Origin of the sequence: Muribaculum intestinale, assembly GCF_002201515.1 — a bacterium.
In the GTDB taxonomy this organism is placed as follows: Bacteria; Bacteroidota; Bacteroidia; order Bacteroidales; family Muribaculaceae; genus Muribaculum; species Muribaculum intestinale.
This window is the reverse complement of record NZ_CP021421.1, coordinates 2,534,928-2,592,598: the sequence shown is the minus strand read 5'-3', so window position 1 is coordinate 2,592,598 and position 57,671 is coordinate 2,534,928. Positions and strand designations below refer to the sequence as shown.

At 49.1% G+C, this 57,671-nt stretch carries 43 protein-coding genes, 1 tRNA gene and 1 riboswitch (2 of these 45 cut by a window edge); of the genes, 16 read left to right on the top strand and 28 right to left on the bottom strand.

The features are described from left to right. Positions 1-84 carry the 3' end of a YdeI/OmpD-associated family protein gene (locus ADH68_RS10490; protein WP_068960852.1) on the top strand. It extends 486 nt beyond the left edge of the window, so the window shows 84 of its 570 coding nt (coding positions 487-570); its start codon lies off the left edge, out of view; its stop codon occupies positions 82-84. Between the two features lie 753 nt (positions 85-837). On the opposite strand, the gene ADH68_RS10485 is transcribed toward ADH68_RS10490, so the two are convergent. The 6 genes from ADH68_RS10485 to ADH68_RS10460 all read right to left on the bottom strand — a co-directional run bounded on the left by ADH68_RS10485 (position 838) and on the right by ADH68_RS10460 (position 6,039). Continuing rightward, positions 838-908, bottom strand: a tRNA-Gln gene (locus ADH68_RS10485). 322 nt (positions 909-1,230) lie between these two features. Continuing rightward, positions 1,231-1,833 (bottom strand): 7-carboxy-7-deazaguanine synthase QueE, encoded by a 603-nt coding sequence (locus ADH68_RS10480; RefSeq protein ID WP_232321333.1) that lies wholly within the window; start codon positions 1,831-1,833, stop codon positions 1,231-1,233. Continuing rightward, positions 1,820-2,161: a 6-carboxytetrahydropterin synthase gene (locus tag ADH68_RS10475; protein ID WP_068960853.1), complete on the bottom strand. Its 342-nt coding sequence runs from the start codon at positions 2,159-2,161 to the stop codon at positions 1,820-1,822. The genes ADH68_RS10480 and ADH68_RS10475 overlap by 14 nt, the downstream gene beginning before the upstream one ends. 221 nt (positions 2,162-2,382) lie before the next feature. Next, on the bottom strand, positions 2,383-4,491 hold the full coding sequence (locus ADH68_RS10470) for a TonB-dependent receptor (RefSeq protein WP_068960854.1): 2,109 nt from the start codon (positions 4,489-4,491) through the stop codon (positions 2,383-2,385). 199 nt (positions 4,492-4,690) lie between these two features. Continuing rightward, positions 4,691-5,029 carry a MerR family transcriptional regulator gene (locus tag ADH68_RS10465; protein WP_068960855.1) on the bottom strand — a complete coding sequence of 113 codons (339 nt, stop codon included), beginning with the start codon at positions 5,027-5,029 and terminating at the stop codon, positions 4,691-4,693. Between the two features lie 38 nt (positions 5,030-5,067). Continuing rightward, positions 5,068-6,039 (bottom strand): M23 family metallopeptidase, encoded by a 972-nt coding sequence (locus tag ADH68_RS10460; protein ID WP_068960856.1) that lies wholly within the window; start codon positions 6,037-6,039, stop codon positions 5,068-5,070. 138 nt (positions 6,040-6,177) lie between these two features. On the opposite strand from ADH68_RS10460, the gene alaS reads away from it, so the two are divergent. From alaS to ADH68_RS10445, 3 genes are all read left to right on the top strand, one after another. After that, a complete protein-coding gene (gene alaS, locus ADH68_RS10455; RefSeq protein ID WP_068962057.1) occupies positions 6,178-8,808 on the top strand; it encodes an alanine--tRNA ligase in 2,631 nt (876 codons plus the stop codon). Between the two features lie 238 nt (positions 8,809-9,046). Beyond that, positions 9,047-10,081: an alpha/beta hydrolase gene (locus ADH68_RS10450; protein WP_068960857.1), complete on the top strand. Its 1,035-nt coding sequence runs from the start codon at positions 9,047-9,049 to the stop codon at positions 10,079-10,081. A 62-nt stretch (positions 10,082-10,143) separates the two neighbouring features. Further along, complete coding sequence (locus ADH68_RS10445) at positions 10,144-11,388, top strand: hypothetical protein (RefSeq protein WP_232321334.1); 1,245 nt, start codon at positions 10,144-10,146, stop codon at positions 11,386-11,388. A gap of 251 nt (positions 11,389-11,639) precedes the next feature. On the opposite strand, the gene ADH68_RS10440 is transcribed toward ADH68_RS10445, so the two are convergent. Then, entirely contained in the window at positions 11,640-11,897 is a 258-nt protein-coding gene (locus tag ADH68_RS10440) for a hypothetical protein (protein WP_068960858.1), read from the bottom strand. A gap of 235 nt (positions 11,898-12,132) precedes the next feature. On the opposite strand from ADH68_RS10440, the gene ADH68_RS10435 reads away from it, so the two are divergent. From ADH68_RS10435 to ADH68_RS10420, 4 genes are all read left to right on the top strand, one after another. Next, complete coding sequence (locus ADH68_RS10435; RefSeq protein ID WP_068960859.1) at positions 12,133-13,749, top strand: ABC-F family ATP-binding cassette domain-containing protein; 1,617 nt, start codon at positions 12,133-12,135, stop codon at positions 13,747-13,749. Between the two features lie 30 nt (positions 13,750-13,779). Next, positions 13,780-14,073 (top strand): Dabb family protein, encoded by a 294-nt coding sequence (locus ADH68_RS10430; protein WP_068960860.1) that lies wholly within the window; start codon positions 13,780-13,782, stop codon positions 14,071-14,073. A gap of 341 nt (positions 14,074-14,414) precedes the next feature. Further along, on the top strand, positions 14,415-15,794 hold the full coding sequence (locus ADH68_RS10425; protein ID WP_068960861.1) for a sodium-dependent transporter: 1,380 nt from the start codon (positions 14,415-14,417) through the stop codon (positions 15,792-15,794). A 1-nt stretch (position 15,795) separates the two neighbouring features. Next, the gene (locus ADH68_RS10420) at positions 15,796-17,142 is read left to right on the top strand and encodes a sodium-dependent transporter (protein ID WP_068960862.1); all 1,347 of its coding nucleotides are present in this window, start codon (positions 15,796-15,798) and stop codon (positions 17,140-17,142) included. Positions 17,143-17,235: 93 nt separating this feature from the next. Here ADH68_RS10420 and ADH68_RS10415 read toward each other — a convergent pair whose 3' ends face one another. From ADH68_RS10415 to ADH68_RS10385, 7 genes are all read right to left on the bottom strand, one after another. After that, positions 17,236-18,093 (bottom strand): enoyl-ACP reductase FabI, encoded by an 858-nt coding sequence (locus ADH68_RS10415; protein WP_068960863.1) that lies wholly within the window; start codon positions 18,091-18,093, stop codon positions 17,236-17,238. A gap of 155 nt (positions 18,094-18,248) precedes the next feature. Next, positions 18,249-19,448, bottom strand: a complete 1,200-nt coding sequence (locus ADH68_RS10410; protein WP_068960864.1) for a THUMP-like domain-containing protein — start codon at positions 19,446-19,448, stop codon at positions 18,249-18,251. Between the two features lie 124 nt (positions 19,449-19,572). Then, positions 19,573-20,823 (bottom strand): phosphoglycerate kinase, encoded by a 1,251-nt coding sequence (locus tag ADH68_RS10405; RefSeq protein WP_068960865.1) that lies wholly within the window; start codon positions 20,821-20,823, stop codon positions 19,573-19,575. 120 nt (positions 20,824-20,943) lie between these two features. Beyond that, positions 20,944-21,777 (bottom strand): orotidine-5'-phosphate decarboxylase, encoded by an 834-nt coding sequence (gene pyrF, locus ADH68_RS10400; protein WP_068960866.1) that lies wholly within the window; start codon positions 21,775-21,777, stop codon positions 20,944-20,946. Between the two features lie 84 nt (positions 21,778-21,861). Next, on the bottom strand, positions 21,862-22,971 hold the full coding sequence (gene prfA, locus ADH68_RS10395) for a peptide chain release factor 1 (RefSeq protein ID WP_068960867.1): 1,110 nt from the start codon (positions 22,969-22,971) through the stop codon (positions 21,862-21,864). A 179-nt stretch (positions 22,972-23,150) separates the two neighbouring features. Then, positions 23,151-23,849, bottom strand: a complete 699-nt coding sequence (locus ADH68_RS10390; protein WP_068960868.1) for an LrgB family protein — start codon at positions 23,847-23,849, stop codon at positions 23,151-23,153. A 13-nt stretch (positions 23,850-23,862) separates the two neighbouring features. Beyond that, on the bottom strand, positions 23,863-24,237 hold the full coding sequence (locus ADH68_RS10385; RefSeq protein WP_068960869.1) for a CidA/LrgA family protein: 375 nt from the start codon (positions 24,235-24,237) through the stop codon (positions 23,863-23,865). Positions 24,238-24,344: 107 nt separating this feature from the next. Then, a riboswitch (cobalamin riboswitch) is annotated at positions 24,345-24,544 on the top strand. Between the two features lie 141 nt (positions 24,545-24,685). On the opposite strand from ADH68_RS10385, the gene ADH68_RS10380 reads away from it, so the two are divergent. The 4 genes from ADH68_RS10380 to ADH68_RS10365 all read left to right on the top strand — a co-directional run bounded on the left by ADH68_RS10380 (position 24,686) and on the right by ADH68_RS10365 (position 29,862). Next, on the top strand, positions 24,686-25,693 hold the full coding sequence (locus ADH68_RS10380; protein WP_161953088.1) for a DUF4465 domain-containing protein: 1,008 nt from the start codon (positions 24,686-24,688) through the stop codon (positions 25,691-25,693). Then, the gene (locus ADH68_RS10375) at positions 25,690-26,676 is read left to right on the top strand and encodes a hypothetical protein (RefSeq protein ID WP_133165717.1); all 987 of its coding nucleotides are present in this window, start codon (positions 25,690-25,692) and stop codon (positions 26,674-26,676) included. Before ADH68_RS10380 ends, ADH68_RS10375 begins: the two co-directional genes overlap by 4 nt. Positions 26,677-26,742: 66 nt before the next feature. Next, positions 26,743-27,765: a YncE family protein gene (locus tag ADH68_RS10370; RefSeq protein WP_088294810.1), complete on the top strand. Its 1,023-nt coding sequence runs from the start codon at positions 26,743-26,745 to the stop codon at positions 27,763-27,765. Positions 27,766-27,858: 93 nt separating this feature from the next. Then, the gene (locus ADH68_RS10365) at positions 27,859-29,862 is read left to right on the top strand and encodes a TonB-dependent receptor plug domain-containing protein (protein ID WP_394364983.1); all 2,004 of its coding nucleotides are present in this window, start codon (positions 27,859-27,861) and stop codon (positions 29,860-29,862) included. A gap of 74 nt (positions 29,863-29,936) precedes the next feature. On the opposite strand, the gene ADH68_RS10360 is transcribed toward ADH68_RS10365, so the two are convergent. Further along, positions 29,937-30,452, bottom strand: coding sequence for a helix-turn-helix domain-containing protein (locus tag ADH68_RS10360; protein ID WP_157755890.1), 516 nt, complete (start codon positions 30,450-30,452; stop codon positions 29,937-29,939). A 519-nt stretch (positions 30,453-30,971) separates the two neighbouring features. Next, positions 30,972-33,143: a DUF4838 domain-containing protein gene (locus ADH68_RS10350; RefSeq protein WP_232321555.1), complete on the bottom strand. Its 2,172-nt coding sequence runs from the start codon at positions 33,141-33,143 to the stop codon at positions 30,972-30,974. Positions 33,144-33,576: 433 nt separating this feature from the next. Between ADH68_RS10350 and ADH68_RS10345 the strand changes: the two genes are divergently transcribed. After that, positions 33,577-34,350: an IS5 family transposase gene (locus ADH68_RS10345; RefSeq protein WP_068959933.1), complete on the top strand. Its 774-nt coding sequence runs from the start codon at positions 33,577-33,579 to the stop codon at positions 34,348-34,350. A 178-nt stretch (positions 34,351-34,528) separates the two neighbouring features. After that, the gene (locus ADH68_RS10340; protein WP_068960876.1) at positions 34,529-35,092 is read left to right on the top strand and encodes a GNAT family N-acetyltransferase; all 564 of its coding nucleotides are present in this window, start codon (positions 34,529-34,531) and stop codon (positions 35,090-35,092) included. 90 nt (positions 35,093-35,182) lie between these two features. Here ADH68_RS10340 and ADH68_RS10335 read toward each other — a convergent pair whose 3' ends face one another. From ADH68_RS10335 to ADH68_RS10325, 3 genes are read right to left on the bottom strand one after another with little or no spacing between them, the layout of a single operon-like run. Then, a complete protein-coding gene (locus ADH68_RS10335; protein ID WP_068960877.1) occupies positions 35,183-36,355 on the bottom strand; it encodes an iron-containing alcohol dehydrogenase in 1,173 nt (390 codons plus the stop codon). 54 nt (positions 36,356-36,409) lie between these two features. After that, positions 36,410-37,843 carry an aldo/keto reductase gene (locus tag ADH68_RS10330; protein ID WP_235606674.1) on the bottom strand — a complete coding sequence of 478 codons (1,434 nt, stop codon included), beginning with the start codon at positions 37,841-37,843 and terminating at the stop codon, positions 36,410-36,412. Between the two features lie 37 nt (positions 37,844-37,880). After that, entirely contained in the window at positions 37,881-38,441 is a 561-nt protein-coding gene (locus tag ADH68_RS10325) for a sugar O-acetyltransferase (RefSeq protein WP_068960879.1), read from the bottom strand. Between the two features lie 235 nt (positions 38,442-38,676). Here ADH68_RS10325 and ADH68_RS10320 point away from each other — a divergent pair, with 235 nt between their 5' ends. Continuing rightward, entirely contained in the window at positions 38,677-39,573 is an 897-nt protein-coding gene (locus ADH68_RS10320; protein WP_068960880.1) for a helix-turn-helix domain-containing protein, read from the top strand. A 233-nt stretch (positions 39,574-39,806) separates the two neighbouring features. On the opposite strand, the gene ADH68_RS10315 is transcribed toward ADH68_RS10320, so the two are convergent. From ADH68_RS10315 to ADH68_RS10285, 7 genes are all read right to left on the bottom strand, one after another. After that, entirely contained in the window at positions 39,807-40,865 is a 1,059-nt protein-coding gene (locus ADH68_RS10315) for a leucine-rich repeat domain-containing protein (protein WP_068962060.1), read from the bottom strand. A 181-nt stretch (positions 40,866-41,046) separates the two neighbouring features. Beyond that, positions 41,047-43,842, bottom strand: coding sequence for a M16 family metallopeptidase (locus tag ADH68_RS10310; RefSeq protein ID WP_394364984.1), 2,796 nt, complete (start codon positions 43,840-43,842; stop codon positions 41,047-41,049). A 138-nt stretch (positions 43,843-43,980) separates the two neighbouring features. Further along, on the bottom strand, positions 43,981-44,907 hold the full coding sequence (miaA, locus tag ADH68_RS10305; protein ID WP_068960882.1) for a tRNA (adenosine(37)-N6)-dimethylallyltransferase MiaA: 927 nt from the start codon (positions 44,905-44,907) through the stop codon (positions 43,981-43,983). After that, positions 44,885-46,207 (bottom strand): hypothetical protein, encoded by a 1,323-nt coding sequence (locus ADH68_RS10300; protein WP_133165735.1) that lies wholly within the window; start codon positions 46,205-46,207, stop codon positions 44,885-44,887. The genes miaA and ADH68_RS10300 overlap by 23 nt, the downstream gene beginning before the upstream one ends. A 149-nt stretch (positions 46,208-46,356) precedes the next feature. Next, positions 46,357-48,543, bottom strand: coding sequence for a S9 family peptidase (locus tag ADH68_RS10295; protein ID WP_068960884.1), 2,187 nt, complete (start codon positions 48,541-48,543; stop codon positions 46,357-46,359). Between the two features lie 27 nt (positions 48,544-48,570). Continuing rightward, entirely contained in the window at positions 48,571-49,941 is a 1,371-nt protein-coding gene (locus tag ADH68_RS10290) for a coiled-coil domain-containing protein (protein WP_068960885.1), read from the bottom strand. A gap of 14 nt (positions 49,942-49,955) precedes the next feature. Beyond that, positions 49,956-52,943, bottom strand: a complete 2,988-nt coding sequence (locus ADH68_RS10285) for a PEP/pyruvate-binding domain-containing protein (protein ID WP_068960886.1) — start codon at positions 52,941-52,943, stop codon at positions 49,956-49,958. Between the two features lie 148 nt (positions 52,944-53,091). Between ADH68_RS10285 and dinB the strand changes: the two genes are divergently transcribed. Beyond that, positions 53,092-54,162: a DNA polymerase IV gene (gene dinB / locus ADH68_RS10280; protein ID WP_068960887.1), complete on the top strand. Its 1,071-nt coding sequence runs from the start codon at positions 53,092-53,094 to the stop codon at positions 54,160-54,162. Between the two features lie 30 nt (positions 54,163-54,192). On the opposite strand, the gene ADH68_RS10275 is transcribed toward dinB, so the two are convergent. Continuing rightward, positions 54,193-56,304 carry a glycoside hydrolase family 97 protein gene (locus tag ADH68_RS10275; RefSeq protein WP_068960888.1) on the bottom strand — a complete coding sequence of 704 codons (2,112 nt, stop codon included), beginning with the start codon at positions 56,302-56,304 and terminating at the stop codon, positions 54,193-54,195. Between the two features lie 365 nt (positions 56,305-56,669). Next, positions 56,670-57,671: the 3' portion of a transposase gene (locus ADH68_RS10270; protein ID WP_068960596.1), read on the bottom strand. It continues 381 nt past the right edge of the window; 1,002 of the gene's 1,383 nt are visible here — the last part of the coding sequence; the start codon falls outside the window, past its right edge; its stop codon occupies positions 56,670-56,672.

Sequence of the window (57,671 nt, the reverse complement as noted above, 5' to 3'; positions counted from 1 at the left end):
CGGCTGACAAAACTAATTAATGCAAGCGAGTCTGGCGTGATGATAGGCGACTGGCACGATTGCGGCAGACTGCTCGATTATTGAAAATTTTGATAATCTATCAACCGAGAGAGGTGTTGCGCCATAGCTACTATTGGGTGCTGGAAAGCAATGAGCCTTTCATCGTCATAACCTTTCCTATGGGTTGTACCCGGATTATCCTTCACAAGAAATCGCCGCTTTACATTCCGGAACTCGACAAAAGTTAGTCGCAATTTATGCTTAGCGAACAGGTGAATTTTTACGGGTCAATGTAAAAAAGCGGTTGTTAATTTCTGAGATTTAGGGATAGATGGGCGTATCGCTAACTGAATTAGGGAAGTCTAATCATCATAAGCACTTGTTATATAGTAGATTCCCGAAGGACAACAGCGCTAAACTCCAATCTAAGCGCCTAAAAATATTTTTACTCTCGGGTATTTTTTTTAACAATTCAACCGGGTTTTGCTACTGACCCAATTTTGGGTCAATGTAAAAAAGCGGTTGTTAATTTCTGAGATTTAGGGATAGATGGGCGTATCGTTAACTGAATTAGGGAAGTCTAATCATCATAAGCACTTGTTATATAGTAGATTCCCGAAGGACAACAGCGCTAAACTCCAATCTAAGCGCCTAAAAATATTTTTATTCTCGGGTAATTTTTTAACAATTCAACCTGGTTTTGCTACTGACCCCCAATTTTTACATTGACCACGAATATTGGAGTTGGGCGCATCAGTCTGGTTGTGCAAATGTTGTGCGAAATATATAAAATAAAAATCGCAACCAGTTACAATTAACTGACTGCGATTTTGTTAGTTGCCTTGGAAGGATTCGAACCCTCACAGGCGGAACCAGAATCCGACGTGCTACCATTACACCACAAGGCAATTTCTATTTGCCGGAAAGCCAACCTTAATCTCTTTTTTGAGTATCTCAGCAACCTTTGTTGCTTGGGGTTGTTCCCGTTTTGCGATTGCAAAGTTAGGGAGGTTTTATCAATTCTCCAAATATTTTCGGATATTTTTTCACTTTTTTTTTAACCGGACCATGCACCACCTTCGCCAACGGCTTGTATATCAGCAAAATGAAGCAATACACCCACACTAAAAAATGTGCATCCGCCTCGCAGCATCATATCTCCAATCTAAGAAACGATAAAAAACCATATAAGTATGGTCACATCAATCCCTGTTTCCAAAATCAAAAGAATCAAGGTATATCAATCAGCTTGTGCGTCTGCAACGACAGGCGCCACACAGGATTATCCTTTATATACTCCACACATCTGCCAAGGATTTCCACATTAACCGCTTTATCCCCCGTGTCGCAAGGCTGGAGATAATATTCTTCAGCCTCAACCGAAATGGATAAGTGCTCTAAAAGGGAATTCCCTCCTACCGCATCACTGCCAAATACCACTTTCAGTTCATTTACTCTGTCATAGACGATATTCTTTGATTTTGGAGAACATGTAATCCAGTCTACATTTTGTGGCAGCGGATGAGTGCCGTTGGTCTCTACCTGCACAAAATATCCGTATTCATGAAGCATATCGATGAAGCCCGGCTCAAGCTGCAACGAAGGCTCGCCTCCGGTGATAACCAGATGGCGGGACGGATACTTCACCAGTTCGTCCATTATGTCCTCGTGCGACATAAAAGTCCCGTCGAAGTGATCCGTATCACAGAACGGACATTTAAGATTGCATCCCGACAGCCGCAAAAAGACCGCAGCCGTACCGGTAAACCGACCTTCACCCTGCAAAGAATAGAATATCTCTTTTACTTTCATTCCGCGGCTAAATATCTTCATCTACAACATACATGGCTACATTACCCTCACTTTCCTGCACTTCCGCCTTGTAGCACTCAGGTATCTGTTCCACAACCCAACGTGCGATATTCTCCGCAGTCGGATTAAATGGCAGAATGTCATTGATATGCTTATGGTCAAGCACGCCATGGATTTTTTCCTTGACATGCTTGAAGTCGCAGACCATGCCATCGGCATTGAGTGTACGCGCCTTGCAATAGACGGTCACAATCCAGTTATGTCCGTGGATATTCTCACATTTACTCGGATAAGAAAGTTCAAGGCGGTGCGACCCTGAAATTTCCATGCGTTTTGAGATATAATACATTCTTATAAAATTTAGAGCATGTGGCATAAGCGCCATATCTAAACACAAATTTACGCAAATTTTCATAGTCAGACGGGAATCAGAGCATGTTTTCACGGCATAAGCCTACATTTGTACATAACAACACACTGCCCACCAATTAAATCAGTGGGCAGTGCTATCCATATTTATCAATCAAATACAGCCACGGAAATGTCTGCAGTGCAGCCTACTTCAAAGGGCTATCGGCTGCCGGCCGACGACTGATCCACATTGGCATCGGCGTTGATTAGCTTATGAGCGCCACGCTTCTGCCGTCCCCATTGCAGATTATAGCTAATCTGAATATAAGGTATGCGCATATCCAGACGCATGTGGCTCTCATTTGTATTATACTGATTAAGCGATTTGCTACCCTGATCGTATCGCCCAAACGGCATCAGCATGCCGGCTCCAAACTCCCAGTTCTTCCAGTTATATGCAAGCTCTATCATGGAAATATTCTCTCCCCACGAAATAGTCTGTCCCCAAAGGTCCTGCTGCGCACGACGATACATTCCAGTCAAGGTAAAGCCCCAATGCATCAGCATTACCGATACGTCGCCACTCCAGTTGTGATTATAGAGTTTATAATCCTTACCACGCATTCGTTCCGCACGATATTGTAGAGTTCCGCTCAACATCAGCCACTCCGGCACAATCTCCACCTGAGGAGCAAGCCATAGAGTTATATTATCCAATCCACGACTATTTTCATATGTAGTCACAAGTCTGTCTTCACTCCAGAACAGACGCGGTGTTATTGCGTCGGGACTGGTAAACGCACGGACACCAAATGTGCCGTTCACCCTTGGCAAAGTGAAATTGTAGCGCAATGTCAGCATATACGATGACGATGTTTTCAGTTCTGGATTACCTATACGCCACTGAAAACCGTCAATCTGCTGAGGCGCCACATTTGTCTCGGCAAGCGATGGCGCAGACTGCCATGTAGTAAAATTAAGCCGGAACTGCGAATGGTCGGCAGGACGATACGTGGCCGTAAACTGAGGGCGCAGATTCCACGAACTGTTTCCCTGGTCCGACTCACGGAAATTAAATGAAGTATATTGCGCCCCCATGCCGCCCGTAAGTGTAACCTTGCCGAGATTATAGAAATATTCAGCAAAAAAATAGGCCTTGTCCTGGCACTGATGAAACACCTGTCCGCCAAGATTTTCATACACCGAACGATTCCGGTTGGCAGTATATGAAGCGCCGGCTGTAAGTCGCGATTTGTTCCAGTTCTTAATATAGTTAGCCTCGACTGCATATGCCTGGTTGCGATCCTTGATAAGGGTATGCACATCCGATATTAAATCGCCACCGTCCAGCTGCTCGATATAATCGTGGTAAGAGCGCCCGTTATAAAACGATGCGTTGAAATCCACCACAAGTATCTGCTTCCCGGGAAGATGCTGCTCAAGATAAGCCGACAGTCCGGGTGTGCCACCCTTGTCGCCATGCATGTCATGGAGCAAGATATCATCTGTCCCGTCACTCAGCGAAAGCAGTCCTTTGTATAGAAACCTGTCGGAAAACTTCTTAAAATATGACAAATCAACCATCAATATAGTGGTATCAGGCTTTATATAGCTGTAAGAAGCAGAGAAGTTACCCATTGAATTATCCATTATGCCTCCGCGTGAAGTTTCATTTCGAGAGATTGATGTGCCATCTGGGTACGTGAAAGTCTCCTTGTATTCGCGGTGTGACTTTATCTTATTGGTTAGTTTGAATCTACCCCACACTTCGAACTGAGAATATCCGCTGTTTAATTTAAAATCAGCAAAATAATTTCCCCACGCCTGGTTAAGAGCGGGCATGGCATTTGTCATTACAGCACCTCCAATGGCAGGATTTGCCACGATGAAGTTAAGCACCGAAGTCGCACCATTATATCTGAGCCCGGGATTGTCAATCCACTCCACCCTCTTTATTGTCTCCGGCAAAAGAGATTTTACCTGGTCAATCGAAGAGACCCTGCCATTGATACGCAACTGCACGTCCTCACCCGAACTTGTAACCATACCAAGCGCCTCGTTTACATTTATCGAAGGAATCATAAGGTTGCGCAGCATCTGCATGCCGTTTTTTGAATTAGCCACAGCACTCTCCGACGGATAGTATAAATCCATGTCGGCCTTACGCACAAGACGCGGAGCCTCGATTACAACCTCCGACAGTTCAGATGCCGCCGAGATTGTGTCGGAATCAGCCACAACCGGCTGCGGATTGACTACTGTGTCCTGAGCATACACAACAGAGCCCCCGGCTACCATTGCAAGAATCGCTATAAAAGACTTTTTCATTTCAATCGGTAATAATGTGTGAGTTTTTATCTTTAGATGCGTCCACAACATAAAAAGTTGCATCATGGAATCCATAATTTATTATATTTAGGAAATTCCATGGTGCAAAGTTAGATTACCGGTTTCATTCCTCCATCAACAAATGTTTATAATTTACCCCCCCCCCGAATTTAACCAATTTTAACTATAACCTTACACCTCAGCGAAGCCTGTTGAGAGCGTCAAGCATCGACTGCAGCTCACACCGAATCTCCTTCAGACGAGCCACAGCCTCCGACTTCCGGCTGACTCCGGTATGATTGTTGCGCAGATGATCCTGCGCTGCATCCAGATGGAGCCCCTTGTCGCGCACCAGATAGTACACCATACGTATCTTCTCGATATCCGACGACGTGTACATCCTGCGTCCTGTCGACGTACGGCGCGGTTTTATGATTGTAAACCGTGACTCCCAGTAACGCAACGTAGGGAGAGGCAATCCAAGCAACTCGGAAACCTCACGTATCGTATAGTATTTTTTTTCAACAGCGTCAGTCATATATAACCATTAAAGAGAGCCTGCATAATAGCCAGTGTTCAGTCCATGACATGCCCGGCATTCTCGGCCATACGTATAAGTTCATTGTACTCCTCAGGTGTAATATCCATAAAATAATAATTTATAGGATTCTGAGGAGTATCCTTGTAGCGAACCTCGTAGTGGAGATGGGGTCCGGTAGACTTTCCTGTATTACCGACAGCACCGACCACATCGCCACGCCCGACCACATCACCGGCTCTTACATTAAACTTACTTAAATGAGCATAGCGCGTCACATAGTCATAGCCATGGTCAATCTCTACCATATTGCCATAACCACTCTCCCACTCCGCCTTCACTACACGCCCGCGCGCAGTAGCATAGACGGGAGTTCCTATATCGGAAGCAAAGTCGAGCCCTTCGTGAAACCGGCTGGTACCATAGACGGGGTCACTTCTATAGCCATAACCGGAAGCCATACGTTTCATGGACTCCGACCGAAGAGGCTGTATCGAGGGAATATGCTGTATACGGTCGCTATTGGTCGAGGCAAGCCGCCGGAGCTCATCAAACGAACGCGACTGTACGGCCAGTTGCTCCTCGACAAGATCCATCTTTCTCGACAGCATACTTATCAGCTCTGCATCCGACAGTGTCCCGATGCGGGCATATTCATCATGAGTGCCGGTAAGAGCATCAAGCTCGGAAGCCGATAGGCGGGGAGCGCCCATCATCACCCTATAGAAATTGTCATCACGCGTTATGATATCGTCCATCACCTCCGCCGATGCGTCCAGCCGGCGCCCAAGTATATCAAGGCGCTCGCGGAGAGCAGCATTCTGCTTACGAAGAATTTTTTCTCGCGGAGTCTCCCACATATAATATATGGCTGCAACAATTACCGTACATGTCATACTCGCAAAAAGAACATGCCTCGCCTTCCCCCACAGCTCTTGTGCGCGAGTAGGATATACACGTTCGTAGCCATCAGTGGCCGGATTATAGCGGTAATATACTTTTTTACTCATCGGGTACTGCCTGCGATAACTCAAAGTTATTTTGCAAAAATAACAATAATCCACTAATTTTGCACTCTATTATGGCGAAATCTCTCCCGTGCCATTGACCCACACATGTGCAAACAAATTAAAACATACCACATAAAGATGCTTACTGCCAAAGAGATACGCGAGTCTTACAAAGACTTTTTCAGAAGCAAGGGACACACAATTGTTCCTTCCGCTCCTATGGTCATCAAGGATGATCCCACCCTTATGTTCACCAATGCCGGAATGAACCAGTTCAAGGACATCATACTCGGCAACAAAGCCGCCAAGCACACACGTGTGGCCGACTCGCAGAAGTGTCTGAGAGTTAGCGGCAAGCACAACGACCTTGAGGAGGTAGGAATGGACACATACCACCATACCATGTTTGAAATGCTCGGCAACTGGTCGTTCGGCGACTACTTCAAGAAAGAAGCCATCGACTGGGCATGGGAATATCTTGTGGATGTACTTGGTCTTGACCCCGCCAACCTCTACGCAACCGTATTCGAGGGTTCTGCCGAAGAAGGACTTAGCCGCGACGATGAAGCCGCCTCATATTGGGAAAAGCATCTGCCTGCCGACCATATCATCAATGGCAACAAGCATGACAACTTCTGGGAGATGGGCGACACAGGCCCGTGCGGCCCATGTTCGGAAATTCATATCGATCTCCGTTCCGACGAAGAGAAAGCCGCAATACCCGGCCGCGACCTTGTAAACCATGACCATCCTCAGGTAATCGAAATCTGGAATCTCGTATTCATGCAGTACAACCGCAAGGCCGACGGCACACTCGAGCCTCTGCCGGCGAAAGTAATTGATACCGGCATGGGATTCGAACGTCTATGCATGGCCCTCCAAGGGAAAAAAAGCAACTACGACACCGACGTATTCACCCCTCTGATTGACAAAATCGGCCAACTCGCAGGAATGGAATATGGCAAAGACGCAAAAGTCAACATAGCCATGCGTGTAATCGCCGACCACGTGCGCACAATCGCATTCTCCATCGCCGACTCCCAGTTGCCCGGCAACGCCAAAGCCGGTTATGTGATACGCCGCATCCTGCGCCGTGCCGTACGCTACGCCTACACATTCCTCGGACAGAAACAGGCGTTCATGTACCGTCTTGTCGACACCCTAATCGAAAGTATGGGCGAGGCATATCCCGAACTGCCCAAACAGCGCGAACTCATAATGCGTGTCATCAAGGAAGAAGAGGATGCATTCCTCCGCACTCTCGAAAATGGCATCCGCCTGCTCGACAACGCCATCGAACAGGCCCGCGCAAAAGGTTCGACCGAGATTTCCGGCAAGGAAGCATTCCAGCTCTATGACACCTACGGATTCCCGCTCGACCTTACCGAGCTCATCCTCAAGGAAAATGGCATGACACTTGACCACGCCGGATTCGACACCGAGATGGCCGCGCAGAAAGCGCGTGCCCGCAACGCAGCCGCTGTCGAGACCGGCGACTGGGTAATTGTAAACGAAGGCGAACAGCAATTCGTGGGATATGACTGCACCGACATTGATGCATACATCCTGCGATATCGCAAAATCACACAGAAAAACAAGGAGTATTACCAGATTATATTCGACCGCACCCCATTTTATGGAGAAATGGGCGGACAGGTAGGCGACCGCGGTGTAATGAAATACCTTGACGGTGAGACTATCGACATATTTGACACAAAACGCGAGAACGGCGTTACAGTGCATCTCACCAAGGAACTGACCACAGAGAACTATATACAATCAGCTGTCCGACTTATTGTCGACGAAGAAGCCCGTCAGGCCACGTCATGCAACCATACCGCAACCCACCTGCTACACGAAGCCCTGCGCGAAGTGCTCGGCTCACACGTAGAGCAGCGCGGCTCGTACGTATCGCCCGAAGTATTGCGCTTTGACTTCTCCCACTTCCAGAAACTCACCCCCGAGGAAATCGAGAAAGTCGAGAAACTTGCCAACAAAGCAGTGCGACGCGCAATTCCACGCGACGAACACCGTTGTGTGCCCATCGACAAGGCACGCGAAATGGGAGCGATGGCCCTTTTCGGCGAAAAATATGGCGACGAAGTGCGTGTAATCCGCTATGGGTCATCTATCGAGCTTTGCGGTGGCACACACGTAGAGAATACCGGCAATATCGGAATGATTAAAATCATCTCCGAAAGCAGCATCGCCGCAGGCATACGCCGTATCGAGGCAATCACAGGCGAACGCGTTGAGGAAGCAATCAACAACGTCAACAACACGATGAAGGAGATTTCGGCCATGTTCAACAATGCGCCCAACCTTATCCAGACTCTCCGCAAGTCTATCGATGAGAATGCCGAACTCCGCCGCCAAGCTGAGGAATACTTCACCGAACGCATCAACAATCTCACCGACAAGCTGTTATCGTCAGCACGTGTCATCAACGGCACTAAAGTCGTAGAACTGACAGGAATCCGTCTGCCGGAAGTAGCCAAGGGGGTGGCATTCGCCGTACGCGCCAAATCGCCGGAACACACAGTATTTATCGGCACCACCGTAGACCCTTCAGGCAAGCCGCTCCTCACTGTAATGATTACAGACGACCTTGTAAAGGACGGACTCAATGCATCAGCCACTGTACGCGAAGCCGCAAAGCAGATACAAGGAGGCGGTGGCGGTCAGCCCGGATTTGCCCAGGCAGGAGGCAAGAACAAGGACGGTATCACCTCGGCCTATGAGAAAATCAAGGAAATCCTCTCACTCTAAGAAATTGGCTAAATTTATATGATACCGATTTTGAGAAGGATTGTCTGATGGATTTTTGCTTATGATGAGGGAGTGTAGCTGTAGCTACATGACCGAAGAATAAGCGAAAAGACCCCGACAAGACTCTCAAAAGCATAGTAATATGAATTTTAAACAGTTCCAAAAGGATTTCTGCAAAACAATATCGGGGCATAGTTCATTATATCATTAATGAGCTATGCTCTTTTTTAGTATATTTATGAAATTTCACCACATTATACCCATAGCGTTGGCCATATGCTCCTCGGCATTTGCTTCCGGATGGCAACCTGACGCACTGTTTCCCGACTACGAGACCAGGACAGTCGACCAAGGCACTGATTACGACGGAGCCGTACGGTCAACCATCATACGCAAACTTGCCCAATGCCCCGGTTCAAGACGCGGAGTATTATATATACATGGCTATAACGACTACTTCCTACAGGATGACATGGGACGGCGTTTCACCGACTCATGCTACAATTTCTACGCCGTCGACCTTCGTCGCTACGGACGCTCACTTCGTCCGGGCGACCCGCGCTTCGACATCCGCGACATGCGTGAATATTTTCCAGATATCGACTCGGCCATAACCGACATGAAGCGACATGGCATTGACTCAATCGTGCTGATGGGGCACTCGACCGGTGGCCTTACCACTTCGCTCTACATGAACGAACATCCCGACACGGCCATACGCGCACTGGTGCTCAACAGTCCGTTTCTCGACTGGAATCAAAGTAAAGTACAGGAGAAAGTGCTCATTCCGGCAATGCAGTGCATCGGACGATGGTGGCCACGCCTTACTGCGATGCCTGGCAAAAGTGCGGCCTATGTCCCTACCGGCTCCACACGAACCGAGGATGACACCTGGACTATCGACAATGACTGGAAACCGGTCGAATGGCCAGCCATAAATGCCGGATGGATACGCGCAGTCGACAGCGCTCACGATGCCGTTCAGAATCACTCAGACATACGTGTCCCCATACTTCTGATGCACAGCGACCGCACATACCGCAATGGAGACAGCGCCTCACTGCGCGACAGTTCCGACACAGTGCTGGATGTCGACGACATATCACACTACGGACGCCGTCTTGGCCCCGATGTCACAGAGGCGACAGTCAAAGATGGTACTCACGACCTTGTACGCTCGGCTCCAGGCATACGCGAGGCCACATACCGCACCATATTTTCATGGCTCGACAGAAAAATAAACGACAAGAAGCCGACAATTAACAGCAAATAGTTGCACCGACAGATTCTTTTGTTTAATTTTGACAAACTACTCACATAATTATTAACAAAAGAATGAAATTCACAAGATTTTGCACACTATTTGTCGCTGCGGCATTCTATCTGTCTTTTTCAGGTTGTCGCGATGAGAATGATGACACTACCTTCATTATTGATCCTACAGAGACAACAGTTCCGGATAATGCAGTCGACTTATCGGCCAACGAAACCGCTAACTGCTACATTGTAAAGCCAGGCACAACCGTAGCTTTCAGCACAGCCTTCAAAGGCAATTCCACGACTGAGTCTACAGGTGCGGTGACAGGATGCCGTCTGCTCTGGACAGATAACAACGGACTGATTAAAGACGTAAAGTATGCTCCCGGACAAAGAATGGCTATCGTATGGACCGGAGAACTCAGCGGCAACGCCGTCATCGCCGCCACAGATGCCGATGGAAATACATTATGGAGCTGGCACCTGTGGATTACCGACTACGACCCTGATGCCTCGGCATACACCACACCGGCAGCATCATCGGGCACGACATGGACATTTATGGACCGTAATCTCGGCGCCATGAGCGCCACCCCTGCCGATGGATTCCGCACGCACGGCATGGTATATCAGTGGGGACGCAAGGACCCGTTTCCGGCACCCAACGGTCCTACCCAGATGGATGAAAACTATAATTACATCAACGGCATGGATGGTGAGACTCCATTGTTTGACATAGAGGGCCCCCCACTCCCTACCCTCTTATCATTGGCCGAATACCACGGAACAATCGCCAAATCCATTGCCAATCCAATGACATTTTACGCCATGACATACACTCATACCGGAGAAATGGACGAGTATGGAGAGGAAATCGTGATAAACGACCCGGTTACCGGCGACTGGACCGACCAAAGCGACGACGATCTCTGGGGAGGCGAGAGCGGAAAGAAATCAATCTACGACCCCTGCCCTCCGGGATGGAAAGTTCCGGTAAGCGATGCATCCGGCGTCACGCCATATGACTGGATGAAATTCGCGTCCATGACATGGGATAATACCAATATGGGTGCGATACAGGACGGACAATGGTTCCCAGCATGTGGGACACGTGCATATGCTTCCGGAGGATGTGATTTTCAGCAAGCCAATGCATATGGAGGCATGTGGTTCGGCACAAAAGGCAAGGCGGCTTCTGACCTATCGCTTTATCCTACTCTATACGGACAATACATGTTTATAATAAACGGAAAGCGCACATTTAAAGTCAACAAGGACAAACGCTCCCAGGGCATGTCGGTCCGTGCCGTCCGCGATATCTGAAAACGAACGATTATCTTGAAACAAAATCGCCGTGTTGACTCCAACACGGCGATTTAGAGCTTGTTTAATAATAAATGTTACCGTCAAGGCGGTCAGTCGGCGAGCATATTTTCGCTTGTGATGAGGGAGTTATGGGGTTCCATAACGACCGAAGAACGGGCGGAAATATGCCGGCGAATGACCGACAGAAGGTAATTCAAATCGCCTCAAGCTATACGACCCTGTCGGCAACATTTATTATTAAACAAGCTCTAAGTATTATCCGGCCCCTCAAGATATTCCGCAATAGGCGAATATCTGTGATAAGGGATGAACCGATAAAGGCCCTTTACATCGGCACTCTCCTCAATGTCGACAGCCCAATGCTGCCCTGCTTCGATAGCGGGATCAAGTGCGGGCATAAGATCCTCATAATAGACACCCTGCCCGATTGAGTTCCATTCCTCTGCTGAAACAGGTATCAAACCGGCAAAAGCGAATGTACATAGTGCAAGTAAATGTTTATCCATATTGATATATTTTAAATGTAATACATAACATTTCCACTGCAAATATAGCATTTATTCAGAGCAATTCACAGCATAAAACACATTTTAGCAAAAATATCAAAGCCATTAGCAATAGACGGGCAATATGATGGTATTTCAGAAGCCGATTGTCCAAAAATATATGATTTTCGGGAAATTATGCGTACCTTTGCACCCGAATTTTCAAGCAGATATATATAAAGACAACCATCATCATATGATAGCGGTAAACAATCTCGGCCAACAGTTTGGCAAACGCGTTTTATTCCAGGATGTTAACCTGAAGTTCACCCCCGGCAACTGCTATGGCATCATCGGTGCTAACGGTGCAGGAAAGTCTACTCTTATGCGCATTCTCAGCGATGAGCTAACTCCTACTCATGGCAACGTGACCCAAGGCCCCGGAGAACGCATGTCGGTACTCGAACAGGACCACTTCAAATTTGACGAATTTACCGTTATGGATACCGTACTTCAGGGCCATACCGTGCTTTGGGATATCATCAAGGAAAAGGATGCCATATATGCAAAGGCCGACTTTACAGATGAGGACGGTGTAAGAGCGGCCGAACTTGAGGAAAAGTTTGCCGAACTTGAGGGATGGAATGCCGAAAGCGACGCAGCCGCACTGCTGAGCGGTCTGGGCATAAAAGAAGACAAACATTATATGCTGATGAAAGACCTCAGCGGTAATGAAAAAGTGCGTGTGCTCCTCGCAAAGGCTCTTTTCGGCAATCCGGACAACCTGCTCCTCGACGAGCCGACCAACGACCTCGACCTCGACACTGTGGCATGGCTTGAGGATTACCTGTCAAAATTCGAGAACACCGTGCTTGTAGTGTCCCACGACCGACACTTCCTCGACTCGGTATGCACCCACACTCTTGATATCGACTACAACAAGGTGACACTGTTTGCCGGCAACTACAGCTTCTGGTATGAATCTTCGCAGCTGGCACTCCGTCAGCAGCAACAGCAAAACAAGAAAGCTGAAGAGAAGCGCAAGGAACTCCTTGAGTTCATCCAGCGATTCTCTGCCAATGTGGCAAAGTCAAAGCAGACAACTTCGCGCAAGAAGATGCTCGAAAAACTCAATATCGAGGAAATCCAGCCATCGTCACGCCGATATCCGGGTATCATCTTCACCCCTTCACGCGAGCCGGGCAACAAAATCCTCGAGGTACATGGTCTTACAGCCTCAGTCGATGGCGAACTTCTGTTCAAGGATGTGAATTTCCAGGTTGAGAAAGATGACAAGGTTGTATTCCTCAGTCGCGACCCGCGTGCGATGACTGCCTTATTCGAGATAATCAACGGCAACCGCAAGGCTGATGCCGGCACCTACGACTGGGGACAGACTATCACCACAGCCTATCTGCCACTTGACAACTCGGAATTCTTCAATACCGACCTCAATCTTGTCGACTGGCTCTGTCAGTGGAGCAACGATTCCAGCGAGATATACCTCAAAGGCTTCCTCGGCAAAATGCTCTTCTCCGGCGAAGAAGTGCTGAAGAAAGCGTCGGTACTCTCCGGTGGCGAGAAGATGCGCTGTATGATTGCCCGCATGATGATGACTGACGCCAATACTCTTATTCTTGACTCGCCCACCAACCACCTCGACCTCGAGTCAATCCAGGCATTCAATAACACCTTACAGTCATTCAAGGGTAATGTTCTCTTTGCATCACACGACCACGAGTTCATCCAGACTGTAGCCAACCGCATCATCGAGCTCACTCCCAACGGCATTATCGACAAGATGATGGACTATGACGACTACATCACCGATGAACGTGTAGCCGCATCCCGCGAACGGCTCTATGCGAAATAATCGATTTTCTTACTACTTACTTAACAAACAATGGTAAAGCATATAGTAACGTTCAAACTCACTGGCACTCCGGAAGAGCGCCTCGAGGTAGCGACAAAATTCAAAGAAGCGCTACTCGCCCTCCCGTCTCAGATTGATGTACTCGAAAGCATGGAAGTCGGTATAAATCAGAACCCGGCCGAACAATGGGACGTGGTACTGACAGCTGTCGTTCCCACAATGGCCGATGTGGATGTATACGCCCGGCATCCGGCGCACGTCGCCGCGGCATCGCTTCTTGCCGGCCATAAGGACCAGCGTGCATGCGTTGACTACGAATTCTGATATCCCGATTCTATCGTATAACCTCTACCGATGTATCTCAGAGATTGTCTAAATTTATATGATACCGATTTTGAGAAGGATTGTCTGATGGATTTTTGCTTGTGATGAGGGAGTGTAGCCGTAGCTACATGACCGAAGAATAAACAAAAAGACACCGACAAGACTCTCAAAAGCAAAGTAATATGAATTTTAGACAATCTCTCAGAGATACATCGGTATTTTTATACACTCATAAAGTTACAGATACACATTTTAACATCCAAAAACCCTATCATTCATCATATATTCATTATCTTTGCGACCGATTTAACCGATATACTAACTTTATCTAAGATTCTGTTATGGCCGCAAAGGCTCAATTTGGAAGTAAGATTGGACTAATTGCCGCAACTGTAGGCTCTGCCGTGGGACTCGGCAATGTATGGCGTTTCCCGGCCGAGGCGCAAGCCAATGGAGGTGCTGCGTTTCTACTCTTATATATCATATGCGTGTTTCTTCTTGGCATACCGGTCATGCTTGCCGAATTCTCACTCGGACGCGGGCAGAGAAGCGATGCCGTAGGTGTGTTCAAAAGTCTTGCTCCTCGTTCACGCTGGTGGATAGGAGGCGCCATCGCCATTCTTGCGAGCTACCTTATCCTCTCTTTCTATATGGTAGTTGCCGGATGGACACTTGAATATATGTGGCAGTCGATAACTGGCGCATTGTACAGCCCGGTAGCCGAATCTGTGAGCCATACCGGTCTTGACGCTCTTGACATACAGTTCAAGACAAAAATGGAGGAATATATCCTCCAGGATATACGCCCGCTTATAATGACCTACATAATGCTTGCCATAAACCTCGGCATACTGCTTATGGGCGTCCAGAAAGGTATCGAAAAAATATCCAATGTGCTTATGCCAGTGCTTTTCATCCTGTTGCTGGCATTTGCCTGTGTGGCACTTTCATTCCCCAAGGCATCAGAAGGCCTGGAGTTCTTCTTACATCCCGATTTCAGCAAGATAAATGCATCAGTAGTAATAAACGCATTAGGGCAGGCGTTTTTCTCTTTGTCGCTAGGCATGGGCATCTTAATTACCTATTCAAGTTATTTTCCCAAGGATACACGCCTGACCCGCACTGCAGTTACCGTGTCTCTTCTCGATATGCTCGTAGCTGTAATGATGGGAATGATAATATTTCCGGCAGTAAAGTCGTTCGGGCTTGACAGCGAAGGGCTTGAGGGGGCCACACTTGTCTTCGTGACCCTTCCCGAGGTATTTGCTCAGATGCCTCTGACCCAATTATGGTCATCACTCTTCTTCCTGCTCCTCATGGTGGCCGCGCTCACTTCTACAATATCACTCGCCGAGGTATCAATTGCATTCATGCAGGACCGATTCCGTATGCGGCGCACGTCAGCATGCCTCACTGTAATACTACCGCTGTTTATCCTCAGCACCATATGCTCGCTGTCCCAGGGGTCTCTATCCTGGATTAAAATCGGAGGCATGAATATATTCAGCCTGCTTGATACAGTGGCGACGAATGTCATGCTACCGGTTGCAAGCATTATCACATGCATATATATCGGATGGTTTGCACCGAAAGGATATCTTCGACGCGAACTCACCAACCACGGCACTATCGGCTCACGCACTTATCCGGTGATTATGTGCATCATTCGCTACGTGGCTCCTGTCATCATTTCCATAATACTTTTAGGAGCATTCTTCTGATATGTCGACACAACGTGCACAATTCGGCACACGCCTTGGGGTAATCGCCACTACCGTCGGCTCAGCCGTTGGCCTTGGCAATATCTGGCGTTTCCCATACGAGGCAGGAGCTCATGGCGGAGGGGCATTCCTGCTTATATACATAGGCTTCATATTCCTGATTGGAGTACCTGTGATATGTGCGGAATTCATAATGGGGCGCGGTACACGCCGCAATATTTTCGGTGCGTTCTGGACGCTTCATTCATGCCGTTGCTGGTCGTGGGTAGGCTATATGGGTATCCTTGCAAGCATTCTTATTCTATCGTTCTACTCCGTAGTGGCAGGATGGACACTGGAATACCTTTGGCAATCCATCACAGGCACGCTTGACGCCAATTCCGGCACCAACAATCTTCACGCCGCATTTGACACATTTGCCGCAGGCCCTCGCTCAGTAATGTGGACTCTGATATTTCTGGCAGTCAACGCGGTAATACTACTGCGCGGAGTACGGGGCGGTATCGAAAAGGCCTCCAATGTGCTAATGCCCGTACTGTTTGTGATACTGATTATATTCTGCATAAACTCTCTTACGCTGCCGCAGGCTTCGGAGGGACTTCAGTTTCTTTTCAAACCGGACTTTTCCAAAGTCGACTCTTCCACGCTTATAGGCGCGCTCGGCCAGGCATTCTTCTCACTCTCGTTGGGGCTCGGCACACTCATGACATACTCAAGCTACTTTTCCGACTCGACTCCTCTTATTAAAAGCGCGGTAACGACAGCATCACTCGACACCATTGTGGCAATACTTGCCGGAATCATAATATTTCCTGCGGTATTCACCTATGGGTGCGAACCGGCTGCCGGGCCCAAACTCGTGTTCGAAGTACTGCCGGCAATATTCCATCAGATGCCAGGCGGTGCGATATGGGCTATCCTTTTCTTCTTCCTCCTCTTTCTCGCTTCTCTCACCTCGACTATTTCAATGAGTGAAATATGCATTGCATTTTTCTGTGAACAGACAAAGATGTCACGTCGGCGTGCAACTCTCATAAATACTGCAATCGCCATGGGATTCGGCACACTGTGCGCATTGTCGTTCGGGAGTCTGTCAGACTTCACCATCGCCGGTCTCTCCGTGTTCAATCTCTTTGACTATCTGTCAAGCAACATTCTGCTTCCGCTGGGAGGCATGCTGATATCAATATTTGTGGGATGGATTGTAGACCGCAATCTCATCCGCAACCAGTTGGGCGGCTCCGGGCGCATACCGCGTCCGCTTCTTACCGGAATTACATTCTGTCTGAGATATCTTGCTCCAACAGCCATACTTCTTATATTCCTGTCCGGACTGGACATCATCTGACATTATAATCCGGCAGACACTCCACCACAATAAAAAATGGCGGCATATCTTTAATACGATAGCCGCCATAATTATTTTGTAAGAATACCAATATCAACCGTACTGGATAGTTCCGTCGGGATTACGGTAGAGATCGAAACTCTTTTCATACTGGTCCATAGCACGCAGACTCATACCCATTGACGAGAATCCGCCGTCATGGAAGAGGTTCTGCATGGTAACCTTGCGGGTAAGGTCACTGAACATAACGATACAGTAGTTGGCACACTCGTCGGCATCCGCATTGCCCAGAGGCGACATACGGTTGGCGAAATCCATTAGCGACGACATACCCTTCACACCACTTCCGGCAGTAGTCTGTGTAGGCGACTGAGAGATTGTGTTGATACGTACATGCTTCTCACGGCCATAGATGTATCCGAAGCTACGTGCAATCGACTCAAGAAGGGCCTTGGCATCAGCCATATCATTGTATCCGAACATAGTACGCTGTGCAGCGATATAGCTTAATGCAAGAATACTGCCATAATCGGCGATTGCGTCAAGTTTCTTGGCGGCCTGTATCATCTTATGAAACGATACTGCCGATATATCCAAAGTCTTATTGAGCAAATCGTAGTCGATATCATCGTAGAGGCGCTTTTTACGTACGTTGGGCGACATGCCAATGGAGTGCAGCACGAAGTCTATCTTACCGCCAAGGACATCCATCGAACGCTGGAAAACCATTTCAAGATCATCGACGTTGGTTGCGTCAGCAGGTATAACCTCGGCTCCAAGTTTCTCACCGAGTTTGCTTACATCACCCATTCTGACAGCAACGGGTGTGTTGGAAAGCGTAATTGTAGCGCCCTCTTCTACGGCACGCTCGGCCACCTTCCATGCGATACTCATATCATTGAGTGCACCGAAGATAATGCCACGCTTACCTTTTAGTAGATTGTAACTCATAATTAATTTGAATTATACTTCTAATCTGTTTACGGGCTGCAAAATTACGAAAAATAACCCATCCGCGCAAATTGTATCATATCAAACTAAAACACAGATATTTACATGCCGGCGACCGATTTAATCACCAGTGCAAATGTCTATGTATATACTCGCTACTGCCCCTTAAGTACTATAAGCACAGGCGTGTCGGGCACAACGATAGCAGCCATAAGGCGTGGAGCGCCATAACCCTCTTTAGCCCGGAGTTTGCGCGAGAGCACATTTGCGGCCATAGGAAAGTTTCGGGCAGCAACCTGCATACGGGAATAGCGACGTGGCAATTGCTTGAGCACTGACGATGCAAACGGGAGTACCTCAAGTATGCGTCTGCCCTCCCCGGGAAAATCAGACACAGGCCCGGGGGAATAATACAAGTGGGTGTTGGGGTGAAGCTGCACCATACCATACCGTGATGACAGCAAACGCCATGGGGCGACTTTCATCACTGCCGGCCATGGTTCATATAGCCATCCGCCGGCCATGGGTGTACCATACCTGGACTCTGCACATGCTTCCTCTCCGAGTCTGAAACTTATCTCACCATTAGGCGTAACGGCATGAATGTCCGGTTCATAGTCACTACTAATGTCGGCCTGCAAGTCGCAACATGCTACAATCTCCTTGCATTCTGTGGATGACCCGAGCGACCACAGGTCAGTCGTGCCAGGCAAATCGCGTAAAGTCCGGGTCACGTCAAGCATAGGAGACAGCTTGACTATAAGCGTCCTCACTTTCCGCCTCAGCAACGGCAACATAGTCAAGATGTCCGGTTCACAATCACGTATACCGAATACACGTCCTCCATCAGCATCCCTACGGGCAGGATCAATGAACGCGATATCAAATCTGCCGTCAGGCACACTTTCAAGATAATCGCGACAGTCGGCGCATATTGCCTCTACATTAGCTCCGACAACACCCGCATTATGTCTCAAGGCCGCAGAGACTACAGAATCACGCTCTACCTCAACAACATGGACACCTGTAGCTCGGGCTATCGTCATAGCATCAACTCCGAGTCCGGAAGTAAGATCGACAATCGTGTGAGCACCGGAAGGAATCATCGCCGCATGTATACGGGCCAGTTCATCGCCTGTCGACTGTTCTCCGGAAAGTGAAGTCGGGAAATAGAACCTGTCGTATGATATTTCATACTGAAGTTTCCGACGATATTTCCGCCGGCATTCTATCTGCCTTACCGCATCGTCAATCCACGGCTCGCGCCCATGCCATGCAAGGCGCAATTTAGCGGGGTCATCGTTATTGTGAGCTTCCACCCAGGCCCAGAAACGTTCGTCGCCAAATATTTCCATATCTAAAGCATGCATAGCCAAGTAAATCAGGCATATGCAATCCGATTTACGTGGAGTATTACAATAGTGGCACCGGACAAACAGCCCGATGCCACCTGATATTCGTCTATATACCTTACGGCTATTAGCCCTTGATAGCGGCTACGCCGGGAAGTACCTTACCCTCGATAGCCTCAAGGAGAGCGCCACCGCCGGTAGATACATAGCTAACCTGGTCGGCCAGACCGAACTTGTTGACACAAGCCACAGAGTCGCCACCGCCAACGAGAGAGAATGCGCCGTTTTCAGTAGCCTTTACAATAGCGTCGGCTATCGCACGCGAACCGGCAGTAAAGTTGTCGAACTCGAATACACCGGCAGGGCCGTTCCAAAGGATAGTCTTAGAGGGCTCGATTGCGTCAGCAAATCTCTTGCGAGTCTCAGGACCTGCATCAAGACCTTCCCATCCGTCGGGGATATCATTGCTGGGGCATATCATTGTATTGGCATCATTGCTGAATGCGTCAGCGGCAACGCAATCGGTACCAAGAATAAGGTTGACGCCTTTCTCTTTGGCTTTCTTGATGATATCAAGAGCGAGGTCGAGCTTGTCATCCTCTACGATAGACTGGCCAATCTTACCGCCCTGAGCCTTGGCAAAGGTATATGTCATGCCGCCGCAGAGGATAAGGTTGTCGACCTTGTCCATAAGATTCTCGATAATACCGATTTTGGTAGATACCTTTGAACCACCCATGATAGCGGTGAAAGGACGTTTGATATCGCTGAGGATATTGTCAACAGCCTTTACTTCTTTCTCCATGAGGTAGCCGAGCATCTTGTCGTCAGCGCTGAAATAGTCAGCGATAACAGCTGTAGAGGCATGCTTGCGGTGAGCGGTGCCGAAGGCATCGTTTACATATACGTCGGCATAGCTTGCAAGAGTCTTGGCAAATTCTTTCTGACGGGCCTTCATCTCCTTCTTGGCATCCTCATAAGCGGGGTCAGCCTTGTCAATGCCGACGGGCTTGCCCTCTTCTTCGGGATAGAAGCGGAGGTTTTCAAGCAGAAGGACTTCACCGGGCTTGAGGCTTGCAGCAGCCTCTGCAGCGTTGGCGCAGTCAGGAGCAAACTTGACATCAGTGCCAAGAGCCTTTGCTACGGCATCCTTAATCTGCGACAGGGAGAATTTGGGGTTCACCTTGCCTTTAGGTTTGCCCATATGCGACATTATGATGAGGCTGCCTCCGTCGTTAAGAATTTTCTTAAGGGTAGGAAGCGCACCGCGGATACGGGTGTCGTCGGTAATATTGCCGTTTTCGTCCAGAGGCACATTGAAGTCCACGCGAACGATAGCCTTCTTGCCGTTGAAATTGTAATTGTCGATAGTTGCCATTATTATATTATTTGGTTAAGTAAAAATCACAGTATTGTATCGGCAAAGATAATTGAAATTTTTGACACTTACACTTATAATTATGTAAATATGGTTAACAGACAAGCATATTCAGGGCTATCAGTCTATTACGCCATATTCCTTGAGGAGGCCGGCCATCTGGTCGCGGAGTTTTGCGGCTTCGTGTCCGGCAGCCTCGGCGAAGTCAGCTCCGGTAGATGCATAGATAATGCCCCTTGATGAGTTCACAAGCAGTCCGCAGTCTTTGGTCATACCGTATTTTACGACCTCTTCCAGACTGCCGCCCTGCGCACCGACTCCGGGCACAAGAAGGAAATTGTCGGGAGCAACCGCACGTATATCTTCAAACATCTTGCCCTGTGTAGCGCCGACCACATACATCAGTTCGTCGGAAGAAGCCCATTTCTGTGAAGCGAGTATCACGTTTTCAAACAGGCGATGACCTTCGCCGTCCTGAATGAACTGAAAGTCATGGCTGCCCTTGTTGGATGTAAGCGCCAGAAGCACCACCCATTTGCCGGGATAACCGAGGAAAGGGGTAACACTGTCCTCGCCCATATAGGGAGCCACTGTCACAGCATCGGCCTGAAGATGCTCGAATACACCGCGTGCATACAGTTTAGACGTATTGCCGATATCGCCGCGCTTGGCATCGGCTATCACAAACTGATCGGGATAATTTTCTTTAATATACCTTACCGTATCCTCCAGAGCCAGCCAGCCTTCCACACCCATGCTTTCAAAGAAGGCCAAATTGGGCTTGAAAGCGACACAATAAGGAGCGGTAGCATCGACAATTGCCTTGCAGAATGCAAGAAGCGGATTCTCCTCACGAAGCAGATGCTCCGGGATTTTCTTAATATCCGGGTCAAGCCCTACGCATAAAAAGGAGCCCTTGCTCTTGATGTTTTCGATTAAATTTTCGCGTTTCATTATCTTGATTTTAATTTTGTGTCACGTGCATTCGTTCTTTTTCACACACAGCAGGCTGCATATCGAGACACATGCCTACGGGGCCTAAAGTTCGCTGGCTTTGAGTTTCTCTGCGTTCTCGGCAACTATCAGGTGGTCGATGCAGTCCTGTATATCACCGTCCATAAACGCGGAGAGATTATATATGGTATAGTTGATGCGATGGTCTGTAATACGTCCCTGCGGATAGTTGTAGGTACGTATCTTGGCCGAACGGTCGCCGGTCGACACCATTGTCTTGCGTCGCGAGGCTATATCGTCGAGATATTTCTGATGCTCTTTGTCGTAGATAAACGTGCGCAGTCGGCTGAGAGCACGCTCTTTATTCTTTGGCTGGTCGCGAGTCTCGGTACATTCTATAAGAATCTCTTCCGTGACTCCGGTGTTAGGATTGCGCCACATGTAGCGCAGACGCACTCCCGACTCAACCTTGTTTACATTCTGACCTCCGGCACCTCCCGAGCGGAATGTGTCCCATTTGATTTCACCCTCATTGATTTCAATATCAAATTCCTCCGCCTCGGGGAGTACAGCTACTGTAGCCGCAGAGGTATGTACACGTCCCTGAGTCTCCGTAGCCGGTACACGCTGTACGCGATGGACTCCGGATTCATATTTAAGAATTCCGTATACGCCCTCGCCTGTCACTGAGAACACAATCTCTTTGAAGCCGCCTGCAGCTCCCTCACTGAAACTGCTCACCGCACATTGCCAGCCTTTCGACTCGCAATACTTGGTATACATCTTGTATAAATCACCGGCAAATATCGCAGCCTCATCGCCACCGGTACCACCGCGAATCTCCACGATTGCATTCTTTCCGTCCTCGGGGTCAGCCGGAACGAGAAGCAGCTTAATCTCCTCCTCCATCTCCGGCAGTCTGGCAGTAGCCTCGTCAAGCTCATCCTTAGCCATAGCACGGAGTTCCTCATCATTTTCCGAGGCCAACACCTCATGCGCCTCGGCGATATTGTCGAGTGCAGTACGATAGGCGCGTGTAGCCTTGGTCAGGCGTTCAAGGTCCTTATATTCTTTTGTGAGCTTTACATAACGTTTCATGTCGGCAATCACCGAGGGGTCGGTAATGAGAAGGCTTACCTCCTCGAAACGCGCCTCTATGCCGTCGAGACGTGACAACAGATTGTTTTCGGCCATTTATATCTTGATAATCTATGGGTTCTATTGGATTACAGCAATCCTCCGGAAGTGCATTCTGAATATCGTCACTCATACATGCCACTCCGCATTGTGCTATTACTCTGCAAATTTAGCAAAAATCTCCCACAGGGCCACAGCCCCGCAAGAGATATGATAAATTATAATGACAATTATAATCAGAACGCGTATCCCATCATGCGTATTATCATCGGAGCGAGAAGGGCTGTCAGAAGTCCGTTAAGAGTAAGTCCAAGCGAAGAAAACGCGCCATAGCGGTCGCTACGCTCCATTGCCGCCGAAGTACCGACAGCATGAGCCGCCGTGCCAATAGACAGTCCGGATGCAATAGGACTGCTGATACGACTCATTCTGACTATCCCGAAACCGGCCATACCTCCGAATATGCCTGTACACACCACCACCGCAGCTGTAAGCGGAGGAATTCCTCCGATAGCCGAGGCAATCTCCATTGCAATAGGTGTAGTGACAGCTTTGGGAGCAAGCGACATCGCCACTTCCTGTGTGGCACCGAACAGCCGTGCAAGCAGAAGCACCGACACAATGCCGGCCACGCACCCTGCAAGTTCTGACACAAGCAAGGGCACAAGCTGTTTCCTGATGGCACTGAGCTGCTTGTACAACGGCACACCAAGCGCCACTACTGCCGGCTTGAGCCAGAAATCAATATATTCACCTCCGGCCTGATACGTTTCGAAATCAATATCAAAGAAACATAAGAAACATATCAGACATGCTATAGCGATAAGTATCGGATTGAGTATCTTGACTCCGGCACGACGCTGCAACAACTGACCGCAAAGATAAAAGCCAAAAGTCAGCGCTATCAGAAAATATTTATTAGTGAGAAATTCCATACACCTATTTATATTATATACCGACACTGCGACGCTGACGCCTTGACATACTGCGGCGCACCAGCTGATGAACCCATCCGGTAACGGCGATAATGACTACAGTACTGCCCACAGAAGCTCCGACAATCGGAATCCATTGGTCAGCGAGCAGACCAAGACACTTCATCAGCCCCACTCCGGCAGGGACAAAGAAAAAGCCGAGGTTGTGCACAAGAAATGCAGAAATACGTTCGACCCACTCAAGGCGCACTATACCGAGTTTCAACGACAGAGCAAGCAACAGCATACCTATGATACTTGACGGCACGGTAATACCGGTACATTTCACAACGAACTCGCCGACAGCGAGAAATACGAAAATAATTCCAAATTGAAGAATAGGTCTCATAGACATCTTTAGTAATGCGGGTGCAAAGGTAATCACAAAATCAATACATTGTTATCCCATATAAAAAAATATTCTTAAATTTGCACACGAAAAATGGCTGCTCCCCTTGAAGAGTCAAGACCAATGGAGCTATCCGATAAAGCCACAAGGCTCTCGGATAGGGAATCCGGTGCAAATCCGGAACAGTACCCGCTGCTGTAAGTCCTAAATATAAAGTCTGTTGCACAACGCCATTGGCCTCTGAGGCCGAGAAGGCGCAACAACGACCGGGATAAGTCAGAAGACCTGCCATTTATTCAGCAGACATCCTTGCCTACGGGACTATGGGCATCTCACAACCTAACATCAGGGCCACAACAGGCTCTGAGAATGATTCTGAATCCCGTCATCGCATCGCGTGTCTGTATGTATGACCGGGATTATTCATTATTACTTAATTATCAACAATATGAACAGAATCATTATCTCAATTTTCACCCTTGCCGGTGCGCTCACGTTGAACGCCCAGTCCGACATCGTAGTTCTTGACCTCACAAAGGCTACCACAACATTGAATTTTGATGCGGAAAACGGTGCATGGACAGGCACATACGACGACGATGCTGAAAGCATCGACAGCCAGTGTTTCTCATTCGTGCACAACTCTATGGGGGATTACAATACCTGGTGGGGATTCACTGCATCCAACTCGGCCAACAATGTGCGCCAGGATGACACCCTGAAATTTCAGTTCAGCAACATGGCCAAGGGCGGTATCGTGCTCAACGAGGACGGCACAGTGAAAACCGATGAAAACGATATGCCTGTAGTAAGCGCAGAGGTGCCCTATATGGTAGCATATGCCAGCAGCGCTTTCGCAAAGCATCCTGCCGACATGGCTTTCAACGACGGGAAAGCGTATGAAGCCGTAGGCGTTTATGTCAATCTCAACAGCTATCCGTACTACTGTATCGAATATGGCGACTCGTATGCACGCGCGTTCCATAACGGTGACAAATTTACCCTTACAATACATGGCATCGCTCCCGACGAAAGCGAACGCACTGTGGATACAGAGCTCGCATCGTATACCAATGGCGACCTTACCATAAACAGAGGATGGAAATATGTCGACTTGTCATCGCTCGGCATCGTCAATCAGATCTACTTCTCGCTCAAGACCACTGACGTAGGCCAATGGGGAGACAACACTCCGACCTACTTCTGTCTCGACAAACTTATGGTAAAGCCTGTGTCGACATCGGGCATCTCGACCGTCAATGCCAACGACACCAACATCAGCTATGACCGTGCCAACAAGACCGTCAGCATCGGCAACGCATCCTTTGCATCGGTATACAACACCGCCGGACAGTGTGTAATGTCAAGCGAAAACAATTCATTCGACATTTCATCGCTCTCAGCCGGAATATATGTGATAAAAGCCGGCAACTCAAGCCTCAAGATAGTAAAATGACACGACCAATGACATATGTCCTTATTGCCACGGCATCAGCATCTTTGCTGATGTCGTGCAACAAGGATGATATAATCCAATCCGGAGAGAACGGCAACACTCCGGAAGGCAATTTCCGCCCGTCTCTGCCGACAAGCTCGGAAATGAGCACTCATGTGTATGAATGGACTCCGGCCCCGGGACAGTTTATCAACGAGTCGACAATGACTGAATCAATCGCAGGAGATATTACTCCCGAAGCGGCAGCCGCATGGGCCGAGCAGCGTCTTTCCGAACGACTGTTTGTCTCGCTTGGCGCATTTGGCGGATATATCGTTGTAGGATTCGATCACAGCATACCGTCGAGCGACGGTGACTATGATTTTGCCATAATGGGCAATTCATACCTCAACACTTCGAGCGGAACAGGAGGTTCCAACGAGCCCGGCATCGTATACGTGATGCAAGATACCAACGGCAACGGGAAGCCGGATGACACATGGTATGAGCTGCGCGGAAGCGAAACCGGGAAAGAGGGCACAATACAGGATTACGCCGTGACATATTCGCGCCCTGACGCTCCCGGCCTTGCTGTATCCTGGACCGACAGCCAAGGCAACTCCGGCACTGTCGACTATCTCGGATTTGTACATAAACAGGATTATTACTATCCGGCATGGGTAAAATCGGATACATACACCCTAAAAGGCACATGCCTGGCAGCACGCACATCACAAGACACCTCAAGTGGGCTATGGAACAACAGTGCTTTCGGATGGGGATATGCCGACAATATGGGCAGCGACAATATATCCCTCTCTTATGGCCCGCAATGCAACCGGTTTCGCATATCCGACGCCATGAATGTCGACGGAAGCCAGGCACGACTCGCCTATATCGATTTTATCAAGGTACAGACAGGCGTCAACTCCAAAGCCGGAGGGCTTGGCGAAGTATCAACCGAGGTTTTCGGTTTCATCGACCTTTCTCTCGCAAAACAATAATCCTCACTTATGCCGATGCGTAAAGTATCTATCTGTCTTCTCAATATATTTACGGCATGCCAATGCATGCTTGTCACTTCATGTATGAAATGGGATTATGGTGAAGAAGAGGAATTCACCATACCACCTCATGGCCTGTTTATCACCAACGAAGGCAACTACCAGTATGGAAATGCCACACTGTCTTACTATGACCCCTCGACCAATACCGTAGAAAACGAGCTGTTTTACCGTGCCAACGGATACAGGCTCGGCGATGTGGCCCAGTCCATGACTATCCACGACGGCAAAGGCTGGATTGTGGTAGACAATTCCCACGTAATATTCGCAGTGGACACACGCACACTGAAAGAGACCGGACGCATCGAGGACTTCACCGCCGCACGATACATACATTTCATAAGCGACACGAAAGCATACGTGACCCAGCTATGGGATAACCGTATATTCATCATCGACCCCACAACGTATTCCATCACAGGATATATCACCGTGCCCGGCATGGAGGCCGACAACGGGTCGACAGAGCAGATGGTGCAATATGGGAAATATATCTACTGCACATGCTGGAGCTACCAGAACAGTGTTATAAAAATCGACACCGAGACCGACCGTGTCGTCGACAAACTGACTGTGGGCATACAACCCTCATCAATCGCTATCGACCACAACGATAAGCTGTGGGTACTCACCGATGGCGGATACGACGGAAGCCCCTATGGATACGAAGCCCCGACAATCTGCCGTATCGACGCCGAGACATTCGGCATAGAGAAGCGCTACACCATGCGCCTCGGCGAATCTCCGTCGGAACTTCAGCTAAACGGCGACCGCGACAAGCTGCTATGGATAAACGGAGGGATATGGTGCATGGAAATCAATTCCGACGCACTCCCTGCAGCGCCTCTCATCGAAGAGCGAAGCACGATATATTACGGTCTGACCGTGAATCCCGACAACGGAGAGATATATGTGGCCGATGCGATTGATTACCAGCAGAGAGGCATCATATACCGCTACAGCCCCGCCGGCTCTCTTATTGACCAATTCTACGCAGGCATAAATCCCGGCGCATTCTGCTGGAACTGACTTCAACAATCCACACGACCAATCTGACCGATGCCTGACACATCCGCCCCACTCTGCTTTATGAATTCCAAAGGACTACTCCTACTTACCGCCATGTCGATTGCGACACCGGCCATAGCACAAAAGACCTATCGGCTCGGCGAAGTAATCTATACCGCCAAACGGCCGATGAAAGATATCGGCATACAGAAAACCGTGCTCGACTCATCCATGCTGAAAGAGAACATCGCACTGTCGATGGCCGATGTGCTGACATTTAATTCGTCGATTTTCGTCAAGAGCCACGGACGCGCCACTCTGTCGACTGTGGCATTCCGCGGCACATCGCCAAGCCACACACAAGTGACATGGAACGGAATGCGCATCAACAGCCCTATGCTGGGCATGACCGATTTCTCTACGATTCCGTCGTTTTTTATCGACCGGGCATCACTGCTCCACGGCACATCGTCGGTCAACGAGACAGGCGGCGGCCTGGGAGGCCTTGTAAAACTGGCCACATCGTCCGACATCAACGACGGGCTCGGATTGCAATACGTGCAGGGCATAGGCTCGTTCAGCACTTTCGATGAATTCGCACGTGTCACCTATGGCAGTGACAAATGGAAAGTGTCGACACGCGCCGTATACTCCTCGTCGCCCAACGACTATACATACATCAATCACGACAAGAAACTTAACATATACGACGACAACCACAATATCATATCCCAGTATCACCCGAAAGAGCGCAACCGCAACGCCTCGTTCAAGGATTTCCATCTGCTTCAGGAAGTATACTACAACACCCTGCACGGCGACCATTTCGGCATGAACGCATGGTATACAAGCTCAAATCGTGAATTGCCACTGCTGACTACCGACTACGGCGAGTCAGACTTCGAGAACCGTCAGCGCGAACAGACCATACGCGGCATACTCTCATGGAATCACATCAGGAGCTCCTGGAAAGCAGGAGTGAAAGGCGGGTATATACACACATGGATGGCCTATGACTATCGCCGCGAGACAGCCAATGACAACTGGACCACCATGACGCGCTCGCGCAGCCACATCAACACATTCTACGCCCAGGCCGAAGGTGAATATACCCCATCACGCAAATGGTATTTTACAGCCAATCTGTCGGCACACCAGCAATTCGTGCGCAGCGAAGACCGCAACATACAGCTCCAGGATGCCAACCGCGCCATTATCGGATATGACAAGGGCCGGATTGAACTTTCAGGCGCGGTATCGGCAAAATGGCAGCCGTGCGAACGCCTGGGCATGTCAGCCGTGATGCGCGAGGATATGTATGGGAGCACATGGGCACCGCTCATACCCGCTTTTTTCATCGACGGCATCGTGTCGCACACCGGCAACATCATGCTGAAGGGTTCCATATCGCGCAACTACCGGTTTCCCACCCTCAACGACCTGTACTTTCTGCCGGGCGGCAATCCCGACCTGAAAAGCGAACATGGATTCAGCTACGACCTCGGGGCCACATTCAGCACAGGAAAGCCCGGAGTGTTCTCCATTGACGGAGGGGCGACATGGTTTGACAGTCACATCAGCGACTGGATAATCTGGCTCCCGACGACAAAGGGATTCTTCTCGCCCCGAAATGTAAAGAAAGTACACGCATACGGCATCGAGACAAAGATAAATATCGGAATACAGCCGATTAAAGACTGGCACTTAGACCTCAACGCGTCATACTCATGGACTCCGTCGATAAACGAGGGAGACAAAATGTCAGACGCCGACCGTTCCGTAGGAAAGCAGCTTCCATACGTGCCACGCCATTCGGCCTCGCTGACAGGACGTCTCTCGTGGCACTCTTGGGCTTTTCTATACAAGTGGGTATATTATTCGCGGCGATTCACCATGTCAAGCAACGAATATACTCTTACCGGCCACCTGCCAGAATACTTCATGAACAATATATCGCTTGAAAAAAGTTTCTCATTCCGTCCCGCCGACCTGTCATTGAAACTCGCTGTAAACAATCTTTTCAACGAAGACTACCTGTCGGTGCTGTCACATCCGATGCCCGGGATAAACTTTGAATTCTTCATCTCAATTACGCCCAAACTGCCGTCTAAGAAATAAGAGCTTGTTTAATAGCTTGTCTAATAATACCACGTTCCTCCCCCAAAACATCTGTTAATGCCGGGGAACGTGGGCTAATTATAGCCGATGCTTATCTGTTTGCGAAACTGCGTGGGACTTATTCCGGTAACCCGCTTAAACATTCTGGAGAAATGTTGCGGATACTGAAATCCAAGGTCATATGCAACGATACTAATATCATCATCCGTGGCAGTAAGCTGCTGCTTGGCAAATTCTATAATCCTGAGTGATATCAGTTCCTGTGCGGTTTTGCCGGTTTCCTTCTTTACCAGATCGCCGAAATAGCCGGGTGTCAGATTTACTATCTCAGCAAAATAATTCACAGTAGGCACTCCATCTTTGCCATGACCGTCGGCATAGTACTCCTTCAGCGCCTTTTCAAATTTTGTCAATACATCCGAATTGACCTTACGGCGAGTGATAAACTGACGCTCATAAAAACGTGACAAATAATCAAGGAGCACCTGGATGTGGCTGGCCACAATCTCAGCAGTGTGATTATCGACAGGATGCTCTATCTCATTCTTTATACGGTCAAGACATTCGATAAACAATTTCCGCTCATCCAACGACAGATGCAAGGCCTCTCGCTGTGAATAGTCAAAAAAGCTGTAATTCTTAGAGCTTGTTTAATAATAAATGTTGCCGACAGGGTCGTATAGCTTGAGGCGATTTTCGACATGTGACGAAGGAGTGTACTTTATGTACATGACTGAGGAATAGGGCGAAAAGCGGCCAAGATATACGAGACAAAAGGTAACTTTATAACCTATACAATCTCTTGGCTGCTTGTAAGGTAAATGCAAAAATATATCAACTATATGAAACAAATTACCTCTCGTCGGCCATTCGCCGGCATATTTCCGCCCGCTCTTCGGTCGTTATGGAGCCCCATAACTCCCTCATCACAAGCGAAAATCTGTCCGACGACTGACCGCCCTGACGGTAACATTTATTATTAAACAAGCTCTTAATTTTGGCGGCAAGCGGAGTACCATAAAACAGATCGGGATGAAACATCAGCCCTACAACATCCGGGGCCAACACGTCGGTTTCCGACTCCACGCTTATAATATTTATCGGGAGTATCAGTCGACGGTAACTTCGTCAAGGAAGAACCATGCGGGATATCCCACGCCATAGTGCCACGACGGGCAGGTCTTCACGCCTGTTATGTCGACCTTTATGTAGCGGGCTTTTACAGGCGAGGGCGACTCATGGCCGAGCGATACGAATTTCACCTTAGGGTCACGGTCCTCAGGCTGCACCTTCTCGCCGAAATGGGTGAAGTCGACGCCATTGTCTGAAATGCTGTAGACCACCTTCTCCGGCAGAAGAATCCATGCCCCAAGCTGATGGAGAAAGTCGGAGGAAACCGACGAAAACTCTTTTTCCTCGCCAAGGTCAATCACAAACGAGCCATCGATACCTTCCCACCCTATCCAGCTCTCGACGAAGGTGGTGCCTCCGTATAGGCCGTCGGTAAGGGCTGTCTCTCCGATTTCGGCATATCGCCCTGTAGGAGGCACGTTCCAGGTTATCTTTGCGCCAGCGGCCTTGTTGACAGTTGTGCCTGGCAGGAAGCGCTCCATGTACAGCTTGCAATATTCCGAAGGATGATTGTTGCGCTCGTTGAGTGTGGGCACTCCGTATTCGGCAGTGCGCTCGTCAAACAGGGCAAGAGCCTGCTTCAGCTCCTCCGGGTCGTGCCCCTGCTCGGTACGTGCGATTTCAAGCTCGGAATACTGGAGTGGGAGGCGCGCCATGCGCACACGGCGCAGCAGCACCGAATCGCCGGCAACGGCACGCTCGGCATCGTCAAACAGCTCGTTGTAGCGCTTGCGACACTTGGCATTGAGCATTCCGTCCTTGTGAGTGACCGGCGAATCGTAGATCCACAGTTCCTTGTCGCTGGCGAGCAGGCCACCCTCAAGCAGCTTCTCATACTGGTAGATATACGGGGAGGCCGCACCGTAGTAGCCATCCATAAACGAGCGCATGAGCGAGTCGGCGTCGAGATACGGATTCCACATCAGTTTGCTCACCATATACGCCCTCATCTCGGAGAAGTCGCCGCCTTTCGAGCCGCCGATTTGCGAGAAGTGCATCGTAGCGTTATGCTCCTTGAAGAGCTGTATGTTTTTCTGAAGAATAGGGAAGTTGGGGAACGGCGCCACCATGTTGTCGAAGTTGATGCCGTAGTCCCAGATGAAGATATTGTTGGAAATCTTCGACCACCCCTCAAGCGCCTTCATGAAGTCGCGGCCCGAGGCATTGTCGGTAAGTGGCACCTCGCGCTTGGTGTCAATGTCACACAGCATAATATTGACATTGGGCAGAGGCTTTACATGCTTGGGCGGATGCATCGTAAACAGATAGGCGAGTGTCGAGAACTGCTTGTCGGGGAAACGCTCGGCAAGTTTGTTGAGGAAACGCACATAGTTGCCCGACAGACTCCCCTCGTACTCGTCAATCTTGCTGCACTCCTCACAGTGGCAATTGGTAAAATTGCCGTCGTTCTGACTCACGGATATCATGTTGCGGTCGGGGTTGGCCTTGAAAATAGAGTCGATGCGTGCGGCAACAATCTCAAACAACTCAGGATTGGTGAGACACCATTGACTCGCGTTGCCCGGACGACGCATACCGTTGATATATGAGTAATACTCCGGATGCGTCTCGCCATACTCTTCCGGAGGGAGCAGACGCCGGAATGTATGTACCCACAGACCGTCGGCAAACTCATCGGACGGCTCCTCAAATCGCATCCATATCCTGTAGATTGGGTCCTCCTGCATCGCATAGCACTGGCTCTGACGATAGCGGAACGCAGGATTTACCACACGGTCGCCGATAGCGGAAATATCTACGGTCGAGCGACGGTCGAGAGTATAGGCATCGGCGGCATAGTATTGCACGCCAAGATAGTCTTCGAGCAGCTGCACCACACCGTTGAGTGTGCCCTTGTCGCCGCCGCTGCTTATATAGAGTATGCCATCGCCGTCAGCGAGGCGGAATCCGTCCTCAGTAAGACCTTCGGTCGAGCCCTGACCGATTACTACGTCGCCCTTCTTAAGTTTTTTCGACTCGACTACCGGCAGCTTTGCATCACTGATGCGCCCTACAAAGTCCTGCAGAAGGTCGGCCGCACGGCGGTCGACAGGAGAATCACTGTTAACTACAATACGCGACTGAGGCTTTCCGTCGCGCACAAGCGTAATCTGCCCCTGCGCCGACAAAACGCACGCAGGCAACAGCATCGCTCCGATTACACTTCTAATTTTCATGATAAGGTAAAAGACTTATATCTAATAATTTATAAAAGATTGACTAATTCACATAGCACAGCGAGAATACCACCGGCACCCTCGCTTTGCTACAAATTTAATATTTATTTCTTATCCATACAAATCACCCGATTACCGGAACGCCGACAACACCCTGGCTCTCAATCGCATACCCTCCACATCCACCTACTATTATGCATCCGTCAAATGATTTCACCACAGGAGCATCATAGCGCAAGCCATTTTAAACTTTCATACCGAACTCCGACCGCCTCATAATCCTTATAGATAGTAAAACGATAAATAAACAAGGTAATTAAGAGATTGTCTAAAAATTAGTGCGAAATAATGTTATTAGGCATAACAAACCCTCAATCAGAGTGTTGAAAGAGAAAAGGCTAATATTATGCACGAAATCAATCTCTATCAGACACATCTGACCGAGGGTCAGTGGTCTTATATAAACAAAGAATTCCTTGAAAATGATAGACGCAAGAGAAAATATTCACTACAATCAGTTTTTGAAGCTATCCTCTACCTATTGGCCAGCGGTTGTCAATGGCGAAGGTTGCCTCACGACTATCCCGCGTGGAAAAGTGTCTATTATTACTACCATAAATGGAGACAAGAGGGTCGTGTCGAGCATTTCCTTGAGAAACTCGTCAGAAAGATACGTCGCAAACGCGGCCAGGCATCAAGTCCGAGTGTTGGCGCGATGGATGCCCAAAGTGTCAGATGGGGTAGCAGACAGGGAGATAACGGATATGACGGCAACAAAAAAGTCAAGGGTGTCAAAAGGAATATCATCACCGACCGCAATGGCTTCATCCTTGCGAGGAAAGTCTGTAACGCTGGTATTCACGATTCAAAAATGGCTCATGATCTATGCGGACTGGCGGATGATGTATGGGAAGACCTGCGCAAGGTATTGTCCGACCGAGGGTATCGGGGAGACGTGGACAAAGACATTGAAAAAGACTTCGGCATCGAGCTTGAGGTATCCAATACCCCCAATGGAGTTAAGGGATTCCTGCCAAAGCCGCTCAGATGGGTGGTTGAGAGGACTTTCGCATGGCTTGACTCTTGCCGCAGACTCGCCCGGAACTATGAGATACTGAATGAATCAGCGGAAGAAATGATTGATTTCGCTGCCATAAAATTTTTAATCAATAAAATTTAGACAATCTCTTAGAGATTGTCTAAATTTATATGATACCGATTTTGAGAAGGATTGTCTGATGGATTTTTGCTTGTGATGAGGGAGTGTAGCCGTAGCTACATGACCGAAGAATAAACAAAAAGACGCGGACAAGACTCTCAAAAGCAAAGTAATATGAATTTTAGACAATCTCTAAGAGATGGCAGACAAAAATCCGGACGCACCGGCCATAATTGAAGAAGACCGCATCGTCAGATATTCACAGCCTGATAAGATGATTGAGTTAAAAAGGATAACGGCTCTGCCGACCCTGATGCACTGGCGCGCTGAAGTTATAAGGAATGTGTCTGGTGTCGAGCCTCATCCGCGTATGCTCGTTGCCAACCGGCAGTACTATCGCAAGCATATCGCAGATGACACACACCTGGCTTTTGTAGCTGAATACGACGGAGTGGAATGTGGCTGCGGAGCAGTATGCTTTACCGAAGAACTTCCATCGCCCAACAATCCGACGGGTCGATGTGCATATCTTATGAACATATATGTCCGTGAGCTTTTCCGCAACAAAGGCATCGCACATCATATAATCACGCGATTGGTCGATGAAGCCCGCGGGAGAGGCTGCGGGAAGATATATCTTGAAACCACTTCTGACGAAGGTGGCAAATGCAAGATTGTGCCAAACGCAAGGTCCCTGTTTTCTGGCGCTTCCATTTATCGCAAGTATCTTCATATTGCCATTGTTCCCGTTAATCAGATTTGAGGCACCGGCCAGTCCGGTTGAGCTTATCACAGCACCAGCCGCCAGTGCCCCAATCCGTTTAATAGCATCACGTCTGTTCATGCCGGTTAATCAGAGGCTATTGCGAAGAATGTCAACAATCTCGGCATGGTCAAGAGTCTGATAGCCGCCGGTCAGAATGATGGTGGAATCGGCGATGCGGTCAAGCATGTCGGGTGTGACACCGAGCGATGTTATTTCGGAAGCTGCACCGATTTCCTTTATCCATGATTCAAGTGCGTCAATACCCTCAGAGGCTATCTGCTCATCGGTTTTTCCTTCAGGAATAACGCCCCAGATTACTTCTGCAAAACGCACAAAGCGTTTCAGTCCGTATCTCATGATGTGGCGGTAGTATGCCACTGATACACCTGAAAGAGTCATGCCGTGTGTTGCGTCAGTATATGCACCTATGGCCTGACCTATCATGTGAACCATCCAGTCCTGTGGCTTGCCCTCTCCGATAAGGGTGTTGAGTGCCCATGTGGCCGACCACATGAGATTGGAGCGGGCTTCATAATCCTCCGGATTTTTAACTGCCACACGGCTTGATGCGATTACAGAGCGCATAAGTCCTTCGGCGAGATAATCGGACGTACTGTCGTCATCGCCGGAGAAATACTGTTCCAAAATGTGGCTCATGGTGTCGAATATTCCGGCTACCATCTGGCGTTGTGGCAGACTAAAAGTATATTTTGGATTGAGTACTGCAAACTTAGGCATCACATCTACGCCGAATACCTTGCCGATTTTCATCCTGGCGGCGTGGTTGGTGATTACCGAGCCTCCGTTCATCTCCGAGCCGGTACCGGCCATTGTCAGAACAGCACCTACCGGGATTATTCTTTCTCCGGGAGTCGGGTCTTCCTGTTTTACCCAGAATCGCTGCCATGCATCACCGTTATACCACGCCGAAACGCTGACAGCTTTGGCATAGTCGATTGTTGAGCCTCCGCCTACGGCAAGAATGAAATCCACGTTGTTTTCACGCGCAACCTTAATGCCCTCGTTCAGTTTTTCAACCGTAGGATTAGGCATTACGCCGGGTAGTTCCACCACTTCTTTGCCGGCGGATTTGAGCGCGGATATGACATCATCATAGACTCCATTACGCTTGATGGAGCCTCCGCCATAAGTGAGTAATACTTTCTTGCCGAAAGGCATGAGAGCCTTTGCGAGATTTTTCTGTGCTTCGTCACCAAAGAATAGCTTAGTGGGGTTGGCATATACAAAATTTCCTAACATAGTTTGGTTATTTTATGAGTTGTTTCGTTCTGTTAATAATTCAGTTTTTTCACATCAATACCAGTCATGTTTCTCGTTGCGGTTAAGTGCGGCAATCTGCGTCATCTCATCCTCGGTCAACTCGAAGTCAAATATTGAGATGTTCTCCTTCATGTGGTCGGGATTGCTTGATCCGGGAATTACGACAACACCACGCTGCAAGTCCCAGCGCAGAATGACCTGTGCGACTGATTTGCCGTGCCGCATGGCGATTTCGGTCAGCACCGGGTCGCTCAGCAATTCCTTCTGATGCCCTCTGCCCCCTAACGGATACCATGCCTCGACCGCTATTCCGAGATTCTGGATATGGGGAACAACATCGGTATCCTGATAATAGGGATGAACCTCGTTCTGCACAAGCACAGGCTTTATATCGACCTGACGGATGAACTCGTCGATTTCCTTAATATAGTAGCATGACACGCCTATGGAGCGGATTTTCCCCTCCCTGACATATCGCTCCATCGCTTTGTAGGCTTTCACGTCGTTTGTGCCGGGATGATGCAGAAGCATCAGGTCAACGTAGCCGAGGTCGAGTTTGCGCAGACACTCATCTATGGCGGCTTCGGGGTTGCCATACTGGTTGGGGTATATTTTCGTAGCCACAAAGATTTCTTCACGCGGCACACCCGATTCACGCACTCCACGGCCCACCTCTACCTCGTTGCCGTACATGTGCGCGGTGTCAATCTTTCGGAAGCCGAGAGAGATAGCCGACTTTACCGAGTTCACGCACACGTCGCCTGTAAGGCTGTATGTGCCGAGACCCACCACCGGCATATCATATCCGCTGCTGAGGCGGATTGTGGGTGCCTTACCGTTTTTTCCTTCTGAAAGAGGAAATTTAGAGTAATCCATATCTGTGTCAAATTTTATATCAAGTCCTGAAATCCACTTTTCAAGCTCTGTTTTGGCAGTGTTTCCCGCAAAGCGTCGTCCGGGTATCCAGACAGCATCCGGAGCGAGAGAATGCAGATTGCGGTCGCTGCTTCCAAGACCGCTGGAGTGTGAGGTGCAGAACGGCACAATCGTTTTCCCTTTGAAATCTCCGCGCTCAAGGAAGGTGCTGATTATACGCGGTGCTTCTCCCCACCATATCGGATAACCGAGGAAAACCACATCGTATCGGTCAAGACCGTCAGGCATACTTTTGATTGCCGGACGAGCCTTGGGATTGTTCTGCTCCCTGTTGGCGCGACAGTCGACGTTATAGTCGAGGTCGGCGGCAGTGTAAGGCTCTTCCGCTTCGATTCTGAATGTGGATGCCCCGGTTATGTCCGCTATACCCTCGGCAATACCTTCTGTGGTGCCTATACATGAGAAGTATGCCACCAGTACGCTGCCATTTTTGCCGGTTTCAGTGCCTAGAGTCGAATCAGGAACCGGATTTTCAGTTATGGGGTCATCATCCGTTGTGGTGCATGATGCACACGCTGTCAGAGAAAGCATGGACATTATCATTAAAAGCATTTTGATTTTCATATATTCAAGTATTTATATGTCGGATATACCTTGCGGGTATTCCTGCGACGATTGTATTATCAGCGACATCCTTTTTTACGACAGCACCGGCGGCTACTATGGCATTTTCACCGATGGTGACACCGGGCAGTATTATCGCTCCGGCTCCAATCCATGCGTTACGGCGAATCACAATCGGGGCTGTAATCAGTGAATGTCGTCTTTCAGGTTCTTCAGGATGTCCTTCGGTCGCGATTTTCACACCGGGTCCGATAAACACTCCGTCCTCCAGCGTTATGCCGCCCTGATCGAGAAAGGTGCATCCGAAGTTTATAAAAACCTCCTTGCCTACCGTTGTCATTTTGCCGAGAGCGGTATAAAACGGCGGGAACATCCTCACCGTGCTGTCAAGCCTCTGCCCCCAGATGCGTTCCAGAATGGCGCGTATCTCGTCGGGCGTATGGTAGCCGGTGTTCAACTCGGCGATAAGCCGACGGGTATTCTCAATCTCGTCACAGAGAAGTTCGGGAGCAGTCTCGGATATGTGCTCGCCGTTTCTCATACGTTCAATAATATCAGTTGCCATATTTCCTCCTTATTGATTTGTTTTCACACTGCAAAATTAGCTTCAAAACCAATGGCAGGAATAACCAATGTTACGCCTGAATGTACCTCGATTACGGAATATAACATCTGCCTTAAACCTCTGATTCGCAAAATGTACCAATCTTACGGATTTATGTACCCCGATTACATATTGGTGAGTTTCCTGCATTGCGCTACAACCGATTATAGCTATCTTTGCGAAAAAGAAATCTTATATGGAAATATACGAGGCAGACACTATTGAAAAATACAACCGCTATTTCGGTTTTGAAACACGACACCCGCTTGTCGGCATAGTTCATTTTGATGATACTGTGGAGCAACCGACACATTGCATGCACTTCGGTTTTTATTCGCTTTTCATCAAAAAGACCACCGGGTGCAAGATAAACTATGGAAAGACATCGTATGATTTCGACGATGAAACGGTTGTCAGTTTCGCTCCCGGCCAGACAGTAGGCATACATCGCCTGGAGGATGGCCCCGCACCGGAAGCTGTAGGACTGCTGTTTCATCCCGATTTTCTTCTGCGGACTCCCTTGGGTCATAAAATCAAGCAATACACATTCTTTTCCTACGCCTCAAACGAAGCGTTGCATCTGTCTACGGAAGAACGCCTGATTTTGCAGGACTATATGGACAAGATAGCCCGTGAGCTGCAACATCCCATCGACAAGTTTTCCAAGTCACTTATCATATCCAACATAGAGGTGATGCTCAATTACTGCATGCGCTTCTACGAGCGTCAGTTTGTCACGCGTGAAGAACTGAACCACAACGCTCTCGGCAAATTCGAGCAGCTGATTGACGAATATCTTGACAGTGGACGCGGAGCAATCGACGGAATACCCACAGTAAAGTATTTCGCCGACAAGATATGCCTTTCATCCAACTATTTCGGCGATCTTGTAAAGCAGGAAACGGGCAAGACCGCACAGGAATACATACAGCTGAAAATGATAACCTATGCTAAAAACTCGTTGTTGAATCCGGCATTGAGCACCAAACAGATTGCCGAACTACTTGGCTTCCAGCACTCGCAGCACTTCATCCGCTTCTTCAAAAAACAAACCGGAAGCACTCCAAGAGAATACCGGCTGCAACTGAATTAGGAACTGCGCTACCGGAGTTAGAGTATATTAAACTTAATAATCATCTTGAAATCCTAAGCAGCAGAAAGGGGTGCACCTCAATGTGAAGTGCACCCCTTTCGCAGGTAAAATATGGTTTATGGTCTGCTGTTCAGACTTAGCCTTTCGGGGATTTCTCAACCCCTTCGCGGCTTAAAAAGCTATCGTGACGAGGGAGAAGAGAGGCTGGAGCTGCCGCGAGGGCCACGCAGATATCAATAGTTCCACTGACATGCCACCATTGACAGATTGCTACAGCCGATAGTACGGAAATCGGTAATGTAGTTGTAGCGGCAGTTGATGTAAGTAAGAGCCGAGTCAAACGATACATCGAGCATAGTCAGCTGGTTGTTGTTGCAGATGAGACGCTGCAAGAATGTCTGGTTGCTCAGAGTGAGCGATGTCAGGTCATTGTAAGAGCAATCCACATACTGGATATTGGGACAATTGTCGACAGAGAACTGGGTAAGGTCGTTGTACGAGCAAACCACATCAATCAGTGCGTTACAATTGCGCAGCGCAAGAGTGTTCATACGGTTATCCGAACAGATGAAAGTGCTGAGCGAAGGCAGACCGGAGATGATAAGATTGCTGATTTCGTTGTCATCGATATTGAAATTGGTAAGATTCTCGACACCGAACAGATTGATAGTAGTAAGTTTGTTGTAACCACAGTAAAGATTCTTCAACTGGGCGCATCCCTCTACATTAAGGGCTTCAAGATGACATCCCTGGCAGTTAAGAGTCTTTAAAGTTGTCGCATTAGCCACACTCAGCTCGACAAAGAGATTGTTTGAGCAATTCAGGTTGGTAAGCAGAGGTGTATTCGTCAGATTTACATCTGTCAGACGGTTACGGTAAATCGAAAGATCCGTAAGAGCGGTGTTACCGCTTAGAGTAAGATTGGAGAGCTTGTTACGGCTTGCGTTGAGGTTGGAAAGAGCGGCATCACCGGTAACATTAATCGATGTAATGGCATTACGCGACACATCAACTTTCTTAAGAGCGGTAAATCCTGAAAGATTCAACTCGCCTGCGAGGTGTTTGTCCTTCCACTGGATGGCAACGACACGTCCGTTCTCAACAGTAATGCCTTCCCAGGTTGAAGGAGACGACATATCCGTGATTTTAAGAACCTCACCATTGGTGCCACCCTTCTCTGAGGTCTGAGCGGCAAAGGCCTGAAGCTGTTTCACCTCGTTTTTGTTCATTTTCTGTGCGAAAGCAGTCACACTACCCAGCATGAGAGCAATCAGAAATAAAGCTTTTTTCATAAACATTGAATAGTTGAGTTAGAAGTTTTTATACCCTTAAAACAATGCTCGCTAAAAAAGGTTTTAAAATGCTCTTAAATTTCGCCTGAAAAAAGGGCACATCTCCACCATAAAAAACAGTGTCCGATGCACTTACGCACACCGGACACCACACATGGCATAAAACCACATTAACTCATTTTTACTTACCGTCCTCGGGTTCCATCAGAAACACCCGGTAATTATTCTGATCAGACAATGTCTTCATATACCCGGCCACATCAGCGGCTGTAATAGCCTTTATCGTTTCGGCAGCATCAAGGTATGTATCTGCCGGCACAAGCTGGTATCCCAGCATGGCGCCAATAAGCGCATCGTTCTTTTTCAGCGATTCCTCGGCATTCTTAAGCATGAACTCCTTTACCTTGGCCAGTTCTTCAGCCGTGATATTGGCCGGATTGGTCATATCATCAATTTGTGAAGCTATTATCTCAAGCACCCGGTCACGCATCTCCGGTTTCATCGGGAACATTGACTGAAGTGAAGCATTAGGCTCGGTTAAACGCGCCAAATTACCATTGGCCCATATCGAATATACCGCACCCAAATCCTCACGCACGAGTTTTATCAGACGGGCACTCAATATCTGTCCGGCTATGCTTGCCAGTTTCTGCTCCTTTGCTGTAAACGGAACATTGCCTGTAAGCAACACTGCCGCATACGTTGTCGGAGTCTCCATTACCTGTTTCACAATCTCCGTACCGGCTCCTTTGGTCACACCGAGCGCCGGGTCCAAAGCAACCTGTTTCCTTTCAGTAGCCTTTCCGGGAAGTGAGGCTATGTATTGCTCTACAAGAGGCTTCAGCGAATCGACATCAAACGAGCCGACAAAATAGAATGTATACTCACCTGCATTCGAGAGAGCATCCTTCACGATTGCGAGCGAACGGCTGCGGTCTACACCATCTATCACAGCCATGTCTGTCAAATGACGGCGAGGCGAAGCATACAGATGCTCATAGAGCTGCTTAGTGAACTGGTATTTCGGATCGGCCTCCTGATTGTGGAGCATAGAACGCACCATATTCTTACCGGCCTCAAACTCATCGTCCGACAATGTGGCATCGGTAAACAGTGCATAAATCATCTCCATCAGCACCCCGAGATTCTTAGGCACAGCCGAACCGGAAATATCCCGCACGTAGCTGCCGAGCTCAAGTTCGATTGACGCCTGCTTGCCGGCAAGGAATTTTCCGAGACCGGCATTGTCATACGGCCCCATGCCAAGCTGCGAAAGCGTGACATCCATATAGCGCAACTCATTATCGAGACTGTCGGGAAGTGTCGATGTACCTCCCATAGCACGTGCGGCAAATAGAATCTCCCCGGCCTTGAAATCGGTAGCCCTGGCCACGACACGCGCTCCATTAGAAAGAGTCCAGACAGTAGCACCATATACCTTATCGATATCTGTCGAGACAATCTTACCCGGGGCGGGAAGCTGTGCGATAAGAGGCTCGTTGATTACATTATCGACATACCCCTCGATATTCTCGGCATCGACAGCGGCAAGTACCTCGGCAAACTGTTGCTCGGTAGGTACCACCACCCCATCCTTGTCGGGGAACATGGCAAGCAACACCCGATTGTCGGCAGGCATAAGCTGAGATGCCATCATATTGATTGCCTCTACAGGTATCTGGTTAGCAAGCTGCGACATGATTGTGTAAGCATTCTCTATACCCGGGATAGGCTCGCCATCGGTAAAATTGGCCACATAACTGTTGACAAGCGATGTATTGGTCTGAGTCGCGCGGTTTGTATATCGCTTTTCAAGTTGCGATAGAAATTCGCTGCGGGCTCTGTCATATTCCGTGGCGGTAAATCCTGAACGCACGGCACGCAATCCCTCACGATATACTGTTGCAAGAGCCTCGAGAGCTGCAGTGTCCTTAGGGAGCGCCAGTAGATAGAATGCATCCTTGGTCTTGGCCATAAAGAAATCGCCATAAGCCGCCTGGGCCACACTTGCCGGTGACTCGGGCTTGGAGATAAGATCTGAAAGACGAGTATTGAGCATGGCGACAATCATCGACACTGCATAGTCTTCAATCATATAATCCATGGTCTTCTTATTCTCGTCGGGAGTCGCATCATGCTTGAACATCAGTTGCATCACACTATATGGCATCTCCTTGTCCTTTCCGATGGCATATATAGTGCCAGGAGTATCCGACACGGGATAGTATTCTCTTTTTGCAGGATTGACAGGATTGGCAATCGGACTGAAAATCTCTTTTATCTTCGCTTCGATACGATCAGGGTCGATGTCACCTACCACTACTATTCCCTGCAGGTCGGGACGATACCATTTCTCATAATAGTCGCGCAACACCTGATGGGGAAAGTTGTCGACAACCTCCATCGTGCCTATCGGAAGACGATAGGCATACTTGCTGTCGGGATACATGACCGGCAGCAACTGCTCGATTATACGCGACTGTCCCACATTGCTTTGGCGCCATTCCTCGTGAATTACACCGCGTTCCTTGTCAATCTCCTCCGGGTCAAGCAGCAGGTCGTCGGCCCAGTCATGGAGGATAAGCAGGCAGGAATCCTGCACACCTTCGCGCGCCACAGGCACGTTGCACATATTGTATACTGTCTTGTCAACCGACGTGTAGGCATTCAGATTCTGTCCGAATTTCACCCCGACGCTTTCAAGCCAGCTTACAAGCTCATTGCCGGGAAAATTCTTAGTTCCGTTAAAGCACATGTGCTCAAGGAAGTGGGCCAGTCCACGCTGTGAGTCCTCCTCCTGAATAGAACCTACCTTCTGGGCTATGTAAAAATCAGCCTGCCCTTTGGGATATTCATTATGCCGGATATAATATGTAAGGCCGTTGTCAAGATGACCTATACGCACGGCGCTGTCGACAGGAATCGGAGGCAACTGCGGCATCTGGCCATACATATCAAATGAAAACAGGGCTCCCATCGCAGAAGCGAACAAGAGCAATGGCTTAAAATACTTCTTCATTACGTATAAATGTGTGGAATTATATGTATATATGATTAATCTGATGCTTTATTATCAGCAAAGTTACTGTTTTTGTCGCAAAAACCGGCTAATACGTCATAAAAATGACTTTACAGCTTCCAAAAATTCATTGTCCTCCATGTCATATGGAAGCCAATGTATATTAGTTCCTCTTGCCGTCATTCCACGAAACCAGGTCATCTGGCGTTTGGCAAACTGATGGATAGCCGTCTCAAGCCCGCACACCATCTCATCATAACCAATCTGCCCTGTAACATATAGAGTAAGAAACTTATATTCCAACCCATAATAAATAAGATTCTCAGGGTCTATGCCTTCAATATCGATAAGACGGCGCACCTCCTCGACCATACCTGATTCAAGCCTGGCAACCAGACGCTCCGATATGCGCCGACGTCTGTCATCGCGCGGTATGTCGACACCTATCACCACAGCATTCTCTATCGGGTGAGGACGTGTCAGTTCAGCCTGCTCAGGATGTTCGGCATAATAAGTCTGAATCTCTATCGCACGTATAGCTCGTTTGGCAGTATCCACATCCGTCACATTGTGGAGCTCCTTCATTCCGCTCAATATTCCGGTCAGTTCTTCAAGAGTCTTTCCTTCGAGCGACTGACGCAATGCCGGATTCTCCGGAACTTCCGGAAGCGAAATGCCTTTCAGCACAGTCTCGACATACAAGCCGGTGCCTCCACACAATATAGGCAACCGTCCGCGCGAGCATATGTCGGCATATACCTTGCCGAAGTCGCGCACGTATTCATACAGATTATACCTATATCCTGCCGGACATATATCAATCATATGATATGGCACCTCGCCATACTCTTCCAAGTCTTTGCCGGTGCCCAGATCCATGCCGCGATACAACTGCCGCGAATCAGCGCTGATAATCTCACCGCCAAATTCACGGGCAAGCGCCACCGCACGGCGCGTCTTTCCCGAAGCCGTAGGCCCGGTCACTACAAGCAAATTGCAATCAGTCGGATATACCACGGACATATCGGCGCCAGAAACGTTTGAAATAGAAGAATGGACGGTCCTCGTTGTCCTTGGCCACAAACAACCACTGCGGATCATTGTAGTCGACAATCAGACTGGCTATATCATGCAGACGGAAAGATGGCTTGTAATGCTTTATGTCATACAGACGCCGGCCACTGATATCGTAAGTCTTGAAAGCCATGATTACAGTATACAGACGCTCTATCTCACTGATAAGCATCGGCGACACCTCGCGGTTCTCCACCATACGCAACAGTTCGCTTTGCGTAAACCACTCACCTTCAAGACCGCTGCCATGCAATTCCGATGCCGAGTCAAGCACACATATATAGTGGAATATATTGCAGTCGATATGAAAATTGGAGTTCTCGTAAAGGAAACGCAGATTAGGACGGAAAGCATTACCCACAATACCGCTGAAAGTATTTATGGCATCATACTCGCTGACACGCTCTCTATATAGGATATAACTCTGTGCCGGAGTGTCGGCCTTGGTCTCCAGATCGTCAGTTCCTCCAATATGCAGGAACATATTGTCGCCACACAAAATGATATATCTTATCAGAGTCGATGATACATGGTCATTGGCTTCTCCGGCAATATTCTTACGGTAAAACGCATCAATCGACACATAACGGATACCGAGATTCACCAGCGACAACACATACAAAATCACAGGAATCCATATATAAAAGAATATATCGGCCGAATTGTAGTTGACATTGGAGTAACGCCAGAAATAATATGCCCAGGCATAGACTGAGATAATAAGCGAGGCAAGCATAAGCATGCGCAACTGGAAACGCCCCTCGCGGGAAAATATCTTACCCAGGAATCCACGCTCATTCGACCGGCCAAAATGCGCATGACACTCAAAGCACACCGACAGTGAATTATTGCGGAAATATGCCACTGTACTAACAATAAAAGTGACAGGAGCTATTATCAGCACAGTGATATACGGTATATTAATATTTACAACCCCCGATTCAAGCAGAGCGTGGTCGACAAAATGCAGGCAATAGAAATTTATCGCCACCATCATCACAGCAGTTATAAACAATATACGGATTACAACATACGGTATGAGCCCACAAGAAGAGCAACTTCCATCCTTTATGACCCGTAGACGGCCCATAAGCAGAAACTGGAAACCGAGCACCACAGCCGGTAACCAAAGTTTGGAAATAAACAGAGCACAAAACAATGTAGCTGCAAGCGCACCCACCGACAAGGCCCAGTTGAGCCAAAGGCCGTGGATAGCGTATGAGTTTGCACGGTATCGTCTTTGTTCCATTGCGTAATTGATAATAATTGCTATTTGCCTGTTATGCGACAGGCTATATAATCAGAAGCTGATAAGATGTCTTTTTTATTCTAAAATACAAAAACTTAGGATTATACACTCAGTGTGAATTCCACTACTGAGGAATCCAAGCGGATTTCTTAACGCATCGAACGGTTAAAATGTTGAAGCATCTTCAGATATACTATCGACCTCGAGCCACATCCATATATAGAATGGTTCATATTGGGGAACAACAGCATATCACATGTGCTCCCTTGGGACTCCAGCACCGATACATACTGCATGGTATTCATCAAATGCACATTGTCATCGGCAGTGCCATGCATTATCAACAAGTCACAGTCAAGCGCGGAGGTGCGGTTGATTGGCGCACCAAAATCATACCCTTCGGAATTTTCCGCAGGAGTGAGCATATAACGTTCGGTATATATAGTATCGTAGTAGCGCCATGAAGTCACAGGAGCCACAGCTACTGCCGCACGATAAGGAGCACCCTTTTCCGAAGCAGCCATAAGCGCCTCATATCCGCCATAACTCCAGCCGAAAATACCGATACGGTCACTGTCGACAAAAGGAAGTGATGCAGCATAACGTGCTGCATTGATTTGGTCGATTGTCTCGTACTGGCCGAGACGGCGGTATACTGTATGCTTGAAAGCCGCACCACGTCCGCCGGTACCACGGCCGTCTACACATATTATCACATAGCCCTGAGTAGTAAAGAAATAATCCCAGTCCATACGCCAGCGGTCAAGTACCTCCTGCGAGCCCGGTCCGCTATATTGATACATTACCACCGGATAACGACGCGAAGCATCAAAATCGGCAGGACGAAGGATATAGCCGTTAAGCGTATAACCGTCGGAATTCATTGTAAAGAATTCCTTACGCGGCAGGCGAGGATAACGGGCCATATACTCCTTATTGTCGACAAGCGTACGCACACTCTTGCCGTTTGAAGGTGTTACAAGCGAATATACCGGAGCTGCAGTGACATTGCTGTAACTGAGCACACATAAATCCATAGCCGGAGTAAACACCGCTGCCGATGATCCGTTCTCCGGAGAGATGTGGGTTACACGCCCTTTGGCATCGATCCGGCTTACAACTCGGCTTAGAGGCGACGTCGAAGCCGCCTGATAATAATGGGTGCCGCTCTTGGAATCATAGCCATAGTAGGCAGTGACATCGTAGTCGCCCGACGTAATCTGGCGCTGCAGAGCTCCGGCATATGAATAAAGATAAAGATGATTGAATCCTGAGCGTTCCGACATTACAACAAAACCCTCCGGCAGCAGCTTCATCCCTTCGTAAGCCATAGGGTCAATCCATCCGGTACGTGACTCATCGACATATACCGACTTGGATACCGTCGACTTCGGATTTACGGAATATATCTCCATACGGTTCTGGGCGCGATTGAGGGTCGTGACCATCAGACGGTTGGATGACGGCGCATACTCTATACGAGGTATATACTCGATACGTGAGTCCGAAAAAGAGATTGTCTTGGTCTTGCGAAGATCAACATCATAGCTGTGGAGCGACACTGTAGCATTTTTCTCTCCGGCAACGGGATATTTGTAAGAGTAGTTCCCCGGATAAAGGGCATAGGTGTCATCGGGATTGCAGGTGCCTTGATACAGCGGGAAAGAATAAAGAGGCACAGCCGACTCGTCATATTTCAGATAACAGAGTGTGGTATTATCGGGCGCCCAGGCCATAGAGCATGTGGTGTCGAACTCTTCCTCGTAACTCCAGTCAGGCACACCGTTTATCACACTGTTTTTAGCGCCATCGGAAGTTACTGCTACTTCGGTAAGATAGTCGAGTTTGGATATGTATATATTCCCATCGGCAGCAAAGGCTATCATGCGTCCGTCGGGCGACCACTGCGGAGCGCGCTGGCGGGGATGCTTTGTCGACAGCGGGCTCAATACATTGTGTCGCACCTCGTATATGTAATATTCAGCTGTAAACGAACGACGGTATACCGGCTCCTTTTCCGCATAAACGAGCACATAACTCTCGTCAGGGCTGAATGTATATCCGGCAATCTGCTGAATCTGGTTGTCACGTGTGTTTTTTACGTCAATCACTGTAGCAATCTCCTTGCCTGTACGAATATCATACCGCACAAGCCTCTTTCCACCATCGGCGAGCGCCGTATAAGTCTTTCCGTCGATACCGAAAGCCATAGCCTGCGGAGCATCTGGAGTATTTTGTGGATATACATACGGAGCTATGTCGGAGCTTTTTACCGAAGCAGCGTATATGGATGGCACACAAAGTATGGCCGCTGATAATATAATTCTGGATATCATAGGGGGTGTTATTTTCATTAAAGTTTTTTAGAAAAGCAGCATTTGGGCATCATTTTCTGGAGGCTGGGGCTTACGAGGCGGCTCCTGGTAGCCGAATGCCGGGTCAGATAACGGAGCCACCTTGACCGACGTTCCTGCCGGAGGTGTGGCCACAAGCCATTCTGTAGAGTCCATCGACTCATCTATTGCTGATATGCGGGGCATAGTCTTCTTGGGACGTCCACGCCGTTTTTTCGGTGCCTGTTCCTCCGGCTGTGATACCACGTCAGCCGCCGGTATTTTTTCGGGAGACTCATCATCGTGGTGCTCGACAGCAGGCATACCGAAGCAAAAAATATCGGAAGATACCGTCTTTTCTTCGGTGTCCGTGGCGGAAGTTTCTTTCAATGCCTTTTCAGCCTCATCAAGACGTGCCTGAAGATTGCGGGCTTTTGACTCCGCATCTACAAGGCGTTGCTCAGAGGCCTTCATCGTTGCCTCGGCTTCAGCAAGACGCCTCTTCAACAATAGGATATCGCTCTCGGAAGCGGATTCTTTTATGACAGCCGCTCCTGCCTCTTCCCTGGCGTCATCAAGCTGGGTTGTAAGTTCTTTCACCCTGGCACGCAAGGACTCAATCTCACGACGCGACGCCGCCTCTGAAGTCTCACGCATCGCGCTGGCTGCATTCATGGCTGTAATCTGCTTGTTGGCATCAGCCAGACGTGTGCGCAACTCATCGAGCTCCTGCACATCTGATTGCTGCACCTGCTGTACTTTCAGCTTGTTCATGAGGCTCTTCACCTCAAAGTCATATTGCTCTTTTTCGGCCATGGCTGCCGCCAGCTGCCTCTCGAGGTCGCGTATGCGTTCATTGAACGTGCGCTTCTGCCGGTCGGCACTCGCACGCATTGCCTTCAGGTCGTTGGTCGTCTTTCCACTGTCCTTTACCTGCACACGTAGCGAGTCAATCTCTTCGGTCATGCGCCGATGCTCATTGTCTCGTTCCCTGCACGCCTCATTGCGTGCAGAGTCCTTTATCCGGAGTATGTAGTCGCGGAATGAAGCGTCCACACAATTATAGAGATAACGCCGCTGAGCATCCATGTCCAGACACTTTCTTATGAAGTCGGGCTGAGCCTCATTGAATACCTCAAGCAGCGAATCAAATATATTCAGGGGAAATGATTCCGGCTCATTGGCGCAGACGCCCGACGATTCCGGATTATCCGCACATGAATCCCCCTCCTTTTGTGTGCCGTCATCTGCTGACGTAACGGTATCCGATGTCGAATCATCCGGTTCTGCAGCCTGACGTGAGGATTGTATAGGGAGCGCCGACGGACAATCGGCCAGATCGTCAATATCATCGTCGTGCGAACGGAAACCTAAAGCGCGCCAAAAAGAATTCATTGCCATTGCATCGTGTCTTGTTAGTTGGTCATGTCATTCTGTATGCCGGCATCGGGGCGGACCACCACCCCTTGACCCTTGCGACCGTTTATACCGATTGCAAGAGGAGTGTCAAAGCGTACAATGCGCACAAACCGGCTGTCATACTCCGCAGGCAGAGAGTCGAGATAGTCCACATCGTAGAATCCGTCGTTGCTCGACGGATTGATAGTGAAATAGCCTACTCCGAACGAGGTGAGATTCTGGAAGAAATGTGTGCCCTGACTCGGTTCGATACGGTAGTTGGACAGCGACGATTCGACAATAAGTCTGGCCGAGGAGATGTGGGGCCATTTGACCGGAATACCCAGAGCCGTATCGCTTGAGCCCCACCTACCGGGACCTATGAGCACGTAGCCTTCGTTACGCTCTGTAAAGTTACGATTTATTTTTTCAATTTCCCGTGCTATTAGTGAATTATTTGCCGAATTAAAGCCCTGTGGCTTCACATAGACTATGGCGCTGACATTCTCGATTGTGCCATGTCCCAAAGCGGCGTTGCTGCGAAGAAGAAGAGAACTGTCCGGAAGCCCAAGTATGCTTTCGTCGACTATCTCCTTGCGCTCTACAATCGGACGTATCTGGAGCCAGTAAAGCATACCCTTCGAAGTATCGTTCACATCGATTACCCCGGCAAATTCAATCTCCACAGGACGTCCCATCTCTTCCGAGCCTTTCGACAGCATGAAGTCGGTCAGCACCGCAAGTGGATACACTCTGTGCTGCAACACATTGGCAAATGTGACTACTCGGCGTCCATCACCCTCGTCACAGTCGCGTATCACCTGGTCATACGGGTCATATGTAGATACCATATACCGTAGCGCTCCCGATTTCGCAACATCCTGTATACGCAGACGCGCTATATTGAAACCGTCGTCGACCTTAAAGTCGGATATCATCTGCTCGCGCATGTCGAGAGCATAGAAACGCGTCTGGGTATCACGCAGAGCCAGCGACAGCTCTGAGGTCTGAAGGACCTTGTCGGGATGACGCGGAGAGAAACGCAGACTTAATCCACCGTCCACTATATATTTTCCAAGGCCGACGGCAGTCTCGACCACACCGTCCTCAGGCACTTCGTCGTTAATGGGATAGTAATTCAGCGAACGACCCACTCCGGAGAATGACGGGAAATAATAATCCCCCACACTGCGGCCTACCACCTCCTGGATTATGACAGCCATTTTCTCCTGGTCGATGACATTCTGGGTTGCAGCCATATATGCCTTTGAGTCGGCATAAAACACCGAGGCATACACACCCTTGATAGCATCGGAAAGCATAGCAAGCATCTCGTAGCGATCCGACACATGGGGTATCATATAGGTCGAATATATCCCGGCAAAAGGCTGATAATGACTATCTTCGAGCAGCGACGACGAGCGTATCGCCAACGGCTTGTCGACCACCTCAAACAAGGCGAAGAAATCCTCGATAAGGCGCTCGGGAAGACGTCCGCTCAGAAACGCTTTCAGTATCTCCTCGTCAGGTCGGTCGGAAAGAGCTATCGGATACAGATTGTTGCTCTCCATAAACTCGTCGAAGATATCGGTGCATATTACCACAGTGCGCGGAATCGTGAGCGTTACGCCTTCGAAGTTGTCACACACCGGATTTTTCTTGATAATCGAGTCGATGAAAGCCAGACCGCGGCCCTTGCCGCCAAGCGACCCCTGCCCTATGCGGGCGAAATTGGAATAATGGTCAAACCGGTCCTTTCGGAATATAGCCACCACGCCGCGGTTCTTCATCTTACGGTATTTCACTATCAAATCGAAAAACAGCTGACGCACGGCCGGGGCTTCCTCTATGCTCTTGAAGCGGTGACCCTTGATTACCTCGGCGATAGGAAACAGGGCTCTCGAATAGAGCCAGCGCGATATATCGTTGTAGCTCGCATGATAGAAGAGCGACTTGGCCGGGATGTCGAATATATGATGCTGCAGATCCTTTAGGTCGTGGATACGGAGTATCTCTTCGCCTGTCTCCGGATCACGGATTATGAAGTCGCCGAATCCGAAGTCGCGCATTATGGCGCTACCAAGGTCGACCGGAAATTTCTTTGAGTTCTTGTCGATAAACTGACAGCCAAACTCTTTGACACGCTTGCGATTGTCTTCCTCGCTCGATTCGATGATAATAGGCAGATAAGGATCACGTCCGCGCAGATAGGCGGCCAGCTTCAGACCGGCGTGGCTGTCTTTCTCTCCTCCCATCCTGAACGACACATCGCTGATTACACCAAGCATATGCTTTCCGTAGCGCTCATACAGCTCTACAGCCTCCTCATAATCGCGGGCGAGCATCACCTTAGGGCGACCGCGCATGCGCAGCATCTGCTCATGCTCGTTGAGAGCCTCGGTCGAAAATATCAGCGACTGCTTAAGCAGGAACTTGTACAGTGTGGGTAGTACCGACGAATAAAACCTTACGGAGTCCTCTACCAGAAGTATCATCTGAACACCGACCTCGTTTATATCGTTGTCGGCATTCATCTTGTCCTCAAGCAGCTTGATTATAGCCAGAAGCAAATCCACATTTCCGAGCCATGAGAACACATAGTCGACACCGGCAAAATCTTCGTTTGACAAGCGACGCGACACCTCCTTGCTGAATGGCGTCAGCACAACTATGGGAATGTCGGGATTTATCGCTTTCAGATTCTTGGCACCTTCGAATGTCTCGCTCAGGTCAATGCCCGGCATCATTATTATAAGGTCGAAATTTTTTGTAGCGAGCAGCTCCTCGGCCTCGCAAGGGCGCGACACACGCGTGACTCGCGGAGGGGAACTCAGGTTGAGGGCCACATACTCAAAGTAGAGCTGCTCCTCGACTCGCCCGTCCTCCTCCATCATAAAAGCGTCGTAAGGCGACGCCACAAGCAGCACGTTGAAAATACGGCGCTGCATAAGATTCTGAAATGCTGTATCTTTCAGATATAGCTGGCTAAGACTTTCCTCGTTCATGTTCCGGTAAGAGATTATGCTCCACAAAGATAATAAAAAAGATAATATATCGACGACAGTCACACGATGTCGCAAAGTATTTAACGGGTGTTATATAACACACTACCCTATACAATGTCGATAAAAATTATATAATTTTGCATCTGAAATGGGCCAGAGGAAAATAATACATGTTGATATGGATGCTTTTTACGCATCGGTCGAGCAGCGCGACAACCCCGTGCTCCGCGGGCGCCCGGTGGTGGTTGGGCATGACGGACCGCGCGGAGTAGTGGCAACAGCAAGCTATGAGGCAAGGCCCTACGGCATACATTCGGCCATGGCGGTAGCCACAGCCAAAAGACGGTGTGCGAGCCTGATTGTGGTAGAGCCCCGGTTTGAGGCATACAAGGCTGTGTCAGAATCAATCAGAAACATATTCCTCGACTATACTCCAATAATCGAGCCTCTTTCACTCGACGAGGCATTCCTTGACGTGAGCCATCACCCTTCGGCCACAATAGTGGCCCGCGAGATAAAACGCCGCATAGCCGAGGTCACCGGACTGACAGCATCGGCAGGAGTATCGGTCAACAAAATGCTGGCAAAAATCGCATCGGACTACCGCAAGCCCGACGGTCTGACCGTCATTACTCCGTCGGATATAGATAATTTTGTGGCAGCATTGCCCGTCGAGAAATTCTTCGGCATTGGAGAGGTAACGGCCGGACGGATGCACCGTATCGGGATATTCACCGGAGCCGATCTGCGCAGCTACAGCGAGGCGCAACTCGTGAGCCATTTCGGAAAAGCAGGACGCGACTATTATCTATATGCGCGCGGTATTGACAACCGTCCTGTTGTGACAGAGCGTACACGCAAATCGGTAGGAGCTGAGACTACATTCATCGAAGATACTGACAACCGCCGCATACTGGCCATGGAACTCAACGGAGTGAGGCGCGACGTAATGCGTCGTATGGAACGCTCGCAATTCCGTGGGCGCACGGTGGTGTTAAAGCTGAAATATGACGACTTCCGTCAGATAACACGCTCGCGCACCCTGCCACATCCGGTTGAGGATGATGACAGGCTGCGCGAGATTTCTGAGTCGCTGCTTGCAGAGACCGATTTCGATGGCCACAAAGTGCGCCTGATTGGTCTTACCGTGGCCAATCCTCAGGTCAAAAACCATGGAGACGGGCCGGTGCAGCTGGAATTTGATTTCGGAGAATACTGATTGTCGCCTTAAAACAATTTAGCCAATATCTTATTTCACAGGCACAATAGATATTGCGAAACCGCCCCCGCGTGCCATATGGATTGTCGATACCGTACGCGATGTCACAGTCTCCTTGCTGATTTCGTAGGCGCCCGAGTTGCTGTCGCAGTCAGCATCGGGAGCATCGGTATAGAATGTAGCCTGATAAGTGACACCCGGCTTCAGGAACGACATCGACACGGTGACGTCGCGTGCCTCATCGTTGGTGACACCTCCAACATACCAGTCATCGCCGCCCTTGGCACGGCGTGCGGCCACGATAAACTCGCCCGGCTCCGCATCAAGATAATGGCTCTTGCTCCAATCGACAGGCACATCCTTTATAAACTGGAATGCATCCATCTTCTCGGCATAGTGCTCGGGCAGGTCGGCGGCCATCTGGAGAGGCGAGTACATGGTCACATAGAGAGCGAGCTGACCGGCCACCGTTGCACGCTTGTGGGTCTTGTCGGGGGAGAACTTACCGAGGTCCATCTCAAAAATACCGGGAGTGAAATCCATCGGACCTCCCTTCAAACGTGTAAACGGCAGGATAGTGACATGGCCCGGAGTCATGTTGCGGTACTCGGTGCCCATAGCACTCTCGTTGCCTACAAGGTTGGGATAAGTGCGCGCAAGACCGGTCGGACGCACAGCCTCATGAGCGTTGACCATTATCTTGTGGTCGGCGGCACGCCTGATGGCGTCGAGATAATGGCGTATCTGAGGCTGTCCGTAATGGTACGAACCCTTGGGCAGGATATTGCCCACATAGCCGCTCTTCACCGCGTCGTAACCATACTCGTTCATAAGACTGTAGGCAGCCTCCATATGACGCTCATAGTTGGGTATAGAGCCGGAAGTCTCATGATGCATCATCAGCTTGATACCCTTGGAATGGGCATAGTCGTTGAGCGCCTTGATATCGAAGTCGGGATATGGTGTCACGAAGTCAAACACATAATCTTTCTCGCGCCCGAGCCAGTCCTCCCAGCCAACATTCCAGCCCTCCACGAGCAACTGGTCGAATCCGTTGGCCGCTGCAAAATCGATATAGCGCTTTACGTTGTCGGTAGTGGCGCCATGGCGTCCGTGGGGACGGGCCTTTGAGTAATCAAACGTGGCGAGGTCGAAGTCGTGGGCATTGGTGTAGCTCCAGTCGCTTTTGCCGGTAATCATTTCCCACCATACACCCATGTATTTTGTAGGGTGAATCCATGATGTGTCGTCGAGCACACACGACTCGTTGAGATTGTATATAATCTGTGTCGACAGTATGTCGGTAGCCTTGTCGCTGACCATCACCACACGCCATGGGGTAGAGAACGGAGTGTCGATTACCGCCATATGCCCGTTGCCGTCGGGAGTAAGGGCCGAGGTAAACGTGCAGCTGGAGTCATTGTAAAGCAGATGCATCGCAGGATAGTCGATGAGCGCAGCCTCGTGTATGTTGAGATACAGCGGCTTTTCGTCCCCGGTCTTCATCATGAGCGACGTCTGCACGGCCCACTGGTCAAATGCCGAGGCCGACACATTGCCCACAAGAGCTGCGGTATGGCGCGCGGCGATTTCACTCAGCTGCGAGCGTGTGTACTCATACTCCTGCGTGTCGTAGTCGCCTGGTATCCACCAGGCTGTATGGTCGCCGGTCATGGCAAACCGGCTAAGCTCCTGGTCAATGACAAACTGCTTGGTCTTCTGCTCGGGAAATACGTAGCGGAAAGCAAAGCCCTCGTCAAACACACGGAACTCCACATTGAGAAGCACATCGACACTGTCGGTCTTTTTCTTCATCTCCACCACAAGCTGACGGTAGTGGTTGACCACCGAATCCTGCTCGCCCCACACCGGCGCCCAGGTCTCGTTATGTTCCGACTCATGATGTGCGGTCATCTTGAATCCGGAGGTAAGTGCCCCGAATTTCTCCATCTGAAATCCCAGATAAGAGGTGGCCACAATCTCCTCCCCGTCAAACGAAGCGCTGTAAGCGGGCGCCCCACCCTCCTCGATATTGAAGTTTACAAGAAGTTTTCCATCGGGCGAACTCACCTGTAGCGGTCCACCCTGCGAGCATGCCGTAAGGATACCGGCTGCCGTCAGCCATGCAAAATGTTTTTTCATGTTTGAACATTAATAATGTTACACTGAATAGAGAATAATTGTATTATAAGACACGCAAATTTACCCATTTTCCTCCGAATTCCAAAATTCGCTTTCCAAATCCACTCATCAATCCAGTCTACGCCATCCAAAATGATAAAATCACAATAATTTCTCCCAGATAGAATATATCCTACTTAGGGATATTCAGTTAATGGCTTGATTTTTCAAGCTGAAAATGGAGCGTGGTCGCCCTATGGCGGTGCTGTTTTGATTATGAGGGCAAATTTTCAATTCTCGGCGCATAAAATATGACATTTCGGACAGATAGGGATACACTGATTCGCCTCCGATATGTTTCGGAGGTGAGGTGACAGTATGATTTTTCACGCTCGCTGTTTCTTCTTTTCTTCGATGGCGAGTTGTCGGGCGGCAAGCGTTGCGGCATTTGCCATGTGGATGCCGAAAAAGAGCAGCAGCGTCTCGCTGCGGGAGTTGCGTGCAGCAATCCGGCTGACACCGTAGTGCTGTTTCTGGTTTCCGAAGCTGCCCTCCATGGCGGTAGAGCGCAGTGTCCCGATTATTCGTCGGGCTGTGCTTATGTCGGTGTTTTCATCCTTTGGCTTCGGGCCTTTGCGGACAAAACATGTCGTTATGCCGTTTTCGGTACAGTACCGCCGGTTGTCGTTGTTGGCATAGATGGTGTCAGCTCCGACTTTGGCGACTTTGACTCCGGTCAGTTCCTGTTGATATTCAATACACTCCTGTAATCTCACGCCCTCGTTGAAGGCTTCGAAGGAATGATGCTCGATGAATGATATTCCATCAATCTGGATGTTGTTGACCTTGGCTCCGAACTCCACTCGCTTGTTCTCCTTGCCTCTGACGATGGGCCGGATGTACGGACGGTCTATGCTGACGATGCGTTTCTTCACCTCCTTTTTCTGAGCAAGCGCTCTCTGCTGTCGATACACCTCTTTAAGAGCGAAGAGACGCTTGCTTTGCTCGGCGGTGAGCGCGATGTCAACGGTGTGTATCTTGCAGATTCTGTTCCATTGCCCTATCTGTTTGGAAAGCAAGCCGAGCAATCGACGGCGGAGTTTGACAGTGGCCGCCCTGCTGTGTTTGCGATGCTTGGCATAGGTGAGTCTGGCGCGGTCAATATCACGATACTTGTTGCGCGGCAGCCGTTCCTTCAGCGCCTTACAGGTCTTTGCAATTAGAGATTGAAGCCACTCGCAGCATTCCCACAACAGTTTTACATCTGTCGGGAACCGCAGATGGCTCTCGTAGCAGGTGGCATCGGTCAGACACAAATCCTTGTTTCTCAGCGAGCCGCCCCATTTGCCATACAGGATTTTCTGCAGTTCTCTGATGTCCAGAACTCC

What these genes read in the sequence shown, in the direction of transcription:
- ADH68_RS10330 (WP_235606674.1), bottom strand. Translation starts at nt 37,843, where the DNA reads ATGCTTTCTCTGACAGCGTGTGCATCATGCACCACAACGGATGATGAC.
- ADH68_RS10420 (WP_068960862.1), top strand. Translation starts at nt 15,796, where the DNA reads ATGTCGACACAACGTGCACAATTCGGCACACGCCTTGGGGTAATCGCC.
- ADH68_RS10345 (WP_068959933.1), top strand. Translation starts at nt 33,577, where the DNA reads ATGCACGAAATCAATCTCTATCAGACACATCTGACCGAGGGTCAGTGG.
- ADH68_RS10430 (WP_068960860.1), top strand. Translation starts at nt 13,780, where the DNA reads ATGGTAAAGCATATAGTAACGTTCAAACTCACTGGCACTCCGGAAGAG.
- ADH68_RS10370 (WP_088294810.1), top strand. Translation starts at nt 26,743, where the DNA reads ATGCTTGTCACTTCATGTATGAAATGGGATTATGGTGAAGAAGAGGAA.
- ADH68_RS10320 (WP_068960880.1), top strand. Translation starts at nt 38,677, where the DNA reads ATGGAAATATACGAGGCAGACACTATTGAAAAATACAACCGCTATTTC.
- ADH68_RS10350 (WP_232321555.1), bottom strand. Translation starts at nt 33,143, where the DNA reads ATGCTGTTGCCTGCGTGCGTTTTGTCGGCGCAGGGGCAGATTACGCTT.
- alaS (WP_068962057.1), top strand. Translation starts at nt 6,178, where the DNA reads ATGCTTACTGCCAAAGAGATACGCGAGTCTTACAAAGACTTTTTCAGA.
- miaA (WP_068960882.1), bottom strand. Translation starts at nt 44,907, where the DNA reads ATGTCCGTGGTATATCCGACTGATTGCAATTTGCTTGTAGTGACCGGG.
- ADH68_RS10415 (WP_068960863.1), bottom strand. Translation starts at nt 18,093, where the DNA reads ATGAGTTACAATCTACTAAAAGGTAAGCGTGGCATTATCTTCGGTGCA.
- ADH68_RS10410 (WP_068960864.1), bottom strand. Translation starts at nt 19,448, where the DNA reads ATGGAAATATTTGGCGACGAACGTTTCTGGGCCTGGGTGGAAGCTCAC.
- ADH68_RS10290 (WP_068960885.1), bottom strand. Translation starts at nt 49,941, where the DNA reads ATGGCAATGAATTCTTTTTGGCGCGCTTTAGGTTTCCGTTCGCACGAC.
- ADH68_RS10315 (WP_068962060.1), bottom strand. Translation starts at nt 40,865, where the DNA reads ATGAAAAAAGCTTTATTTCTGATTGCTCTCATGCTGGGTAGTGTGACT.
- ADH68_RS10470 (WP_068960854.1), bottom strand. Translation starts at nt 4,491, where the DNA reads ATGAAAAAGTCTTTTATAGCGATTCTTGCAATGGTAGCCGGGGGCTCT.
- ADH68_RS10480 (WP_232321333.1), bottom strand. Translation starts at nt 1,833, where the DNA reads ATGAAGATATTTAGCCGCGGAATGAAAGTAAAAGAGATATTCTATTCT.
- ADH68_RS10385 (WP_068960869.1), bottom strand. Translation starts at nt 24,237, where the DNA reads ATGAGACCTATTCTTCAATTTGGAATTATTTTCGTATTTCTCGCTGTC.
- ADH68_RS10300 (WP_133165735.1), bottom strand. Translation starts at nt 46,207, where the DNA reads ATGGAACAAAGACGATACCGTGCAAACTCATACGCTATCCACGGCCTT.
- ADH68_RS10435 (WP_068960859.1), top strand. Translation starts at nt 12,133, where the DNA reads ATGATAGCGGTAAACAATCTCGGCCAACAGTTTGGCAAACGCGTTTTA.
- ADH68_RS10445 (WP_232321334.1), top strand. Translation starts at nt 10,144, where the DNA reads ATGAAATTCACAAGATTTTGCACACTATTTGTCGCTGCGGCATTCTAT.
- ADH68_RS10450 (WP_068960857.1), top strand. Translation starts at nt 9,047, where the DNA reads ATGAAATTTCACCACATTATACCCATAGCGTTGGCCATATGCTCCTCG.
- ADH68_RS10285 (WP_068960886.1), bottom strand. Translation starts at nt 52,943, where the DNA reads ATGAACGAGGAAAGTCTTAGCCAGCTATATCTGAAAGATACAGCATTT.
- dinB (WP_068960887.1), top strand. Translation starts at nt 53,092, where the DNA reads ATGGGCCAGAGGAAAATAATACATGTTGATATGGATGCTTTTTACGCA.
- ADH68_RS10380 (WP_161953088.1), top strand. Translation starts at nt 24,686, where the DNA reads ATGAACAGAATCATTATCTCAATTTTCACCCTTGCCGGTGCGCTCACG.
- pyrF (WP_068960866.1), bottom strand. Translation starts at nt 21,777, where the DNA reads ATGAAACGCGAAAATTTAATCGAAAACATCAAGAGCAAGGGCTCCTTT.
- ADH68_RS10365 (WP_394364983.1), top strand. Translation starts at nt 27,859, where the DNA reads ATGTCGATTGCGACACCGGCCATAGCACAAAAGACCTATCGGCTCGGC.
- ADH68_RS10340 (WP_068960876.1), top strand. Translation starts at nt 34,529, where the DNA reads ATGGCAGACAAAAATCCGGACGCACCGGCCATAATTGAAGAAGACCGC.
- ADH68_RS10460 (WP_068960856.1), bottom strand. Translation starts at nt 6,039, where the DNA reads ATGAGTAAAAAAGTATATTACCGCTATAATCCGGCCACTGATGGCTAC.
- ADH68_RS10335 (WP_068960877.1), bottom strand. Translation starts at nt 36,355, where the DNA reads ATGTTAGGAAATTTTGTATATGCCAACCCCACTAAGCTATTCTTTGGT.
- ADH68_RS10390 (WP_068960868.1), bottom strand. Translation starts at nt 23,849, where the DNA reads ATGGAATTTCTCACTAATAAATATTTTCTGATAGCGCTGACTTTTGGC.
- prfA (WP_068960867.1), bottom strand. Translation starts at nt 22,971, where the DNA reads ATGGCCGAAAACAATCTGTTGTCACGTCTCGACGGCATAGAGGCGCGT.
- ADH68_RS10425 (WP_068960861.1), top strand. Translation starts at nt 14,415, where the DNA reads ATGGCCGCAAAGGCTCAATTTGGAAGTAAGATTGGACTAATTGCCGCA.
- ADH68_RS10475 (WP_068960853.1), bottom strand. Translation starts at nt 2,161, where the DNA reads ATGTATTATATCTCAAAACGCATGGAAATTTCAGGGTCGCACCGCCTT.
- ADH68_RS10295 (WP_068960884.1), bottom strand. Translation starts at nt 48,543, where the DNA reads ATGATATCCAGAATTATATTATCAGCGGCCATACTTTGTGTGCCATCC.
- ADH68_RS10275 (WP_068960888.1), bottom strand. Translation starts at nt 56,304, where the DNA reads ATGAAAAAACATTTTGCATGGCTGACGGCAGCCGGTATCCTTACGGCA.
- ADH68_RS10310 (WP_394364984.1), bottom strand. Translation starts at nt 43,842, where the DNA reads ATGGGAGCCCTGTTTTCATTTGATATGTATGGCCAGATGCCGCAGTTG.
- ADH68_RS10405 (WP_068960865.1), bottom strand. Translation starts at nt 20,823, where the DNA reads ATGGCAACTATCGACAATTACAATTTCAACGGCAAGAAGGCTATCGTT.
- ADH68_RS10375 (WP_133165717.1), top strand. Translation starts at nt 25,690, where the DNA reads ATGACACGACCAATGACATATGTCCTTATTGCCACGGCATCAGCATCT.
- ADH68_RS10465 (WP_068960855.1), bottom strand. Translation starts at nt 5,029, where the DNA reads ATGACTGACGCTGTTGAAAAAAAATACTATACGATACGTGAGGTTTCC.
- ADH68_RS10325 (WP_068960879.1), bottom strand. Translation starts at nt 38,441, where the DNA reads ATGGCAACTGATATTATTGAACGTATGAGAAACGGCGAGCACATATCC.
- ADH68_RS10440 (WP_068960858.1), bottom strand. Translation starts at nt 11,897, where the DNA reads ATGGATAAACATTTACTTGCACTATGTACATTCGCTTTTGCCGGTTTG.